This is a genomic window from Enterobacter cloacae complex sp. P14RS (assembly GCF_014895895.1).
In the GTDB taxonomy this organism is placed as follows: Bacteria; Pseudomonadota; Gammaproteobacteria; order Enterobacterales; family Enterobacteriaceae; genus Enterobacter; species Enterobacter bugandensis.
This window is the reverse complement of record NZ_JADBQM010000028.1, coordinates 1-55541: the sequence shown is the minus strand read 5'-3', so window position 1 is coordinate 55541 and position 55541 is coordinate 1. Positions and strand designations below refer to the sequence as shown.

Here is a 55541-nt window from a genome sequence, read left to right as displayed (position 1 = left end):
GCCGGTGTATGATTACGCCGCTTTTCTGAATGACAACCTGGCAAAGATTCTTGGTGTCGGGCTGGCGTGGCTGGCCTTCGCGGTGTTGCGTCCCGGCTCTGACGCACGCAAAAGCCGTCGACATATCCGTGAATTGCGCAGAGGGTTTGTCGACCAGCTCAGCCGCAAGCCGCATCTGCAAGAAAGCGAGTATGAATCGCTGGTTTATCACCACGTCAGCCAGTTAAATAACAGCCAGGACGCGCTGTCCCGACGCTGGCTGCTGCGCTGGGGGGTGGTGCTGTTGAACTGCTCGCACGTGGTCTGGCAGCTTCGCGCATGGGAAACGCGCTCCGATCCGCTGTCGCAGGTACGTGATGTGTGTATCTCTCTGCTACGCGATGTGATGAGCGAGCGCGGCGTTCAGCAGCGGCCTCTGGAGGCCACACTGGCTGAACTGCAGCGGATCTGCGACACCCTTGCCCGGCATCATCTTCCCGCAGCCCGCGATTTGGCCTCGATAATCTGGCGCCTGCACTGCTCGCTGTCGCAGCTGGAACAGGCGCCCCCGCCGGGAACGATTGGGGATCAGATTACGCCGCAGGCATAGCGCGCCCCGCCGCCGCCAAGCGGTTTAGGTTGATCGGACATGTTATCGCCGCCCACATGGATCATCAGCGCTTTGCCTTTGACCTCATCCAGCTTTTTCAGCCGCGGGGCCACGACCGGATCCGTGGCTTTACCGTCATTGTTTACCACCAGCACCGGCAAGTCGCCCAGGTGTCCCATACCTTCAGGCCCTTCATGTTTACCTGAATTCTGCGGGTCGAGGTGGCCCCCTGCTGCTTCCGCTGCCGACGGTTTACCCTCTTTCATGGCTGGCTGACAGCTCCCTTTGGCATGAACATGGAAACCGTGTTCGCCCGGCGGGAGTGCTTTAAGATCGGGTGCGAATTCCAGCCCTTTATCGGTCTCGGTGATTTTCACCGTCCCGATGGACTGACCCACACCCTGTGAGGTGACGAGATTCATTTCTACTTCGTCGCTGGCTGCCTGCGCCCCTGCGCAAACAACCAGCGTGACCAATGCCAGAGTAAAACGCTTCATATGACCTCCGCTGGTTATTTTTTGCCCCTTAAGTGTATACCAGGGGCACAGATTTCACCGGAAAGTCACCTTCTTGCGGTTTAAGGCACGTCGTAACCCAGCGCGGCCTTGCGGATGCGGAACCACTGCTGGCGGGTCATCTGCAGCTCTTCGGCGGCCAGCGCGGAACGGACGCGTTCAATTTTCCCGGAGCCAATAATCGGCAGCGGTTTTGACGGCAGACGCAGGATCCAGGCGTAAACCACCTGCTCTATGCTCTGGGCGTTCAGCTCGCGGGCGATGGTTTCCAGCTCATTGCGCAGCGGCTGGAACGCATCATCATTAAACAGGCGTCCACCGCCGAGGCACGACCAGGCCATCGGGCGAATGCGCAGTTGCTGCAGCTGGTCGAGCGTACCATCCAGCAGCAGCGGCTGATGCACCGGGGAGATCTCAACCTGGTTAGTGGCGAGCGTAAACGGCAGACGAGACTGAAGCAGCGCAAACTGGGCCGGGGTAAAGTTGGAGACGCCGAAGTGACGCACCTTCCCGCTCTGATGCAGACTCAGGAAGGCTTCCGCCACCTCGTCGGCATCCATGAGCGGGTCCGGACGGTGAATCAGCAGCAGGTCGATACGATCGGTTGCCAGATTGACCAGCGACTGCTCGGCGCTCTTGATGATATGGGCGCTGTCGGTGATGTAGTGGCCGAGGGCATGCTCCGGTTTGGCCGTGGTGGCAATACCGCATTTGGTAACGATCTCCATGCGCTCCCGGAGTGCCGGAACCAGCTTGAGCGCCTCGCCGAAGGCGGCTTCACACTGATAGCCACCGTAAATATCCGCATGATCGACGGTTGTTACCCCTAAATCGATATGCTCTTCAATAAAGCTTGCCAGCTGGAGGGGGGACATATTCCAGTCCATCAGGCGCCAGTAGCCCATCACAAAACGGGAGAATTCTGGCCCCTGGGGGGCAAGGGTAATACGCTGAACCATAACATTTTCCTCAAGGACATGATGTCATGAGTATACGCAATTACCGCATTAAAACAGTGAAGGTTGCTGGGGTTCTTCGGTCTCAGAGGCTTTGTTTGCGCGGATTTTGCGCAGAAGTCGCTGTCTGCAGAGGCGCAGCACATCCTGCTTTTGCGTGTCGCTGAAGTTTTGCCAGTTAAAACGCTCGTCACGGGTACGCATGCACCCGCGGCAATAACCGCGTTCATCTGACTGACAAATCCCCCGGCACGGGCTCTGGATGGGGAAAAACTCCAGTTGCTCTGCCACACTCACCTCCGGTTAACCTCTCTCACCTACAGTGAAGACGCTAAAAGCGCCGCGTGCAAGGGCTTTACCACAGTTTTGTGGCATTAAGGTTTCACTAATCTTCCCTCTTTATACTCGCCACATCATGACAATGACAGGTTTTACGATCGATGTGGTTAAGTAAAAAGTTACAATGTAACGACATAAAATTTACTCTGGGCTGTGCACTCTTTTTTACTCTGCTTAACGGGCTGTTTATCCAGCGCAGCTGGGCCATTATTGCCCCTGCGCATCTGCACGATATTCTCTTCGCCGCATCCGTGCCGGTGGTGCTGTTTTGTGGCTGGGTCATTGTATTTAGCCTGCTCAATATCCCGTATATCCGTAAGCCGCTGATGATCGTCTTAACTGTCGGGTGCGCTGCGGCAACTTACTTTATGTTTACCTACGGCGCGGTCATCGATCAGAACATGATTGTGAACGTGTTCGAAACTAACTCCCAGGAAGCCACCGCGCTGGTGACCCCGCAGATGATTCTGTGGATTGTCATAGCCGGTCTTGTTCCATCCCTGGTGCTGGCGCTGACCCGTATTCGTACCGGCAAATGGTGGTACGCCCTGCTGACGCGTGTTGCCGCGATGCTCGGTTCCCTGCTGGTGATTATTCTTATCGCTGCAGTGTTTTATAAAGATTACGCGTCGCTGTTCCGCAATAACAAAAGCATCGTAAAAATGGTCACTCCGGCGAACTACGTCAGCGCCGTGGTGAAATACAGCAAGATGCGCTGGTTTGCCGGCGATCAAACGCTGGTGCGGATTGGCGAAGATGCGCACAAAGGCGCGCTGATTACGGGTCAGCAGAAGAAAACCGTTCTGGTGCTGGTCATCGGCGAAGCGTCGCGCGCGGCGAACTACTCCCTCAATGGCTACGGGCGTGAAACCAACCCGGAGCTGAAAAAGCAGGATGTGATTAACTTCCCGCAGGCCTCCTCGTGCGGCACTGAAACCGCTGTATCCGTTCCGTGCATGTTCTCCGGTATGACGCGCAGCAAATACGATGCCGACCTGGCGCACCATCAGGAAGGACTGCTCGACGTGCTCAACCATGCGGGTATCAACCTCCTGTGGCGCGACAACGACGGTGGCTGTAAAGGTGCCTGCGATCGTATTCCCCATACCGACATGACGCAGTGGAAGCTGGATCAGTTCTGCAAAGACCAGTCCTGTATTGATGACGTGAATTTCTACCGCCTGGACAACGTGCTGGACGGTCTGAAGCAGGACACGGTGCTGGTTATCCACCTGATGGGCAGCCACGGCCCGGCGTACTATCGCCGTTACCCGGATAATTTCCGTAAATTTACCCCCACCTGCGACACCAACGAAATTCAGGATTGCGACCATCAGGCGCTGATGAACACCTATGACAATACCATCCTTTATACCGACAGCATGGTCAGCAAAACCATTGATGCGCTGAAAGCCCGTCAGGCGAACATGAACACCGCGCTGATTTACCTCTCGGATCACGGGGAATCGCTCGGTGAAAGCGGTATTTATCTGCACGGCACGCCGTACATGCTGGCGCCGGAGCAGCAGACGCACATTCCGTTTATGTTCTGGCTGTCCCCGGACTATGCGAAAAACTTTGGCATCAACGCGCAGTGTTTACGCGACCACGCAGCAAAAAATGCGGTTTCGCAGGACAATTTATTCTCGACGGTGCTGGGCATGATGGACGTTAAATCAAGCGTTTACCAGCAACAGTTGGACATTCTGAATGCGTGTCGCCGGTAACAGCGCTTGCATTAGACCGAACGGTCTATTAGAGTGAATCCATGAGCAGAAATACTGAACACGACACGCGCGAACATCTCCTGGCGACCGGCGAGCGGCTGTGCATGCACCGCGGCTTCACCGGTATGGGGTTGAGCGAGCTATTAAAAACCGCTGAGGTACCGAAAGGGTCGTTCTATCACTACTTTCGGTCCAAAGAGGCCTTTGGCGTGGCGATGCTGGAGCGGCACTATGCTGCTTACCACCAGCGCCTCGCGACCCACTTCGCCACGGGAGAAGGTAACTATCGGGATCGTGTTCTGAACTACTACCAGGAAACGCTGAACCAGTTCTGTCAGCAGGGCATTATCAGCGGATGCCTGACGGTTAAACTCTCTGCCGAAGTGTGCGATCTCTCAGAAGATATGCGCACGGCAATGGATAAAGGCGCCAGCGGCGTTATCGCCCTGCTGGCGCAGGCGCTGGCGAAGGGGCGCGAAGAAAATACGCTCGCCTTCCCCGGCGATCCCTTAACGCAGGCTCAGGTGCTCTACTCCCTCTGGTTAGGCGCCAACCTGCAGGCTAAAATTTCTCGCAGTGCCGTGCCGCTCGAAAGCGCGCTGGCACATGTGATAAGTACGATTACTGCGCCTGGCGCTTAGCAGGCGTTTTTATTTACGTTATTACTAGTCGACTGGTCTACTCAGGAGTCGTTATGTCAGCTGAAAAATTATTTACCCCCTTAAAAGTGGGTGCCGTCACCGCGCCAAACCGCGTGTTTATGGCTCCGCTTACCCGTCTGCGCAGCATTGAGCCGGGTGATATCCCAACCCCACTGATGGGTGAATACTATCGTCAGCGTGCCAGCTCTGGCCTGATCATCACTGAAGCCACGCAGATTTCTGCTCAGGCCAAGGGATATGCGGGTGCGCCGGGGCTGCACAGCCCGGAGCAGATCGCCGCATGGCAGAAAATCACCGCGGGCGTTCACGCTGAAGACGGTCGCATTGCGGTCCAGCTGTGGCATACCGGTCGTATCTCCCACAGCAGCATTCAGCCTGGCGGTCAGGCGCCGGTTTCAGCGTCTGCCCTGAACGCGAACACCCGCACCTCCCTGCGCGATGAAAACGGCAACGCGATCCGTGTCGACACCTCTACGCCACGCGCGCTGGAGCTGGATGAGATCCCGGGTATCGTGAACGATTTCCGTCAGGCCGTGGCCAACGCCCGTGAAGCCGGTTTTGACCTGGTTGAGCTGCACTCCGCGCACGGTTACCTGCTGCACCAGTTCCTGTCACCGTCGTCTAACCATCGCACCGACCAGTACGGCGGCAGCGTCGAAAACCGCGCCCGCCTGGTGCTGGAAGTGGTTGACGCCGTTTGTCAGGAGTGGAGCCCGGATCGTATCGGTATCCGCGTCTCCCCAATCGGTACGTTCCAGAACGTCGACAACGGTCCGAATGAAGAAGCGGACGCGCTGTATCTGATTGAAGAGCTGGCGAAACGCGGCATTGCCTATCTGCACATGTCCGAGCCGGACTGGGCCGGCGGTAAGCCTTATACGGAAGCCTTCCGTCAGAAAGTGCGCGAGCGCTTCCACGGGGTGATCATCGGTGCGGGTGCTTATACCCCTGAGAAAGCCGAAGATCTGATTAATAAAGGGCTGATCGACGCCGTGGCGTTTGGCCGCGACTATATTGCCAACCCGGATCTGGTTGCTCGACTGCAGCAGAAAGCGGCCCTGAACCCGCAGCGTCCTGAGAGCTTCTACGGCGGCGGCGCGGAAGGCTACACCGACTACCCTTCACTGTAATCTCGCCATTGTTCATTGATAGCGGCGACACTTCGCCGCTATACTAAAACATCGTTTCTGTTCATAAAAATAGTCTATTCCATTGGTTAATGAGGAAATTATGCGCCTACTTCACACCATGCTGCGCGTTGGCGATCTGCAACGTTCTATCGATTTCTACACTAACGTCCTGGGCATGAAGCTGCTGCGCACCAGCGAAAACCCGGAATACAAATACTCGCTGGCGTTCGTGGGTTACGGCCCGGAAACGGATGAAGCGGTCATTGAACTGACCTACAACTGGGGCGTGGACAGCTATGAGCTGGGCACCGCCTACGGCCATATCGCGCTGGAAGTGGACAACGCGGCCGAGGCGTGTGAACGCATTCGCAGCAACGGCGGTAACGTCACGCGCGAAGCCGGCCCGGTAAAAGGCGGCACCACCGTTATTGCCTTTGTAGAAGATCCGGACGGTTACAAGATCGAGCTGATTGAAGCCAAAGACGCGGGTCGCGGTCTGGGCAACTGATCCCTCAGGGCGCAACATGCGCCCGTAGTTTTACTGCATCAGCCTGCAAAATTTGCCATAATGCGCACTGCTTTTTCCCCTTGTAAGAGACCCTGATGTCCGATAACGCTCAATTTAGCGGTCTGTGCGACCGTTTTCGTGGTTTTTATCCCGTTGTCATTGATGTAGAAACAGCCGGATTTAACGCTAAAACCGATGCGCTGCTCGAAATTGCCGCCATCACGCTGAAGATGGATGAACAGGGCTGGCTTACACCGGACACCACGCTGCATTTCCACATTGAACCTTTCGAAGGGGCAAACTTACAGCCGGAGGCGCTGGCGTTTAACGGTATCGATCCGCATAACCCGCTGCGTGGTGCAGTCAGTGAATATGATGCGCTGCACGCCATATTTAAAATGGTGCGTAAAGGCATGAAAGAGAGCAACTGCAGCCGCGCCATCATGGTAGCCCATAACGCCACCTTCGATCACAGCTTTACCATGGCCGCAGCCGAACGCGCATCGCTCAAACGCAACCCTTTCCACCCGTTCGTGACCTTCGACACCGCCGCGCTAAGCGGCCTGGCGCTGGGACAAACGGTTTTATCCAAAGCCTGCATTACGGCGGGTATACCGTTTGACGGTACCCAGGCGCACTCCGCCTTATACGATACGGAGCGCACCGCAGAGCTGTTCTGTGAGATCGTCAACCGCTGGAAGCGTCTGGGCGGCTGGCCGCTGCCGATGGGCGACAGTGAAGAATAAAAAAAAGCGACCTCTTCAGGTCGCTTTTTTATTAACGCAGAAAATTATTCAGCGTCCGGCTCTTCCGTTTTGTACTTCGCCGCCGTCTCTTTGATCAGCTGCTGCAGTTCGCCGCGCTGATACATCTCAATCAGGATATCGCAGCCGCCCACCAGCTCGCCGTCTACCCACAGCTGCGGGAAGGTCGGCCAGTTAGCGTATTTTGGCAGCTCAGCGCGGATGTCCGGGTTCTGCAGGATATCAACGTAAGCAAAACGCTCACCACAGGCTGACAGCGCCTGAACCGCTTGCGCGGAGAAGCCGCAGCTTGGCAGCTTCGGAGAACCTTTCATATACAGCAGAATCGGGTTTTCAGCGATCTGGCGCTGGATTTTTTCAATAGTGGTGCTCATGTCTTGCTTCCTTTAACTTCTGTTACGGCAATAGTCTGACATTGTAGCGGGTCAGGCTGGCATCGGAAAATAACATTTTCGTCACGTTTATATATTTTACCCCGACTCCACAAAAGTTGCATTGCAAATGGTGTTTACCCCTTCGCCCGTCAGGGTTTTGCTTAGGGAGTGAACAATTGTGCGTCAGAACGATGAATTTTTTTGCACTTGCTAACGAAACACGTTTTTAGATTGAAAAATGCTATTAACTTCTCGGGTTTTTATGGATTAGAATCGACGGGCTTTGTAAATCACACGCGGGTATTATTGATGACCTGCATATATCAGGGGACTGCCCAGTGGCGCGGATAACTAAAATCTCGATCACGCTCTGTGCTTTACTGTTTACATCACTCACGTTAACGCCAGCGGCAAACGCCTCTCAGCAGGCGCGGCAATCTGCTGTACAAAAAAGCCATCTGGTTAAAGCCACAGAACGTAAGAAAAAAACCAGCAGCAAGAACGACAAGAAAAAAACTACCGCTCAGACTAAACAAACCGCTTCCAGCAAGACGAAAACAAAATCTTCCCGCACTACCCGCACCGCCAAAAATAAAGCTTCGCAGACCGCCGCTAACCTCGTTACAGAAAAGTGCATTACCCGTAAAGGCCATAAAGCAAAATGCACGAAGGTAACAAAGCTGGCGGATGTGCATAAAGTGCGTGTGCAAAAAGCGCAAAAAACCGCGATGAATAAACTGATGGGGCAGATTGGCAAACCTTATCGCTGGGGCGGCAGTTCGCCGCGTACCGGTTTCGACTGCAGCGGCCTCGTCTATTACGCCTATAAAGATCTGGTTAAATTCCGTATTCCACGTACCGCCAATGAGATGTATCACCTGCGCGATGCGTCACCGGTTAACCGGGGTGAGCTGGAAAACGGCGACCTGGTCTTCTTCCGCACGCAGGGTCGCGGTACGGCTGACCACGTGGGCGTCTACGTTGGCAACGGGAAATTCATCCAGTCTCCGCGCAGCGGTCAGGACATTCAGATCACCTCGCTCAGCGAAGATTACTGGGTACGTCATTACGTCGGCGCGCGTCGCGTCATGACGCCAAAAACCATTCGTTAGTCCCTGCCCTGCCGCATCTGCGGCAGGGTAAGTTCCTCTTTTGCATACCCTTTCAATTTGCTATCCTGTCCTTGTTGTCTGTAGGGTTATTGGCAACACAAAATACAATAAGGAGAGAAGCAATGTCGTTCGAATTACCTGCACTACCGTATGCAAAAGACGCCCTGGCACCGCACATTTCTGCGGAAACCCTGGAATACCACTACGGCAAGCATCATCAGACGTACGTCACTAACCTGAACAACCTCATCAAGGGCACCGATTTTGAAGGCAAAACGCTGGAAGAGATCGTTCGCAGCTCAGAGGGTGGCGTTTTTAACAACGCGGCTCAGGTGTGGAACCACACTTTCTACTGGCACTGCCTGGCGCCGAATGCCGGTGGCGAACCTGCCGGTGAACTGGCAGCCGCCATCAACACCGCCTTTGGCAGCTTTGCAGAGTTTAAAGCGAAGTTTACCGATGCCGCCATCAAGAACTTCGGTTCTGGCTGGACGTGGCTGGTAAAAGAGGCGGATGGCAAACTGGCTATCGTGTCCACGTCTAACGCGGGCACCCCGCTGACCACCAGCGCTACGCCGCTGATGACCGTGGACGTGTGGGAACATGCATACTACATTGATTACCGCAATGCGCGCCCAAACTACCTGGAGCACTTCTGGGCTCTGGTTAACTGGGACTTTGTCGCGAAGAACTTCGCCGCGTAAGAGACACGCAGAAGGGGTAACCCTTCTGCGTTTTTGCTTATTCAGCCGTGCAAACCGCTTCAGGCTGTTTACGGCCGGACATCATCACCAGCAGCAGGCCGAGCGCGGCAATAATCGCCCCCATCACCGGCACAAAACTGTACCCCAGACCGCCTGAAATCACGGCGCCTCCGGCGGCGGCACCCAGCGCATTGCCGAGATTGAATGCCCCGATATTCACGGAAGACGAGAGACCCGGCGCCTCATGGGCGACACGCATCACGCGCATCTGCAGCGGCGGCACCACGGCAAAGGTGGCAGCGCCCCAGACAACCATCGCAATCGCCGCGCCGAATTCATTCTGCGCCAGCCACGGGATCGCGACCATAATGACAATCAGCAGGGTTAAAAAGCCCTTCAGCGTGCCGCTCACGGAACGGTCGGCAAATTTCCCGCCGAGATAGTTGCCAATCGAGAAGCCGACGCCAATCAGCACCAGCATCGCGGTAACAAAGAGTGGCGTTGCGTGGGTAATGTCGTGTAAGACCGGCGAAATATAGGTGTAGAGGGTAAACATCGCTCCTGCCCCCAGCACGGTGGTCAGCAGCGCGGAGAGTACCTGCGGGCGCATCAGCACCGACAGCTCTCTGCGTACATCAGGGCGTTCACCCGCACTGCCTTTTGGCAGGGAGAAGAACAACGCCACCATCGCGACCACGCCCAATCCGGCCGTCGCCAGGAAGGACATCCGCCAGCCAATGACCTCGCCCAGCCAGGTTGCCGCAGGAACACCGCCGATGTTAGCGATGGTCAGCCCCATAAACATGGTGGCCACGGCGCTGGCCTGCTTGTGTTTTGGCACCACGCTTGCGGCCACGACCGAGCCCAGACCAAAGAAGGCACCGTGGTTGAGGCTGGTCAGAATGCGCGACAGCATCAGAGTGGTGTAATCCGGCGAAATGGCCGAAAGCACGTTGCCCAGGGTGAAAATCGCCATCAGGAAAATCAGCGCATTGCGGCGCGCACGGTGCGAAAGCAGAAGCGTCATCAGCGGCGCTCCCACCATCACGCCGATGGCGTAGGCGCTGATTAACATCCCGGCGGCCGGGATCGAGACGTCCACGCCCCGGGCGATAACGGGCAGTAACCCCATCGGGGAGAATTCAGTGGTGCCAATCCCAAAAGCGCCAATCGCCAGGGCCAGCAGGGGAAAATTGATTTTCATGCGTCAACTCCGGATGCCGTGTCATGTGGTGACACAGAACAAAGAAGCGGAAAGCATGACATCAATCACAAAAAATGAGAAGTTAACAAAATGGCAAAAGATTTTTGCCAGAGAAGTAACAATCGGAGCGTTCGGGAGGGAGAAGGCTCTCCCCCCGCGTAAATCAATGCAGCGCAGCCGTCAGGCCAGCCGCCACAATCAGCGCCAGCACAATAACGGTGGTGAACAGCGAAAACTTCAGATCGGAACTCATCAATTTTTCTCCTTTTAATCCCCCCACGAAAAGTGAGCTTGCTCATTTTTGCACAGTTTACGTCAAAAATCTTCCTGGATTTAAGCTGATAAACACTTTACCTCTTCCCCTTTTCATCAAGATAGGCCAAAATTCCACGCTAAATTTATTAGCGTACCGGCCATTGACCCCCTCCTGACGTCCCGTGTCGTTTTCCCGGCGTGCCGCAATTCAAAATTGCGTGATAAGGGTGAGAGAAGGCAAACGTTTACCTTCAAGTTTTTCAGGAGTTTAGGATATGGTCTGGAGTGACATTTAATGGCAACAATTAAAGACGTAGCAAAACGCGCAAACGTTTCCACTACAACCGTATCACATGTAATTAACAAAACCCGTTTTGTGGCGGAAGAGACGCGCAACGCCGTCTGGGCAGCGATCAAAGAGCTGCACTACTCGCCAAGCGCGGTTGCGCGCAGCCTCAAGGTTAATCACACCAAGTCTATTGGTCTGCTGGCGACCAGCAGCGAAGCGGCCTATTTTGCCGAGATCATTGAAGCGGTAGAAAAAAACTGCTTCCAGAAAGGCTATACCCTGATTCTCGGCAACGCCTGGAACAGCATTGAAAAACAGCGCGCCTACCTGTCGATGATGGCGCAAAAGCGCGTGGACGGCCTGCTGGTGATGTGTTCAGAGTACCCGGAATCCGTGCTGTCGATGCTGGAAGAGTATCGCCATATCCCTATGGTGGTGATGGACTGGGGCGAAGCGCGCGCCGACTTCACCGACTCCGTTATCGATAACGCCTTCGAAGGCGGTTACATGGCGGGCCGTTATCTGATCGAACGCGGCCACCGCGAGATTGGCGTGATCCCGGGCCCGCTGGAACGCAACACCGGTGCGGGCCGCCTGGCCGGTTTTATGAAAGCGATGGAAGAAGCGCTAATCACCGTGCCGGAAAACTGGATCGTGCAGGGCGACTTTGAGCCGGAATCAGGCTACCGCGCGATGCAGCAGATCGTCTCCCAGCCTCACCGTCCAACCGCCGTCTTCTGCGGGGGCGATATCATGGCGATGGGCGCCCTCTGTGCGGCCGACGAGCTGGGTCTGCGCGTACCGCAGGACATCTCCGTGATCGGGTATGACAACGTGCGCAACGCGCGCTTCTTCACGCCAGCGTTGACCACCATTCACCAGCCGAAAGATTCACTGGGTGAAACCGCCTTCAATATGCTGCTGGACAGGATCGTCAACAAGCGTGAAGAGTCGCAGTCCATTGAAGTTCACCCTCGCCTCATCGAACGCCGTTCCGTTGCGGATGGCCCGTTCCGCGACTACCGTCGTTAATTTCATTGCGGAGCCAGTCAGTCTGGCTCCCGCAGCCACTCCCGGTTAAGCGTTTCGCTGTCCCCCAGATAGTCCAGCAGCCAGGCCATCGCCGGCGAGACATCATTTTGTTGCCAGGTGAGGCAGCAGGCCGCATCCGGGAACGGATTCTCCAGCGTTAGCTCAACCCACTCACCAGTATCGATTCGCGGACGTGCAAAATGGGCGGGCACCATGCCTACGCAGAGCCCGGCGCTGAGGCACGTCGCCGACGATCCCCAGTCAGGGGCGACAACCCGCCGCTGGTTGTCCAGCAGCCAGGTAATTCGCTTCGGCAGCGAGCGGGAGGTATCTTCCAGCACCAGCGACGGCCAGCTGCGCAGCGTATCGTCGCTCAGCGGCCCTTCCGTCGCCGCCAGCGGATGATCGCTTGCCACCACGCATTTCCAGCTCAGCATCCCCATATCGCGAAAGGCGTAACGTCCCCCGACCGGGATTGCCTGGGTCGCGCCAATCGCCATCTCTACCCTGCCGTCCGCCAGCGCATCCCAGACGCCGTTGAACACCTCCTGCGAGACCCGCAGTTCTACGTCTGAGAAATGCCGATAAAAATCGACAATCATCTGCCGGGTGCGCTCGGGCTTAACGATGTTATCCACCGCAATGGAAAGGTGCCCCCGCCAGCCGTTCGCGATCTGCTGGCACTGCTCGCGGGTGATCTGCATTTTTTTGATAACAGAACGCCCTTCCTTCAAAAACCACGCCCCTGCGGGCGTTAATTCAACATCACGATGCCGTCGTTCAAACAGCGGTACCGCCAGCCACTCCTCGAGCTGTCGCACCGTATAGCTGATGGCCGAAGGGACGCGGTGCAACTCCTGCGCCGCTCCGCTAAAGCTGCCGTTACGCGCGACAGCATCGACCACTTCAAGAGAATAATCTGACCACATTTTCTGCCTGCAAAAAATTTGAATGCACCCGCCAAATATTAGCGTTTCACAAGCGGCTTTGCACTCCCTACACTCAGCGCCAACGTATACCTGCCTCCTCAGGAGAATAAAACAGTGCAACCCAGGAAAGGTTTTTTAGTCTGGCTCGGCGGCTTAAGCGTGCTGGGCTTTTTGGCCACCGATATGTACCTGCCGGCGTTTGCCGCCATGCAGGAAGATTTGCGAACCCCTGCTGCCGCCATCAGCGCCAGCCTGAGCCTGTTCCTGGCCGGTTTTGCCTTCGCGCAGCTGCTCTGGGGACCGCTTTCGGATCGCTTTGGGCGTAAACCGGTGCTGTTGCTGGGGCTGGCCATTTTTGCCGTGGGCTGCCTGGGGATGCTATGGGTGCGCGATGCCACCTGGCTGCTGGTGCTGCGGTTTGTTCAGGCGGTCGGCGTCTGTGCCGCGGCCGTGACCTGGCAGGCGCTGGTCACCGATTACTATCCGGCGAACCGCACTAACCGTATTTTCGCCACCATCATGCCGCTGGTAGGGCTCTCACCGGCCCTCGCCCCGCTGCTGGGCAGCTGGATCCTCGCGCACTTTGACTGGCAGGCCATCTTTGCCACGCTGTTTGCCATCACGATGGTGCTGATGCTGCCGGCGTTCGCCCTCAAGCCCGCGCATAAAAAAGAGGCGCACGCAGACGCGAAGCCGATTACCTTCACCTCCCTGCTGAGCGCGAAAGCGTATCGCGGCAACGTTCTGATCTATGCCGCCTGCTCGGCGAGCTTCTTCGCGTGGCTGACCGGTTCGCCTTTTATTCTGCACGATATGGGCTATAGCCCGGCGGCCATTGGCCTGAGCTACGTTCCGCAGACCATCGCGTTTCTGGTGGGCGGGTACGGCTGTCGCGCGGCGCTGCAAAAATGGGAAGGCCAGCAGATGCTGCCGTGGCTGCTGGTGCTCTATGCGCTGAGCGTCATCGGCACCTGGGCCGTTGGCTTTATTCCGGGCGCGGGTCTGGCCGAAATATTGATTCCATTCTGCGTGATGGCCATCGCGAACGGGGCGATCTACCCTATCGTTGTGGCGCAGGCGCTGCGTCCGTTCCCGCAGGCGACAGGCCGCGCGGCTGCGCTGCAGAACACCCTGCAGCTGGGGCTGTGCTTCCTGGCAAGCCTGGTGGTCTCCGCGCTGATTGCCACGCCGCTGCGGACGACAACCAGCGTGATGCTGGCTACCGTTGCGCTGGCCGTCATAGGCTATCGCATGCAGGCTTCCGCGCAGGATGAGAGCACGCAGGTAGAAACCTCGCATGCCTAATCGCGCCAGAAACTATGTTAATTTTCAGTGATTAGGTTGCTAAGAATTTTCTATTGAATCACCAAATTTTGAGGCCTATACTAAATTTGGTTCGATTAAATACGATAAATATTATGTGTTAACGGGAGCCGGAGTGCTCCCGTTTTACCATGGAAGGCATTTCGGCAAGGGTTATCTCCCTTCCTCTGTTCTACGTCGGATACTAGCCTCGCGGTATTTACCGTGAGATTTCTCACAAACCAAAAAAGCGTCTACGCTGTTTTAAGGTTCTGATCACAGTAGGGTGATGGAGAAGCTATGAGTTCATCGTGTATAGAAGAAGTCAGCGTTCCGGACGATAACTGGTCCCGGATCGTCAGTGAACTGTTAGGTCGGGCAGGCATCACTATCAACGGATCATCCCCATCGGATCCTCAGGTTAAACATCCCGATTTTTTTAAACGCGTGTTGCGTGAGGGGTCGCTAGGCCTGGGGGAAAGCTATATGGACGGCTGGTGGGAATGCGAACGGCTGGATACTTTTTTCGCCAGCGTGCTGCGTGCTGGTCTGGAAAAACAGCTCCCCCGTAATCTTAAAGACACCCTGCGTGTCGCCTCTGCCCGTCTCTTTAACCTGCAAAGTAAAAAGCGTGCCTGGATCGTCGGCAAAGAGCATTACGATCTCGGCAACGATCTGTTCAGCCGCATGCTGGACCCCTTCATGCAATACTCCTGCGCCTACTGGAAAGAGGCGTCGACGCTTGAAGAGGCTCAGCAGGCCAAGCTGCGCCTGATTAGCGAGAAATTGCAGTTGCAGCCCGGTATGCGCGTGCTGGATATCGGCTGCGGCTGGGGCGGGCTGGCGTATTTTATGGCGAAGCACTACGGCGTCAGCGTGGTCGGCGTCACCATTTCCGCTGAACAGCAAAAAATGGCGCAGGAGCGGTGCCTGGGGCTTGATGTGGATATCCGCCTGCAGGATTACCGGGACCTGAACGAACAGTTTGACCGGGTCGTTTCCGTGGGCATGTTCGAGCACGTCGGACCGAAAAATTACGACACCTATTTCGAGGTGGTGGACCGTAATCTGAAACCGGACGGTATTTTCCTGCTGCACACCATCGGCTCTAAGCGGACCGACAATAACGTTGACCCGTGGATCAACAAATACATCTTTCCGAATGGCTGTTTACCGTCCGTACGCCAGATTGCCAACGCCAGCGAATCCCATTTCGTGATGGAAGACTGGCATAACTTCGGCGCGGATTACGACACCACGTTAATGGCGTGGCATGCACGTTTTCAGGAAGCCTGGCCTGAAATTGCGGACAACTATTCTGAACGATTCAAGCGGATGTTTAGCTATTATCTGAATGCCTGCGCGGGGGCGTTTCGCGCGCGAGATATTCAGCTCTGGCAGGTTGTTTTCAGCCGTGGGATTGAACACGGCTTGCGGGTCGCACGCTAGAAAAATAACCCCGGCCAGCCGGGGTTATTTTTTATTCTTCTTCTACAACTTTAATTATTGCGGCTTCTTTTGCGGCCAGCACGCGCTCAACGGTATCAACAACCGCCTGGGTTTGCGGATCGATTTCGATATTCACGCGATGCCCCAGTTTTTTCGAACCCAGCGTGGTGCGCTGCAGCGTCTCGGGAATTAAATGCACGCAAAAACGCGTCGGAGTAACTTCTCCCACCGTCAGACTAATCCCATCAATGCCAATAAACCCTTTATAGAGGATGTATTTCATTAATGACGGGTCCTGCACTTTAAACCAGATTTGACGGTTATTTTCTGATGTGACGATTTTCGCCACTTCGGCGGTGGTCATGATGTGCCCGGACATCAGATGGCCGCCAATCTCGTCGCTGAACTTCGCCGCGCGCTCGACGTTGACGGTATCCCCCACCACCAGTTCACCCAGGTTGGTGATACGCAGCGTCTCTTTCATTAAATCAAAGCTAATCTGGTTGCCATTAATTTCGGTGACGGTCAGGCAGCAGCCGTTATGGGCAATCGAGGCGCCGGTTTCGATGCCGTCGAGCATATATTCCGGCAGCTCTACAACATGAGTACGAAAATTAGGTTTTTCATCAATGGACACCACTTTGGCGGTGCCCTGCACAATACCAGTAAACATGCTTACAACTCCTGTTTTTTCCGGACGGTGGTGACACCGTTTAATCCCACCACAATAACAGTTGGAAAAACAGGTTGCCAGCGGAGCGCATTTTCTGGCGATTTTTTCACTAGATAAATAGCTAAAGCCCGCTACAATAGCTGGCACCCCCCTGCATTTTCTTCTTGCTGCCCGTATCGGCGGCTTTTTTAGTCTCTCATATAACTACAAAATAAAGGTGTTCACGTGCAGAAGTACATGAATGAAGCGCGCCAGCTATTGGCACTGGCTATACCAGTGATCGTCGCGCAGGTGGCCCAGACCGCAATGGGATTTGTGGATACGGTAATGGCGGGTGGCTACAGCGCCACCGATATGGCGGCCGTTGCCATCGGCACGTCAATCTGGCTGCCGGCCATCCTGTTCGGCCACGGTCTGCTGCTCGCCCTCACCCCGGTTATCGCTCAGCTTAATGGCTCGGGTCGTCGCGAGCGTATTGCCCATCAGGTCCGCCAGGGTTTCTGGCTGGCAGGGTTTGTCTCCGTGCTGATTATGGTCGTGCTCTGGAACGCGGGTCATATCATCCGCGCCATGCATAACATTGACCCGGCGCTGGCAGACAAAGCCGTGGGCTATCTGCGCGCCCTGCTCTGGGGTGCGCCCGGCTACCTCTTTTTCCAGGTCGCCCGTAACCAGTGTGAAGGGCTGGCGAAAACCAAGCCAGGCATGGTGATGGGCTTTATCGGCCTGCTGGTGAATATTCCGGTGAACTACATCTTTATTTACGGCCATTTCGGCATGCCGGAGTTGGGCGGCGTCGGCTGCGGCGTCGCGACGGCTGCGGTTTACTGGGTAATGTTCTTCAGTATGATCGCTTATGTGAAACGCGCCCGTTCAATGCGCGATATTCGTAACGAGAACAGATTCAGCACGCCGGACTGGAGCATCATGACGCGCCTGGTGCAGCTAGGCTTGCCGATTGCGCTGGCCCTGTTCTTTGAGGTGACGCTCTTTGCCGTGGTTGCCCTGCTGGTCTCCCCGCTGGGGATTGTTAACGTGGCCGGACACCAGATCGCGCTCAACTTCAGCTCCCTGATGTTCGTCCTGCCGATGTCGCTGGCAGCGGCGGTGACGATTCGCGTTGGCTTCCGCCTGGGACAGGGCTCCACCCTGGATGCGCAAACGGCCGCGCGCACCGGGCTGGGCGTCGGTGTTTGCATGGCCATCTGTACGGCGCTGTTTACGGTGGCGCTGCGCGAGCAGATCGCCCTGCTCTATAACGACAACCCGGACGTGGTGGCGCTGGCTTCGCACCTGATGCTGTTGGCTGCGGTGTATCAGATTTCTGACTCCATCCAGGTGATTGGCAGCGGCGTATTGCGCGGATATAAAGACACGCGTTCGATCTTCTTTATTACCTTTATCGCCTATTGGGTGCTGGGTCTGCCTACTGGCTACGTGTTGGCGCTGACCGATCTGGTCGTTGATCGCATGGGGCCAGCCGGATTCTGGATGGGCTTTATCATCGGACTGACGTCGGCGGCGATCATGATGATGATGCGCATGCGCTTCCTGCAGCGCCAGCCGTCAACGGTAATTTTGCAGCGCGCTGCGCGTTAACTACGCAGTAGCCGCCAGCTGGCGGCTACTTTCTCTTCACTTTGCGCGGTAATGAAGCAATCGCGTGAAATCAGAGAGAAAAATGCGTTTTCCCTCTTGCCTCCTTGATGCTGTGCCGCTAATATTCGTCCCCGTTGTCACCGACAACACGTTGCGTTCATAGCTCAGTTGGTTAGAGCACCACCTTGACATGGTGGGGGTCGTTGGTTCGAGTCCAATTGAACGCACCATTCTGCGTCCGTAGCTCAGTTGGTTAGAGCACCACCTTGACATGGTGGGGGTCGGTGGTTCGAGTCCACTCGGACGCACCATTTCAGTCCTGAAATGGTGCAAATTCTCTCCTTTTACCCTGAATTTTCTTAATCGCTTATTTTCATCATTATTCTCCTGCTACGCTTTTCTTATGGAATAAATACAGGAAGCGCGTCAATGAAGAATATCGCGATTATCGGCTCCGGCCCCACAGGGATTTACACCTTTTATCATCTGCTTAATAACAGCACCCCGCTCTCCGTATCCGTCTTCGAACAGGCCGATGAAGCCGGCGTGGGCATGCCCTATAACGACGACGATAATTCCCGGCTGATGCTGGCGAACATTGCGAGCATAGAAATCCCGCCCATTTTTATGACCTACCTCGACTGGCTCAAGGAACAGAGCGACGCCCATCTGGCGCGCTTTAAGGTTGATAAAGCCAGCCTGCATGACCGGCAGTTCCTGCCCAGACTCCTGTTGGGAGAGTATTTTCGCGACAGCTTGCGTTCAATCGTGAAAGAGGCAAAAAAGCTGGGGTTCCAGGTTACGGTCCATGAATCCGCGAAGGTAACGGACATCATCCCCTCGACAACCGGCGTAACGCTTTCCGTCAACGACACCACTTTGCCCGATCGGTTCGACCTGGCGGTTATCGCCACCGGCCACGTCTGGCCAGATGAGGAGGAAGCTACGCGCACGTTCTTCCCCAGCCCGTGGTCGGGGTTGATGGACGCCAGCATTCCCCCTTGCCGCGTGGGCATTATGGGAACGTCGTTGAGCGGTCTGGACGCGGCTATGGCGGTGGTAATGCAGCACGGTGAGTTTCGTGACGGTAAATTCCTCCTCGACAAGGGCAGCGAAGGGTTAAACATTACGCTGATGTCCCGCACGGGCATTCTGCCGGAAGCCGATTTTTACTGTCCAATCCCTTACGAACCGCTGTCGGTATTGACCGAATTCATGGTTGAACACGAGATAGCCAAAGGATCGAACGGCCTGCTTGACCGCATATTTTCCCTGATGGTGAAAGAGCTCGAGCTCGCCGACCCGGCGTGGTGCGAGAAAATTTCTCTGCGTAACCAGGATGCCGACAGTCTTCGTGAGGCATGGTTTGAGGACCGTAAACGGCACGGGCCCTTTACCTGGGCGGAGGAGAACCTCAGCGAGGTTGAACGCAACAAACGCGAACGGCGCACCGTGGCCTGGCGCTATACCGTCCTTCGACTGCATGAGGTGGTTCAGGAGATTGTGCCCCACCTCAACGAAGAGGACAGAGAGCGCTTTAAGCAGGGCCTCGCCCGCGTGTTTATCGACAACTATGCCGCCATCCCGCCGCAGTCTATCCGAAGGCTGCTTGCGCTTCGCGAGGCCGGCATCATTAGCGTGGCGGCGCTCGGCGATGATTACACGCTCGATGCTGGCAGCGATCGGACGGTAATTACCACCAAAGAGAGCGTTTATCGTTTCGACGTGTTTATTGACGCGCGCGGACAAAAGCCGCTCAAAACAAAGGATTTGCCTTTCCCGACGCTGCGTAAACAGCTGGCAGAGACGGGCGACGAGATACCCGACGTTGGCGAGGATTACACGCTTAAAGCGCCTGAAACGGTTCGCGGGCGCATTGCTTTCGGTGCGATACCGTGGCTGATGCACGATAGTCCCTTCGTTCAGGGGCTGGCGGAGTGTGCGGAGATTGCAGAGGCGATGGCGAAGGCGGCTGAAAAACCTGCCTCGGGGAGACGGCGTCGGTTACCGTACGTGGAGAACTGACAGGGCTTCCATGCCCTGCTATCGGTGATTACTCGAAGAAGACCTCCGGGTTTTCCGACAGCGATACGAACGTTTTGGTGTTCTTATCCAGGGCAAGGATTTTGCCGCTTTCAATGTCATACACCCAACCGTGCAGACGAAGCGAGTTATTACGCAGGCCCACCGCGACGGACGGATGGGTCTTGATGTTGCTCAGCTGCGCAAACACGTTCTCCTGCACCATCGCATTCACTTTATCGATAGGCTTGTCCCAGCTTTTCTTCTCTACCACGGCTTTCGCCGCGTCGGAATAGCGCAGCCAGTGCGATACGGCTGGCATTGGCTCCAGATTGGCGTTATCGGCAATCGCTTTCATCGCGCCGCAGTTGGAGTGGCCGCAGATCACGATATCCGTCACGCCCAGCGCCACCACCGCGTACTCGATAGTTGCAGATACGCCGCCCGGCTCCGGCCCGAAAGGCGGGACAATGTTGCCAGCATTACGAATGACAAAAAGCTGTCCCGGCTCTTGCTGGGTGACCAGTTCAGGAACCAGACGGCTGTCGGAGCAGGAGATGAACAGCGCTTTGGGATTCTGGCTGGACGCTAAACTGCGAAAGAGCTCTTTACGTTGCGGGAAAATCTCTTTTTGAAAGCTGAGAAAACCTTCAATGATATGTTGCATAGCAATTTCTCTTTAATCTGTTTTCGTTTAGGTATGATCGCGATCACACTCGTAAAGTTTACCCACCGTACTTTACCTGAGACAAGCAATATATTTCTGGCCCGACCGCTGCACGATGTTGTCGGCGTTCGCCGGGATGTTTTGCCCTTCGAACGCGCCGTAAAGACGAGCGAACGATTTTCCCGCCAGGCGCCGGGTAATGTTCTCAACCGTACGGGCAGGCAGCGGGAGCATATTCGGGTAGCTCCACATAAACGACACCGCATCTTTCCCCGGGGTGACCTGCAAAATATCCCCCGCCAGCAAAACGCCCTCGCCCTCCTGCCAGTGCAGTACCGTTCCGCCCGCAAAATGGCCGCCGAGACGTAGCAACGTGACGGACGGCCAAATCTCCAGCGCCTCCCCCTCCCAGAAATGAATCGCCGGGCTGTTGCGCATCACCCATTCGCGGTCGCTGGCGTGCAGGTAGACTGGCGCACCGAAAGCCGCGGCCCACTCCTGCATCGTGGTGTAATAGTGCGGATGCGAAATCGCAATGGCGTGAAGGCCACCGAGCGCGGTGATGAGCGTTTGGGTTGCGGGATCAAGGTTGGCAATGCAGTCCCAAAGAATATTGCCGTGCGGGGTGCGCAGAAGGAGCGCCCTCTGGTTAATCGCAAAAGCGGGAACCGTTTTGATACTGAACAGCGCGGGCTCCAGCTGCTGCCATTTATTCACGTGCGTGGCCGTCACCGTCGCGTAATCAATCCACGCCTGACCGCTGACCGGGACATACTGGCGTTCATCCTCGCAAATCGGACATCTCTCCGGCTTTCCATCATAGGAGGTACCGCAGGTTTTACAGAGTGTAATCATGAGCGCTCCTCGGTGATAAAGCACTGAGTATGGCAGGGATTATCCTTATGTGCTGCGAGGTACATTGCCGACGTTTTTTACCCTATACTGTGCCAGTATCAAAAACCGAACAGAGCAGGTGCAACATGGAAATTGATCTCGATAACTTAGTTTTTAACGGTCTGGATGAAGCGGAAGAGCGTAACGCGGAACGTCTGGACGACGCGGATAAAAAAGCGCAGGCGATTGTTGCCGACGACGACTGCGGTGATGCCTGCAAGATTTGATAAAAAAAGCACCGGTAAACCGGTGCTTTTTTATCTTACTTTTTCAGCCCGTCAATGGCCGCCGCACGGTGCGCTTCCACGGTTCTCGGGGAAAGATTTAGGCGTGCAGCCACCTCTTTATTACTGCACCCTTCCAGCAGTACGGTCAGGGTAACCAGAATGCCCTTCTCATTTTTCAGGCTGTCGACATTACCAGTTAACGTTGCTGAGAACAAAAAAACGCGGGCGTAATCAGATCTCAGGCGTTTTGCTAAAGCTGGTCAGCATCAGGATCAGGCTTTGCGGGGAAGACGCCGTCTCAAACTGGTAGTGATTTCCCTGACGATCGCCGCCGATGTACCACGAAATCTCGGTTTTCCCTTCTGCCAGCGCCTTGCGCACCGCTTTATCCACATCCACCATCCGGTATTCGCGGGAGTGGTTAAGGTAAAGCACCGCATCCGAGCGGTAGTTACAGGCTGGCCGCGACTGCCAGCTCACGCTGGCCGGATCCCAGTCGTTGCTTGCCGGATAGAAGAAAATTTGATCCGCGCCGTTGGTTTCCACTTTCCCGCCATAAATCCGCACGCGGTATTTAAACTGCGAAGGATCCTGTCCGGCAGGCAGCGGGGGAATGTGAAACTTCACCAGCGACAGCGTTTCGCTGTTTTTGGTGCGCCCGCCGTTCTGCCAGTTATCCTGCACCAGCAGGACCTGGGGCTCTGGCTGGGTAAGCGCGGGCTCCAGGCTGCTGAGCCAGACGTTGGCCTTCGCTTTTGAATAACCATACGGAACGGTGGTGCCGCAGTCCAGACCGCGGTTCATGCACAGGTCGGTCATAAAGCGCGCGGCGTCTTCCGTCCAGCCGTTCATAAAATCAGCATGCGCCGTATACAGGCTCCCCCACCGCTCTTCACGCTCGTTGCCGTGCATGATGGGGTCGAGAGAAAGCTGCGCTTTGCTGGTATCGAGCGAGCTAATCGTCGGGAGCACGTACGCAATGTTCATGTTCACAGTGGGAATTTTCACCGGGAAGTCGGACGGGCACTGCCCTTTGGTGTCGTAGGTGGCGTTGGCCAGACCGTGAGCGGGCTTAAGATTTACCCCGTCCCAGCAGTTCGGAAACTGAATGCCGATATTAAACTGCACGGCATCGTTCGCCTTGCGTAAGCCGCAGACCTCACCCGTTTTGGTGGTGTAGCCCTTGCCGTTAGCGCACAGGAAGGTGATATGTGGATTCGGCGCGGTGCCGTGATGATCGCCCGCCAGCAGCGACAGCCCCGCCGGGAACGGGTGCAGCGGCCAGGTGTCGACGTTCGATGCCTGATAATAGGTTTTTTGATAGGCGGGTTTGACCACCGTTCCGTCAGGCAATTTCAGAGAGGGTGCCCAGTAGGCCGAGCTGTCTGCTTTGTTATCGCAGGTGGTCTTTTCATCTTTACGCAGCGATTCACGGCTGGAGAAGGCATCCGTTTGCACGTTGCCAAAAAAATCGTGCAGCATGGCCTCGTTGGGCATGCCGTGCATCATAATGGCATCGTCGCCGAGCGTGTGGGAGTAACCGCAGACGACGTGCGCCTGTGGCGCAGCGTGCGCCGCCTGCATGGCAATCAGTAGTGCGGTGGCAGAAAGTGCCGGGGTTAATACTGTCCGTTTCATTATCATCTCCTTCTGAGAAAGGAGATATTGGTATCAAAACGGCCAGGGTTTACCGAGGATTTGCCCGCGTATTTTTCCGTTCATCCCTGCTTTACACGGATCACGCACAGCTCATTCCAGTACGTTTCGCGCGTGCGGCGAAGTTCAGCGTGACGTTTTATCATGGAACCACTCCGGGTCGATGTTAGCGACGTCCACGCCATACAGGCTGGCAACAGGCAGTATTGACTCCAGAACACGCTGCGCGCTGTTCTCCGCATTCGCTGGCCGGGTCGCAAAAAACCGCCGTAGCGTGCCGATCCATTTTTTCATTGCCTTTACCCCTCTCGCTTCACCAGCCCTGAGTTAAGCACGCGTTTCCTGGCCGCGGAAATATCAATTCCGGCAGTCAATGTGCAGGACGTGCAAATAGCTCCTTACATTTACCTGCCGGTAACACACTGTTCAATAATGCTTTTTTGTATAGAGCAAAGAACATTTTCTTATTTGGCGATAGCTTTTGCTTATGGGAGCGTAACGGTGCAAAACAAAAACAACGGGACGAACGATGACTATGGCAGCAAAGATGAAAAGGTTTAAAAAAGGGACGGCAGTTCTGGGATTACTGGCCGCCGGGAGCCTGTTTTCAGCGCAGGCGCTGGCCGATCGGCTGGAGGATATTAAGGCCGCGGGGGTGGTGAAAGTCGCCACGTTTGACGCCAACCCACCGTTTGGCTCAATTGATGCAAAAACGCACGAGATCGTGGGTTACGACGTGGACTTTGCCAAAGCACTGGCAAAATCACTCGGCGTGAAGCTTGAACTGGTTGCCACCAATCCGGCCAACCGAATTCCGCTGCTTCAGTCCGGTAAAGCAGACCTGATCGTAGCGGATATCACCATCACCCCGGAACGCGCGCAGGTGATTGATTTCTCCACCCCCTATTTCGTGACCGGACAACAGTTCCTGGTTCCCGCCAAATCGCCCGATAAGCTGGATGAATACAGCCGGGCGCGCATTGGCGCGGTCAAAGGCACCACGGGTGAACAGGCGCTCCACCAGCGTTTCCCGCAGTCCCGCGTGCTGGCTTATGACGACATTCCTCTGGCGCTGACGGCGCTGCGCAACGGCAACGTGCAGGCCATTACCCAGGACAGCACAATTCTTGCAGGCCTGCTGGCACAGGCTCCGGATAAAGCGAACTTCAAAATCCTGCCCGATCTGCTCAGTAAAGAAGAAATTGGCGTCGGGGTGAAGAAAGGTGAAACGGCGCTGCTGAAAGCCGTCAACGATGAGCTGGTTAATCTCGAGAAGAACGGTCAGGCGGCAAAAATCTATGACGTCTGGTTTGGCCCAAATACGCCCGCTCCACAGCCTCGCGCCTTTAAAATAGAAGCCAGGTAATTATGCTCTCAGGTTTATTTTCCCACTCCGCGGCCGGTGCCGCGGATTTTTCACATCTGGAACAGGCCAGCGTTGAGTTTCGTCACGTGGACAAACGCTACGGCGACCATCAGGTTTTACGCGACATTAACCTCACCATCACGCCCGGTGAAGTGGTTGCTATTCTCGGCCCTTCCGGTTCGGGTAAATCAACGCTGATCCGTCTTATCAATCAGCTTGAAACCCTGAGCGGCGGGGAAATCCTGGTCGACAGCAAGCCGACCGGGCAGCTTTCCGGCAGCAGGCTGCGTCAGCTGCGCAGCCGCGTTGGATTTGTGTTTCAGCAGTTCAATCTGTATGCCCACCTCACCGCCAGCCAGAACATCACCCTCGCACTGGAGCATGTGCACGGCTGGAAGCCGCAGCCAGCTCAGGAGCGCGCGCTGGCACTGCTGGAGAAGGTCGGAATGCAGGAAAAGGCTCACCACCTCCCCGCTGAGCTTTCCGGCGGCCAGCAGCAGCGCGTGGCGATTGCCCGCGCCCTGGCCTCGTCGCCGCAGATCATCCTCTTCGACGAGCCGACGTCGGCGCTCGATCCGGAGATGATTGGCGAAGTGTTATTCGTCATGAAAGCCCTTGCCCATAGCGGGATCACCATGATTGTCGTGACTCATGAGATGCAGTTCGCCCGGGAAATTGCCGACCGGATTGTCTTTATCGACGGCGGGCAGATTCTTGAAACCGCGCCGCCGGGGCAATTTTTCAGTCAACCGTCGCATCCCCGGGCGCAGCGTTTCCTGCAAAAAGTGCTGAACCCGCTGCACCAGGAGCACCTCTGATGCCCGCCCTCGACTGGCAGGGCGTGCTGGCCGGACAGCCTCTGCAGTGGATACTCTCCGGATTTCTCACCACCCTGTGGGTGACGCTGGCGGGGGGCCTGATCGCCAGCCTGCTTGCACCGTTCTTTTTGCTCCTGCGTCTTTCCGGTGGACGCATCGGGAATGCGGTCGTCAGCGGCTGGGTATCGCTGTTTCGCAATACGCCGCTGTTGGTCCAGCTGCTGTTCTGGTATTTCGCCGCCTGGAACGGGTTACCGCAGGGCTTTCGAGACGCGGTGAATGCGGATCACAGCTGGTCAATTCTGCCCGGCGACGTCTGGTGGTTTACCCCTGAGTTTTTATGTTCTGCCTGGGGGCTGGGCGTTTTTACTTCGGCGTTTTTAATTGAGGAAGCGGCATCGGGACTGCGTTCTGTTCCTGCCGGACAGCAGGAAGCGGCGCTGGCGCAAGGGTTCTCCTCGTGGCGTTTATTTCGCTACATCCTTCTGCCGCAGGGGCTCGCCAACGCCTGGCAGCCCGTTGTCGGCCAGTACCTCAATTTGATGAAGCTCTCCTCGCTCGCCAGCGGGATTGGCTTCGCTGAGCTAATCTACCAGGTCCGGCAGATTGAAAGTTACAACGCACACGCCATGGAGGCGTTTATCGTCGGTACGGTGCTCTATTTGCTTACCGGCATTGTCATGGGGATGGTGCTGGTGCGCGTCGGTCCGCATTCAGGGAGGAAAAAAGATGGTTACAGGATTTAACGTTATTGTCGAAAACCTGGATTATCTGCTGTGGGGACGAACGGCAGCGGGTGAACCCGGCGGCGTACTGCTTTCGCTGCTGATGGCCGCAGGGGCCGCCCTGCTTGCGCTTCCCGGCGGCGTGACGCTGGCGTGCCTCGCCTGGCGCTATCCTGGGCTGGTGCGCAGGGGGCTTTTTCTGTGGGCGGAGTTGATTCGCGGTATTCCCCTGATTTTTGTGATTTTCTGGATGTGGTATCTGTTGCCGCTGATCACCGGAGGGGATCTGCCGGGGGCGCTGACCGTGACGCTGGCGCTGGCCTGGTTTACGGCGGCATCGGTGATGCATTCGGTTTTTGCCGGGCTCAGGGCGCTCCCAGCGGGTCAAAACGAGGCCGCGCTGTCTCAGGGGTTCAGCACGCAGCAAACCCTGTGGCGCGTGCTGCTGCCGCAGACGCTGAGAAATATTTTGCCGTCGCTGGTGGGAATTTTTATCAGCCTGCTGAAGGATACGTCGCTGGCATTCATCGTCAACGTCCCGGAGCTGACCACGGTGGCGGGACAGGTCAATAACCGGGTGCAAATCTACCCGGCGGCCATCTTTATCTTTACGGGTGCGGTCTATTACTTGCTCTGCTGCTCGCTTGAACAGGTCGCGAAACGCTGGCGCGTTAGCCGGCCAGCGCCTTAACCACCGTTTCCATCGCTTCGGTTGTCAGTGCGCTGCGCTTGATGCGCTGGTTCGCCAGCGCCGTGCGCAGCACGCCCGCAATGACAATATGCTTCGGCTCCTGCCCTAAATCACGCATCTCCAGCACCACCTTTCCGACCACCCGGCACATCTCCTGGTACAGCGCTTCATCTTTGGTCACGTTACCCATCGTCATCACTCCATTGCCTGTTAAACGTTGAGCTTAAATGATTCTCCCGCCGGATACAAAAAAGAAGCCCGGCGAGGATCTCGCCGGGCTTCATCTGGAAAATCAAATAATTAGTTGTTTACTGGAATGACCGCGCCTTTGTATTTGGTGCGGATCCAGTCCTGAATCTCTTTGGAGTGCAGCACGTTCACCAGCGCGACGATGTCTTTCTTCTTCTCGTCACCGCGATGCACGGTAATGATGTTGGCGTACGGGTTGTTTTCACCGCTCTCTACCGCAATCGGGTCGTGAACCGGATCCAGACCGGCGTCTATCGCATAGTTGGCGTTAATCACCACCGCGTCGCCTTCGTCGTTGTTATACATCTGCGGCAGCAGGGACGCTTCCACGTTCGGCGTGAACTTCAGTTTTTTCGGGTTCTCAACGATATCGCTGATGCGCGCCGTCACTTTGTCGATGCCCGGCTTCAGCTTGATCACGCCCTCTTTTTCGAAGATGGAGAGAATACGGCCTTCCTCGGAAACCGCATCACGCATGATGATCTTGCCGCCTTCCGGCAGATCCTTCAGGGATTTGTATTTTTTTGAGTAGATGCCGATTGGCTCAATGTGGATCGCGCCCGCACTGACAAAATCGTAGTCTTTATCGCCCGCATGATCTTTCAGCACGCTGTTCAGGTAAGGAATGTGCTGGAAATAGTTCGCGTCGATGTCATGACCCGCCAGCGCAGTGTTCGGCAGAATGTAGTCCTGGAACGGTTTAATCTCCAGGTCGATACCCTGCTTCGCCAGAATCGGCTTGGCCTGCTCCAGAATTTCGGCGTGCGGCGTGTTGGATGCCCCCACGGTCAGGGTGTCGGCCCAGGAGGCGAAGCTCAGGGCGCTCAGGGTTGCGGCGGCGATCAGTGTCAGTGTCTTTTTCATGATGTGGTTCCTGTGTGTATTTATTAGCGTTTATCTAACAGTGAAGTAATGACATCGCCGCAGAACTGGATAATGAAAACGATGATTAAAATGGTCACCGTTGCCACCAGCGTGACGTCACCATGGTTGCGCTGGAATCCTTCCAGATAAGCCAGATTTCCTAAACCGCCGGCGCCAATCACCCCCGCCATGGCGCTGTAGCTCACCAGCGCAATCAGCGTCACCGTAATACCTGATACCAGTGCAGGTGATGATTCCGGCAGTAAAACCCGAAACACGAGCGTGCTCAGTCGTGCGCCCATCGAGCGCGTTGCTTCAATGACCCCTTTGTCCACTTCGCGCAGGGCGATCTCCACCAGACGCGCGTAGAACGGCGCGGCGCCGACAATCAGGGCCGGAAGCGCCGCGTTAGCGCCAAGGATGGTGCCGACGACGGTCTTGGTGAACGGGATCAGCAGAACGATGAGAATGATGAACGGAATAGAGCGGAACACGTTCACCACAATCGAAATGACGCTGTAGACCGTGCGGTTGTGGAACAAGCCACCGCGCGCAGTTAAAAACAGCGCCAGCCCCAGCACGATGCCCAGAACAAAGGTCGCCACGCCGGACAGCGCGGTCATGTACAGCGTCTCCAGCGTTGCAGCCCAGAGCTGATCCCACTTGAGATGCGGAAAGAGATTCTCAGACATGTTTAATTACCTCGCCTTCAATATCGCTGTGCTGCAGGTCGGCGAGGATATTGTTCAGTTGTTCATCGGATGCCGCCACGTGGACCCAGAGCTGCCCGAAAACACCGTGGGCGGTCTGCGTCATTTTTCCGTGCAGAATGTTAAACGGCAGGCCGTAGCGCAGGGTGAGTTCCCCGACAATCGGCTTGTGCGTGCTGTGTCCGGTAAAGGTCAGCCTGATCACCGTGCCTTCCAGATCGTTTGCGAGTTCAGTATTGAAGGTCTCTTCCTCGGCGTACTGGCTGACCTGGCGGACAAACTGCTGCGTAATCGGCTGCTGCGGATGGGTAAAGACGCTCAGCACGTCGCCCTCTTCCACCACTTTGCCGTTCTCCATCACCGCCACGCGGTCGCAGATTTTGCGCACCACGTGCATCTCGTGCGTGATCAGCACGATGGTGAGTTTGAAGCGGCGGTTAATGTCCAGCAGCAGATCGAGGATCTGATCGGTGGTCTGCGGGTCGAGCGCGGACGTAGCCTCATCGCAGAGCAGCACGTCGGGGTTGTTGGCCAGCGCGCGCGCAATCCCCACGCGCTGCTTTTGCCCGCCGCTCAGCTGCGACGGATACGCATTTTCGCGTCCCTTCAGGCCAACCAGCTCCACCAGTTCGGCGACGCGCGCCTTAATCTTCGCTTTTGGCACACCGGCAATTTGCATAGAGAAAGCAATGTTCTCACTCACCGTGCGCGACCACAGCAGGTTGAAGTGCTGAAACACCATGCTGATTTTGAGACGCGCCTGGCGCAGCGCTTCACCTTTTGCGGCGGAGATATCCTGCCCGTTAATGGTGACGCTCCCGGCGCTGGGTTTCTCCAGACCATTCAGCAGACGAATCAGCGTGCTTTTCCCGGCGCCGCTGTAACCGATAATGCCGTATATTTGTCCCTGCTCTATCGTCAAATTGACGTTATCAACGGCTGTGAGTGCCACCTTTCCGTTGTCAAAAACCTTCGAAATATTGCTCAGTACAATCATTCTTATTCGTTATCCGTGCCGCCCTCGGCGGTTTAGCAGTATGGATGTCCAAACGATAGTAAACAGGCGTTATCAGCTTTTAAATGAACAAAAAAGAATGTGTTATAACTTTCGGAAATAAACAGCGGATTTACCGGGTGGGAAGCATTTAGACCAATTTCAGCAATGATTATCTGCCGGATGCATATCTGCTGGCGGACGCGCGTAAAAAACGGTCATTTTTGCAGCATTTTATCCCGATATAGCCATCCCCACATCCAGACAACTTTACGTCTTGCTGTCCTGACATCCAAAAACGGTATTTATATTCCTTTCTGTTCTAAACGGCAGTGAATGGTTCTTTATTGAGAAAATTTCATCGCCCTATCATCCCGTCATGACATCCCGAAAGGAAAACATCATGACGATTTACCACTCCGTCACCGAACTGATTGGTCGCACCCCGCTGATCCAGCTGCACAAGCTTGATACCGGTCCTTGCTCGCTGTTTCTGAAGCTGGAAAACCAAAATCCGGGCGGTTCGATTAAGGATCGCGTTGCGCTGTCGATGATTAACGAAGCGGAACGTACCGGCCAGCTGCAGCCGGGCGGCACGATTATTGAGGCCACGGCGGGCAATACCGGTCTCGGCCTGGCCCTGATCGCCGCCCAGAAAGGCTACTCGCTGATCCTGGTGGTACCGGACAAAATGAGCCGCGAGAAGATTTTCCACCTGCGCGCGCTGGGTGCCCAGGTGGTGCTGACCCGCTCCGACGTCAACAAGGGCCATCCCGCCTATTACCAGGATTACGCCCAGCGTCTGGCTAACGAGTTGCCGGGCGCGTTTTACATCGACCAGTTCAATAACGTGGCCAACCCGCTGGCGCACCGCACCACCACGGCGCCGGAACTCTATGAACAGCTTGACGGCAAGATTGACGCCATCGTCGTCGGCGTCGGCTCAGGCGGCACGCTGGGCGGCCTGCAGGCGTGGTTCTCCGAGCACTCGCCGCAGACGGAATTTGTTCTGGCTGACCCGGCCGGATCCGTTCTCGCTGACCAGGTGGAAACCGGACGCTACCACGACGCGGGCTCCTGGCTGGTAGAGGGCATTGGCGAAGACTTTATTCCTCCGCTGGCCCACATTGAAGGGGTGAATCGCGCCTGGCGCATCACCGACCGCGAAGCGTTCACCACCGCGCGCGAGCTGCTGAAAACGGAAGGCATTCTGGCGGGATCCTCCAGCGGCACGCTGCTGGCGGCCGCGCTGAAGTATTGCCAGGCACAAACCACGCCGAAGCGGGTGGTGACCTTTGCCTGCGACAGCGGCAATAAATATCTCTCGAAGATGTTCAACGACGACTGGATGCGACAGCAGGGGCTCATCACGCGCCCTCAGGCGGGCGATCTCTCCGACTACATTGCCCTGCGCCATGATGAAGGCGCTACCGTCACCGCCGCGCCGGACGATACGCTTTCCACCGTGCTGGCACGCATGCGCCTATATGACATCTCTCAGTTGCCGGTCCTGGAGAATGGCAAGGTGGTGGGCATTATCGACGAGTGGGATCTGCTGCGGCATATCGGCGGCGACGGCGACCGCTTTACCCTGCCGGTCACGGCGGCCATGACCCGTCAGGTGGAATTTCTTGATAAACGTGCCCCGGAGAGCGCCCTGCACGCCATCTTCGACCGCGGTCTGGTGGCCGTCATTAACGACAATGACCATTTTCTCGGCCTGATTACGCGCAGCGACGTCCTGACCGCGTGGCGCAATCGTCTACAGCAATAAAGGATTAAACGATGAAAAACCTGGCAACCCTGAGCGTCCACAGCGGCGCATTCAACGACCCGCACGGCGCCGTCATGCCGCCGATTTACGCCACGTCGACGTTTGCGCAACCGTCACCCGGCGAGCATACCGGCTATGAGTATTCCCGCAGCGGCAACCCAACGCGCCATGCGCTGGAAACCGCCATCGCCGAACTGGAAAGCGGCACGCGCGGCTACGCCTTTGCATCCGGACTGGCGGCCATCTCCACCGTGCTCGAGCTGCTGGATAAAGACAGCCATATCGTCGCCATTGATGACGTGTACGGCGGGACGTACCGCCTGATTGAAAACGTGCGCAAGCGCAGCACCGGCCTGCGGGTCAGCTGGGTTAAGCCGGACGACCTGGCCGGGCTTGAGGCCGCCATTCGCCCGGAGACCCGAATGGTGTGGGTCGAAACGCCGACCAACCCGCTGCTGAAGCTGGCGGATCTGGCGGCCATTGCGGCGATCGCCCGTCGTCATAACGTCATCAGCGTGGCGGATAACACTTTCGCATCTCCGGTGATCCACCGCCCGCTGGAGTCCGGTTTCGATATCGTGGTGCACTCCGCCACCAAATACCTTAACGGGCACTCTGACGTGGTGGCCGGGCTGGCAGTGGTGGGAGATAATCCGGCGCTGGCGGACAAGCTGGGCTATCTGCAAAATGCGGTCGGTGGCGTCCTGGATCCGTTCAGCAGCTTCCTGACCCTACGCGGTATCCGCACGCTTGCGCTGAGGGTAGAAAAGCACAGCAGCAACGCGCTGGAGATTGCGCAATGGCTGGCGCAGCATCCTCTGGTCGAAAAAGTGTTCTATCCCGGCCTGGAATCGCATCCGCAGTACCAGCTAGCCCGCACCCAGATGGCGCTGCCCGGTGGCATGATTTCCGTCGTGGTAAAAGGTGACGCGCAGCGTGCCAGCGAGGTGATTCGCAACCTGAAGCTGTTCACCCTCGCGGAAAGCCTGGGCGGCGTGGAGAGCCTGGTGAGCCAGCCTTACAGCATGACGCACGCCTCGATTCCGCTGGAACAACGGCTGGCAAACGGCATTGTGCCGCAGCTGATCCGCCTGTCGGTGGGGATTGAAGATCCGAAAGACCTGATTGCCGACCTCAGCCAGGCGCTGCAAAAATAAGCAAACGGCGGCAGGTCGCTCACCTGCCGCCAAAAGTTGTCATCATGGCTTAACGCCTTGATAACAATATTATGTGAAACGGCATTGATTAATTCTGAAACACCGTTTCCATTTTCCTTTTATCTTAAAATTAGCGTATAATGCGCGCCAAATCCCTGGTGAATGGTTTCAGCGCTTGGAATACAAAAAACAACGTACAACTTCTCCTCTCCTTCGTTGGGCTGTCACTCAGGCACACTTTCTTCTGCACGCTCATTTGATGTCTCCTATCCTTAGTGCGTGTCATATACTCTTTTGCAACACAGGTTTGACTCCGCGGCGGTGCGCCCCCGGAGCGAGATTTCCATATCCTTCCCAACTTAAAGACTAAGACTGTCATGAAAAAGACGAAAATTGTTTGTACTATCGGCCCGAAAACCGAATCCGAAGAGATGCTGAGCAAAATGCTGGACGCCGGCATGAACGTGATGCGTCTGAACTTTTCCCACGGTGACTACGCAGAACACGGTCAGCGCATCCAGAACTTGCGCAACGTGATGAGCAAGACCGGTAAAAAAGCGGCGATCCTGCTCGACACCAAAGGTCCGGAAATCCGTACCATCAAACTGGAAGGCGGTAACGACGTCTCTCTGAAAGCGGGCCAGACCTTCACCTTCACTACCGACAAATCCGTTATTGGTAACAGCGAAATCGTTGCGGTCACCTATGAAGGCTTCACCAGCGATCTGTCCGTGGGTAACACCGTGCTGGTCGACGATGGTCTGATCGGTATGGAAGTCACCGCTATCGAAGGTAACAAGGTTATCTGTAAAGTGCTGAACAACGGCGACCTGGGCGAAAACAAAGGCGTTAACCTGCCGGGCGTTTCTATCGCGCTGCCAGCACTGGCGGAGAAAGACAAACAGGACCTGATCTTCGGCTGCGAACAAGGCGTTGATTTCGTTGCGGCGTCCTTCATCCGTAAGCGTTCCGACGTGGTTGAAATTCGTGAGCACCTGAAAGCCCACGGCGGCGAGAAGATCCAGATCATCTCCAAAATCGAAAACCAGGAAGGCCTGAACAACTTCGACGAAATCCTCGAAGCGTCTGACGGCATCATGGTTGCTCGTGGCGACCTGGGCGTTGAAATCCCGGTTGAAGAAGTGATCTTCGCGCAGAAGATGATGATCGAGAAATGTGTTCGCGCGCGTAAAGTGGTTATCACCGCCACGCAGATGCTGGACTCCATGATCAAAAACCCACGCCCTACCCGCGCTGAAGCAGGCGACGTGGCGAACGCCATCCTCGACGGTACCGATGCAGTAATGCTGTCCGGTGAATCCGCGAAAGGGAAATACCCTCTGGAAGCGGTCGGCATCATGGCGACCATCTGCGAACGTACTGACCGCGTGATGACCAGCCGTCTGGACTTCAACAACGACAGCCGCAAGCTGCGCATCACTGAAGCAGTATGCCGCGGTGCGGTAGAAACCGCTGAGAAACTGGAAGCGCCACTGATTGTTGTTGCGACCCAGGGCGGTAAATCTGCGCGCGCAGTGCGTAAATACTTCCCGGATGCCACCATCCTGGCCCTGACCACCAACGAAACCACCGCACGTCAGCTGGTGCTGAGCAAAGGCGTGGTTGCGCACCTGGTCAAAGAGATCGCCTCGACTGACGATTTCTACATTCAGGGTAAAGCAATGGCTCTGGAAAGCGGTCTGGCGCAGAAGGGCGACGTGGTTGTAATGGTTTCTGGTGCTCTGGTACCAAGCGGAACAACCAATACTGCCTCCGTTCACGTGCTGTAATAATTCACGAACGAATTAAATTTGATAAAAAGCGCCCAATGGGCGCTTTTTTTATTCCCGGCATTAGCCAAATTCATTCAAAAAGCAAATCGGGTTTTTCTATTTAAATGGGATTTATCTAAGATGAATCCGATGAAAAATGCCTTTTTTTACATAGCTTTTTACTCAAAACGCACTGATTCGATGCTTCTTTGAGCGAACGATCAAAAATAGGCGTATTCCCATCAAAAAAATATTCTCAACCCAAAAAAGTTTGTGTAATACTTGTAACGCTACATGGAGATTAACTCAATCTAGAGGGTATTAATAATGAATCGTACTAAACTGGTACTGGGCGCGGTAATCCTGGGTTCTACTCTGCTGGCTGGTTGCTCCAGCAACGCTAAAATCGATCAGCTGTCTTCTGACGTTCAGACTCTGAACGCTAAAGTTGACCAGCTGAGCAACGACGTGAACGCAATGCGTTCCGACGTTCAGGCTGCTAAAGACGACGCAGCTCGCGCTAACCAGCGTCTGGACAACCAGGCTACTAAATACCGTAAGTAATAGTACCTGTTAATAAAATGGCGCACATTGTGCGCCATTTTTTTTGCCTGCGTCAAACTTCTACTGCGTTACCTTTTCCCCTTCCTCTTCTGCTACCGCAGCAGACACCCGGCTGTTCTGCACTGACAACACGCTATTGCTGGCCGACGGGCCGCTACCCGCGGATACGACAACCGGGATCCCGGCACGGCGCGCCAGGGCTTTATCAATTAACGCCTTATCGCTTCCGGCCTGAGAAACAAAGGTGGCAAAGTCTGCCGAGTGGGTAATGGGCGAAATCTGCGGGTTCTCGCCCTCCACCTGCGCCAGCGGACGGTGGACCTCAATATAACGTTTACCGTCCGGCTCAACCGAGAATTTCACCGGCTCGTTGATGATCTGTACCCGCGTGCCGACCCGCACCTGTTCAAACAGGGCTTTAATATCCGGGGCGTTCATTCGCATACAGCCGGAACTGACGCGCAGACCTACGCTGTCCGGCGCGCTGGTGCCGTGAATAAGATATTCCCCATTACCAATTCCCAGACGCAGCGCATAGCGCCCCAGCGGGTTATTTGGCCCCGCGGGGACGACGGGTGGCAATTTAATTCCCTGGGCCAGGGAACGCGCTCTGATGCCCGCCGTTGGCGTCCAGGTTGGATTAGGGATTTTTTGGCTGACGCGGGTGGTGCTCACCGGCGTTTCCAGCCCCAGCTGTCCGATGCCGAGCGGGAAGACCTGGACAATATTTTCTCCCGGCGGGAAGTAGTAGAGCCGAAGCTCGGCCAGGTTAACCACAATGCCTTCGCGCGGGGTATCCGGCAGCAACATCTGCGACGGGATGGTGATAACGGTACCCGGCGCCGGGTTTACTGGCGCAATGGTATTGTTCGTTTCAAGGATCACCTGCGCCGCCGTATTAAACCGACGGGCGATAGTCTGAAGCTTATTATCCCCTTCCTGTATCGTGTAGGTTTGATTTTGCCCAATCAGGCGGCTGCCTGCAGGCGGCAACGGATAGTCCATCGCGCGGGCCGAATTAAACGTACCGAGCGAACTGAGGAGTAATAGAGTTATTAGAGACGCGCGCTTCATGCTGAGATTCCTTATTCACTGGCAGGATGCCAGAAAGCTGAAAAACCAGCGAGGCGGGAACCACCTCGCGAAACAGAATGAATGCTGTTCTGTAAGTCTAGCTAAGGATTGCAGCTTTGGCGCGAATGGCGCGAATCATCGCTTCCAGCCCCTGGGAGCGGGACGGGGTGAGGTGTTGGGTCAGGGCCATTTTTTCAAACCACGGGCGGACATCGAACGCGACGATATCCTGCGCCGACATCCGGTGGTAAAGAATAAAGACGACCGCAATCAGCCCTTTTACAATGGCCGCATCGCTGTCGCCGTGCAGGGCGATAGTGCCGTCGTCAGACTGCTCCATCACAATCCACACCTGGCTCTGGCAGCCCTGAATAATGTTTTCCGGGTTATGCGCCTCTTCACCGAGCGGCGGCAGACGCTGCCCCAGCTCGATGATATAAAGGTACTTCTCTTCCCAGTTTGCACAGCGCCCAAAGTTGCGCAGCAATTTGTCTCTGTCCGGCAGTTCCGCCATCTTTTGCCTCTTCTTAGCCCAGCAGCTGGTGAATGCGCTTAAGCCCCGCCACCAGCCTGTCGACCTCTTCCATTGTGTTATACATCACCAGCGATGCGCGGCACATTGCCGGCACCTGGTAAAAAGCCATCAGCGGCATGGCGCAGTGGTGGCCGGTACGGACGGCCACGCCGTAATTATCGAGGAAGCTGCCCACGTCATAGGCGTGGTGTTTCCCCAGGTTAAAGGCAATCACGCCCTGCCGGTCAGCCGGGCCATACAGGGTAAGATCCGGCACGCTGGCAAGCTCCTGCAGCGCGTAGTGCATCAGCAGCTGTTCGTACTCCTGGATGGCGTCGAGGCCGATTGCGGAGACGTAAGACACCGCCGCCCCCAGGCCGATAATCCCGCCAGTGTTGGGGGTGCCCGCCTCGAAACGCCAGGGCGCGCGGGCGTAGGTCGTCCCTTCCGTCAGGCTGACGGTGGCGATCATCGATCCGCCCCCTTCCCACGGCGGCATCGCCTGCAGGATGTCCTCTTTCACATACAGCACGCCAATCCCGGTCGGGCCATAGAGCTTATGCCCGGAGAATACGTAGAAATCACAGTCCAGCGCCTGCACGTCCACCGCGTGGTGCATCACCGCCTGCGCACCGTCAATCAGCACCTTCGCGCCGGCCTGATGGGCTTTTGCGATAATCTCTGTCACCGGGTTTTCGGTGCCCAGCACGTTAGAGACCTGGGTGACCGCCACCAGCCGCGTTTTATCGTCCAGCAGGGCGTCAAGCTGCTCCAGCTGCAGCGTGCCGTCGTCGTTCAACGGAACGACCCGCAGCTGCGCGCCGACACGCTCGCAGAGCATCTGCCACGGCACAATATTGGCGTGGTGCTCCATCTGGGTGATGATGATGTTATCCCCCGCGCGCACCTGGGCGTTGCCCCAGCTGTTGGCGACGAGGTTAATCCCCTCGGTTGTGCCGCGCACAAATACCAGCTCTTCCGGCAGGCGTGCATTGAGGAAGGCTGCAATTTGCGTGCGCACGTTTTCCATGCGCTGGGTCGCCTCGGCGCTCAGGGTATGAATACCGCGATGCACGGCGGCGTAGCCGTGGCGGTAGAACTCGGCTTCCGCATCCACCACCTGATTCGGCTTCTGCGCGCTGGCCGCGCTGTCGAGATAGGCCAGCGGCAGGCCGTTCACTTCACGGGTCAGAACCGGGAAATCGGCCCGCACTTTCTCTACGGGAAAACTCATGCTTCGCCTCCGGGCAGACGCTGACCAATGCGGGCCAGCACCTGCTGCTTCAATACGCCATCGTGCAGCGCTTCCGTAAGCTCCGCCGCAAAGGCGTAGATGATCATTTTCTGCGCCGCCTGCTGGTCGATGCCGCGAGAGCGCAGGTAGAACATCTGCTCGTCGTCGATCCGACCGACCGTCGCGCCGTGACTGCATTTTACATCGTCGGCGTAGATCTCCAGCTGCGGCTTGGTATCCACCTCAGCAAGGCGCCCTAATAGCAGATTGTTGTTGGTCATCTGCCCGTCGGTTTTGATGGCGTGCTGGGCCACGTTAATCAGGCCGTTAAACACCGCCCGCCCTTTATCGCTGACGATGGTTTTGTGCAGCTGGCGGCTGTTGCAGTAGCCTTTGTTGTGCTCAAGCCAGGTGCGCGTGTCGCACACTTCTTCCTTTACCGGCATCGCCAGGCTGTTGATGCGCAGCGTAGTGTTTTCACCGTTAAGCTGCGTGCTGGTGTTGTGGCGCAGCACCGCGCCGCCGAGCAGGAAGCTGTGGCTGTACGCCGCGGCATCCTGGCCCAGCAGAAGATCGTTATGGGCAAAATGATGGCTCTGCGGATTCTCAAACGCCAGCTTAATATGGTGAAGCTGCGCATTGGCGGCAACGTTCATCGTCAGCCGCGACCCGGTAAAGTGGCGGGTCTCGTTGAGGCTGACGTAATGTTCGATTACCGTGGCCTCCGCCCCCTCCGCCAGCTCAAGGTGATGGCGATAGTGCGCGGTGTTGATCTCATCGCCCTCCACGCCCTGTGTGATGTGCATCAGCAGCAGCGGTTTTGCCGGACGCTGGTTACGCTTGACCTGAATATGCGTCACGCTGCGGGCCAGGCTCTCGGTCAGGTGGAGGAAGACTTCCGGCTGAACCGGGGTGCTCAGGCTCTGGCGGTCGTCGTTAATGACGATATCGAACCCGCTATCCCGGGCGTCATCACTCAGTTCTGGACGCCAGACGCCGTCGACAAAGACCAGACGCACCGCATCCACCGTCAGCGCCAGAGCGTCGCGCCGGGCCGGGTCAATCTCCGCCAGACGCGTCACAAACTCGCCGTTCAGCAGGCCGTCGAGTGGGGTGTATTTCCAGTTCTCATGCTTCCGCGTCGGCAGGCCGAGGCGCAGCATCTGCTGCAGGTGCTGCTGCGCCTGCTCGGAGCGAGTTTTACCCTGCTCCTCAAACAGCCGGTGCCACTGCTGGAGCGCATTACTGCTGTTCGGTAAGCCAGCCATAGCCCTGCTCCTCCAGTTGTTTAACCAGCGTAAAATCACCGGATTTCACAATACGTCCCTGGTAAAGCACGTGGACGTAGTCCGGCTTGATGTAGTCCAGAATGCGCTGGTAGTGGGTGACGATAATGAACGAACGCTTGCCGTCGCGCAGGGAATTCACCCCGTCGGCGACAATCTTCAGGGCGTCGATATCCAAACCGGAGTCGGTCTCATCCAGAATGCACAGCTCGGGCTCCAGCACCGCCATCTGCAGGATATCGTTACGCTTTTTCTCGCCGCCGGAAAAGCCGACGTTGACCGAGCGGGTCAGCAGGTCTTCCGGCATTTTCAGCAGTTTGATCTTCTCTTCCATTAGATCCTGGAAGTCGAAGCGATCCAGCGCCTCCTGGCCGCGATACTTGCGCACCGCATTCAGCGCCGTCTGGAGGAAAAACTGGTTGCTGACGCCCGGAATTTCCACCGGGTACTGGAAGGCCATAAAGATGCCCTCACCCGCACGGTCTTCCGGCGACATCTCCAGAAGATCTTTGCCGTTAAATTCGACCGAGCCGCCTGTGACTTCGTAATCTTCGCGTCCCGCCAGCGTCGCTGAAAGCGTACTTTTCCCGGAGCCGTTCGGCCCCATGATGGCGTGAACTTCACCCGGCTTGACGTCAAAATTGAGACCGCGCAGGATCGCTTTCTCTTCCACGCTAACCTGTAAATCTTTAATGCTTAACATGTGCTTTCCTTAACCGACGCTGTGTTCAAGACTAATGGCGAGGAGTTTTTGTGCTTCAACGGCGAATTCCAGCGGCAGTTCAGAGAACACGTCCTTACAGAAGCCGTTCACAATCATCGAAATGGCATCTTCTTCGCTGACGCCGCGCTGCAGGCAGTAGAAGAGCTGATCTTCCCCAATGCGCGACGTGGTCGCCTCGTGCTCCAGCTGAGCCGTGTTGTTGCGACACTCCACGTACGGGAAGGTATGCGCCCCGCAGTCGGCACCGATCAGCATTGAATCACACTGGGTGAAGTTACGCGCGTTGGTGGCCGTCGGCATGATTTTCACCAGCCCGCGATAGCTGTTCTGGCTATGCCCGGCGGAGATCCCCTTCGAAATAATCGTCGATTTGGTGTTTTTCCCAATGTGGATCATCTTGGTGCCGGTATCGGCCTGCTGATGCCCGCTGGTCAGCGCCACCGAGTAAAACTCACCGATGGAGTTATCCCCGCGCAGAATACAGCTCGGGTATTTCCAGGTAATAGCGGAGCCGGTTTCCGACTGCGTCCAGGACATTTTGCTGTTTTCACCTTCGCACAGCGCACGCTTGGTGACGAAGTTCAGGATACCGCCGGTATTGCCGTCGCCGGGGAACCAGTTCTGCACCGTGGAGTATTTCACCTCGGCGTCTTTGTGAATGATGACCTCAACCACCGCCGCGTGCAGCTGGTAGCTGTCGCGCACCGGGGCGGAGCACCCTTCGATATAGCTGACGTAGCTGCCTTCGTCCGCTACCAGAATGGTACGTTCAAACTGTCCGGTTTTTTCGGCGTTGATGCGGAAATAGGTGGAGAGCTCCATCGGGCAGCGCACGCCTTTCGGCACGTAGATAAAGGTGCCGTCGGAGGCTACCGCGGCATTCAGCGCGGCGAAGAAGTTATCGTTGCTCGGTACCACGGTGCCGATGTACTTTTTCACCAGATCGGGATGGTCATGAATGGCTTCGCCAAAGGAGCAGAAAATGATCCCCTGTTCGGCCAGCTTTTCACGGTAGGTGGTCGCCACCGAGACGGAGTCGAAAATGGCGTCTACCGCCACCTCTCTCCCCTCGCGCACGGGTACGCCCAGCTGGTTAAACGCCTCTTCAACCTCTTTGCTCAGGAAGCTGTTCTCGGCACCGGTCTGCTGGACCGCGCCGGGCTGCGAGGCGCAGGTATCGTCACAGCTGCCGCAGGAGGGCGCGGAGTAGTAGCTGTAATCCTGATAGTTCAGCTTGTCGTAGTGGGCTTTCAGCCAGTGCGGCTCTTCCATCTCCAGCCAGGCGCGGAATGCGCTCAGGCGAAATTCGAGCATCCACTCGGGCTCGTTACGTTTGGCCGAAATGGCGCGCACCACATCTTCATTAATGCCTTTCGCCAGCTCGTCGGTCTGCAGCTGCGTGAAAAAACCCTCTTTATAGTTGAGGTGTCCGCCGCTCCAGGTGTTTACATCACTCGTTGCTTCAGTATTACGAGACATAGTACCGCCTATACCCCAAAGCTTTCGCCGCAGCCGCATTCGTTCTGGGCTTTCGGGTTATGAAATTTGAATAACTGGTTTAAACCTTCCCGCACGTAATCCACTTCGGTTCCATCGATAAACGGCATAGCCTGCAGCGCGACGTACAGCTTTGCGCCGTCGGTTTCAAACACCAGGTCATCTTTTTCCGGTGCGGTGACGGTATCCAGCACGTAGCCAAAGCCCGCGCAGCCGGTCTGCTTAACGCCTAAGCGCACGCCGAGAATGTCGGGATTTTTTGCCACCAGCTCGTGGATATGCGCCGCCGCCGCAGGCGTGAGCGTTAATCCACGCCAGGCAAAATCGGCAGGATTGAAGGTTTCTGAATGCAGTTCCATAGGTCCACCTCATCTGATTAGCCATCAGGGCATAACACCATGTTAGTGATAACGATTATCACTTCAACCCTCTGTCAGCAGGGGCATTCGGCTAAACCGCCCTTTTTGTCTACTTTTATTAAGCATAGACCCTGTGGCAGGATGCAGGCAGGATGGATTTAATTGTTCAATACTTTGAAAATTAATGGATTATCTGTTGGAGAAAACAGCGAAGAGAGGAAAAGTAAAATATGTATCGGAAATGCCTATTTTTGAGATAGCTTTTGTTCTGGAAGTGTCTAAAACAATAAAAGGCCCTCAAGGCCTCTGATTATTATTGGTGAAATGAAACGCTAAAACCCTGCTCACGCCAGTGATCCAGCTGTTCCTGCTGACGCGGTGTTAGCGTCTTTCCCGTCCAGACGAAGATTTTTTGCCCCGGGAAAAGTTCAGGACGCGGAGAATCAATCGGGTCCGCCAGCACGTCAATGTGCCAGCCTTGCTGCGCCAGCCGCGCGGCTTCAAGCCAAAGATGGGTACGGTCATCGCATTCCCAGCCGATAAGCAACGCATCTTTACCCGCTTTCTTGCGCGACTCCGCCAGGCTTAGAACCGCGAATTCAATCAGGACGCCGTCAAGCATGCTCGCCATGTGGCGTACAGTATTTTGATCCTGATTCATTCGCTGGCGGACGGGGGAAATGATGTTATCAATCAGCGCATCCATGGGATGATCCCGGCGGAACTCACCGATTTTGGCGCGCAGCTTTGCCGGGCTGGCATAACGCAGAACGGTCATCATCTCTTCCTGGAACGAGACCCAGTTACCCTGAGTCAGGACTTCTTTATTTTCCAGCAAGGCTTTTACTTTTCCGACCGAAACGCCGCTTTTCATCAGGCGTTTGATCTCTTCAATACGCAGGATATCTTCATCGTCAAACTGACGATGACCCCCTTCGCTGCGCTGCGGCTTCAACAATCCATAACGTCGCTGCCAGGCACGCAGCGTAACGGGGTTGATACCGCATCGTTCGGCCACTTCGCCGATACTGTAATAGGCCATTAACTCCCTCACGCTCAGAACTTCCATACCTAACTACACCAACCTTATCAGATTGTACAAACCATTTGTATAACTAAGACCGCATTTTGCTCAGGTGAAAGGGGTCGTTCTCCCTTCACCTGTTAATACATTGTTGTCTAAAGTTTGCTTCTCGTACAGCTAACTCTGCCGAATTTTGTACAGCTTTATCAAAAATCGAATTTCTTCTCCGGCCATGCAATCGCCGGAATTCCGCCATGCCGGGGGCTTGCAAACAGATGGCCCTGGAACTGGGAAATGCCCGCAGATTCCAGCCACATCCACTCTTCTGCCTTCTCCACGCCGACCGCGCAGAACTGAATTTCAAGCGAGGAACAGCATTTGATAATCGCCTGAATGATGGCCTGTCGAGGGCCACTTTTATGCACGTTCGCGACTAGATCGCGATTAATCTTAATTCTGTCGGGCTGGAATTGGGCCAGTAGCTGTAGTCCCGCAAAGCCGGCACCAAAGTGATCGATCGTCACGCTGATGCCTGCACTTTTTAGCTGTCTGACCGAATCCGTGAATTCATCAAAACGGGAAATGGCTTCGCTCTCGGTGAATTCCACCACAATTTGCTCAGGGACAAAACCGTTTGCTTCAATTGCGGTGAGCAAGAAATCAACGGCATTAGGAATGTTAACCAGCGTCATAGGCAGCAGGTTGAGGGATAACGTCTGGTTCTGCAACCCGAGTGCACTGGCCATTGAGAGTGCCACCTGCTTGCTGTGCAAATCAGAGGTATACACGTCGTCACGCGGCAGATTGGCGAAGTAGATCCCCGGAGCGCCGCCGTCAGGCGTGCGGAGAAGCGCCTCCCAGGAGACGACCTGCTGCATAAACGGATCGACTATCGGCTGGAAAGCAAAGCTGCAATCCGCTCCTTTCGCGATTACCTCGGGTTGCGCTGACAAGCGTGTTTCTTCGCGAACGAACTCCCAGGAATCCGCAGGCGGCAGTTCAAAATAGTTCGCTTTTTCCGTGGCCTCGACAAAGGTACGGAAAAACTGCAGCGGACGGTCATTGTAAGTCAGCTGATAGCGTGTTGTTCCCTTGTTCAGCACCTGTTGCAGCACCTCATTCCTGTCGAACTGGCGCAAATCAAAAAGCTCCATCCCCACCTTGCCAAAACGCCGGACGGGGCCGTGATCGCGCATCAGCTCGACTACGTTATGGTGTCGCGGGTCGTTGCAGATCTCCTCATAAATAGCAGAAACATGCTCCACTGGCCCCTCAAGCAACTGAAAAAAATGTGTGCCGTTAAACAGCAAGATCCCCGTGACGTTGGCTTGCCGGTTTTTATTATTTGCAGCAGCGACCATAGATTCCAGTGCTTTCACTGGAACGTCCTCGCAGATATGACTGCGGTAAATGATGGTTGTAAGCATGCGATTCCTGGGGGTTAAGGGTTTTGACCACAAAAACATGTGGAGAGACTTCTCTTATAGCACATTAATTGCCTCACAAATAATTTACATCTCAATCATTTACGCCCGTTAATGGCACTCTCACAAGTGTTGTACAACTTAACAGCGGTCGTGCGTTTTGTACAATATATTCTGTAGCATTACCGTTTCATGAACAACAAACAAGCAATTGAAAAATAGAGCATTTATAAAATATATCCTGATTTTATTAAAAAATTGTACATTTTCAATGTACAGATTTAGAAAAAGTGTATACCTTAAATGTAACGTTACTGATTACAAAATTTTACAGGAGCGAAACATGCAGCAGAAAGGTTACGTCGCAGATTCCGCAGCAGCGATCGCACAGTACTTCGAAAAAGCCACGCTTCCCACCCAACAGGAAACGCTGGGTCAGGTCGTTGTTGAGATCCTTAGCGACGGGCGAAATCTCAATCGCAAATCGCTCTGTACCAAACTGTTAAGTCGCCTTGAAAGGGCCGAGGGCCCCGAAGAGGAACAGCATTACCATATGCTGCTTGGTTTGCTCTTCGAACGATAACGTGATGAACCGCAGTGACGCAGACAAACTGACCGATCAGCTGATTGGCGAAGCCGTTCTTTCTCTTTTGAGAGAGCGTGGCCCCGTTACAACTGAAGCTCTGGTTCAGCGTCTGCGGCAGATGAAAACACATGAAAAGAATCCCCGGCGGCGGGAGACACTGGCGAAGGCGATTGCCGATATCGGATCAAAAAGCCTCGGATTAAAACGTCGCAGAACCGCGCAAGGACGAATGAGCAGAGAGGGACCTCTCAATGATAACAGAGGCAATGTAGTGTCGTTGTTTGGAAAGGGAAAGCCGTCCGATCCCAAAAAAATACATTGACTGCATTTTAACAGCTACGGTGAGAACAAATGAGACAAAATATTCAGCTTCAACCCGAATACCACTCTGCTTTTTTAGACAGTGCGCTGGCGGAATATTTCCGTCACGCAGGCGATCGTTTTGCTGAAGAGTCCGCTATTTTTTCTACTGCAGTACGCTGTGTTCTGGCCTCTGAAGGTCATATTTCCAATAAAGCCATCATCCTCTGGCTCATTCAAACGCTGGAAGCCACTCACGACGTGGTTCAGGCGGATGTGATTCGCAAGACGCTGGAAATCGTTGTGGGCTACACCATGGATGACGTTTAAACGCCCTGTCATTCAGCGATCGTGTCATCGTCAGAATTGTCGAACAGGCTGACGATGACACCCCCCTCTCTTCATAACCCCCTGTAAAGAAGCATTATAAAGATGGCATGGTTTCTGCTTACTCCCTGTTACGGGACTGGGCTTACCAGTCATTTTGCTTCATTTCTTAACAGGTCTGTTATTGATGAAAAAGATCGCCAGCGTCTGCCCGTACTGCGGAGCAGGCTGTAAATTGAACCTTGTCGTTGAAAATAACCGTATCATCCGTGCCGAAGCGGCAGAGGGGGCCACAAACCAGGGCACCTTATGTCTGAAAGGATTTTACGGCTGGGACTTCCTCAACGATACCCGTCTTCTCACCCCTCGTCTCACCCAGCCCATGATCCGCTACCGCAAAGGCGAAGCATTCACCCCGGTGACCTGGGAAGAGGCTATCCGCTATACCGCCCGGAAGCTCAGCAGCATAAAAGCCCAGTTCGGCCCGCGTTCGATTATGACCACCGGGTCCTCCCGCGGCACCGGGAATGAAACCAACTACGTGATGCAAAAATTTGCCCGCGCGGTGCTGCACACCAACAACGTCGACTGCTGCGCGCGCGTTTGTCACGGTCCTTCCGTCGCCGGACTTCAGGAGACCCTCGGCAACGGTGCAATGAGCAACTCTATCAACGATATTGAACACTCCAAATGCCTGCTTGTATTTGGCTATAACTGCGCAGACTCCCACCCTATCGTCGCCCGGCGCGTGCTAAAGGCCCGTGAAAACGGCGCGAAAATCATCGTCTGCGACCCGCGCCGCATCGAAACGGCGCGCATTGCCGATCAGCATCTGCAATTGAAGAACGGTAGCAACATGGCGCTGGTGAACGCCTTTGGCTATGTGCTTCTGGAAGAGGAGCTGTACGACAAGAACTACGTCGCGCGGTTTACCGAAGGACTTGAGGCCTATCGGCAGACGGTGAAAGAGTATGCCCCAGAGCGCGTAGAACACCTCACCGGCATCCCCGCCCGCGACGTTCGTCAGGCAATGCGCACCTTCGCGGCGGCCCCTTCCGCCACCGTAATGTGGGGTATGGGCGTGACCCAGTTTGGCCAGGCCGTCGATGTCGTCAAAGGGCTGTCCAGCCTGGCGCTGCTGACCGGCAACCTCGGCCGCCCTGCCGTCGGTGTCGGTCCCGTGCGGGGACAAAACAATGTTCAGGGCGCCTGCGATATGGGCGTTCTGCCGAATATGTTCCCCGGCTATCAGGATGTGACCGATCCGGCTGTCCGGCAGAAGTTCGCCGATGCCTGGCGGATCGACGTGAATAACATGGACGATCGCGTCGGAACGCGCATTACCGAAGTGCCTCACCTTGCGCTGGAAGGCAAGGTCAAAGCCTATTACATCATGGGGGAAGATCCGCTGCAGACGGAAGCCGATCTCGGCCTGGTGCGTAGCGGTTTCGAGGCGCTTGACTTCGTGGTGGTTCAGGACATCTTTATGACCAAAACGGCGGAAGTGGCGGACGTTCTGCTCCCTGCCACCTCATGGGGCGAACACGGCGGCGTTTTTACCTGCGCCGACCGGGGTTTCCAGCGTTTTGGCCAGGCTATTGAGGCCAAAGGCAACGTGAAGCGCGACTGGGAGATCATCAGCCTGCTCGCCACCGAGATGGGCTATCCGATGCATTACGACGATAACCAGCAGATCTGGGATGAAATGCGCGAGCTGTGCCCTCTCTTCTACGGCGTGACGTATGAAAAAATGGGCGAGATGGGCCACGTGCAGTGGCCGTGCCCGACGCTCGATCACCCCGGCACGCCGTACCTCTACAAAGATAATCAGTTCGATACCCCGAGCGGTAAAGGGCAGCTCTTTGCCGCACCGTGGCGCGCGCCGGCCGAGACGCCCGATGATGATTATCCGCTGGTACTCTGCACGGTACGCGAAGTTGGGCACTACTCCTGCCGCTCGATGACGGGTAACTGCGCCGCGCTGCAAAGCCTCGCCGATGAGCCGGGACGAGTGCAGGTGAATCCTGCCGATGCGGACAGACTAGGTATTAGCGACGGTCAACTGGTCTGGGTACGTTCGCGCCGGGGTAAAGTGATCACCCGCGCCAGCATTAGCGAGCGCATCAACGCCGGGGCGGTTTATATGACCTATCAATGGTGGATCGGGGCCTGCAACGAGCTGACGCAGGATAATCTCGACCCCATCTCGAAAACCCCGGAAACGAAGTACTGCGCGGTGCAGCTGGAGGCGATTGAGGATCAGCGCTGGGCGGAGGACTATGCGGCGTCGGCGTATCAGTCCATGAAGTCGCGGCTGATGAGCGCGGCGAACGTCTGAGGAACAGCGTAAATAGCATCAGGTTTACCCGGCACCAGGATGATCATCTTTTTGGCCGGGTAATTCCCTAATGAAACAGATCTAATGCATCACGAAACAAATTGGGGTTACAGCGCTTTTCAAGCAAGCGGTTCAGGAGCTCCAGCAACTCATGCTCACTGCTCAGGTTAAACTTATGCATAACCGCATACTTATGGGCATAGATCGTCTTTGGCGTGAGCATCATCTCCCTGGCTATGTTTTTGACGGATTCCCCCTTGAAAAGACCGGCCATAATATTGAGCTCACGCTGTGATAACGTTTTATGCTTACAGCTTAAACAGGCTTTTGAAAGGACAGGAATAACAGGCGCACTGTATGCACTCCAGGCCTGGCGCAATACCCTCTTCAACAGATAGAGTGACGCTGAGCGCGACACAAAAAAGGTCTGCTGAATGCAGAGCGGTAAAAACGATGACGATGGCTCTTCCGCTTCGGTAATACCAATTATGACGCATTTACGCGCGCATTTTAATTCCGGGAAACAGGTATAATGTTCGCCCTTGCTGAACGCATAAACGATTATTCCCGCCCGAGCAATATTCTCCACATCATAGCCATTGAGAAAATTGACTTTTTTTGTACATTCATTGTTAAAAAAATCTTCAACAAATGACCTGAGGCTATGGTGATATAAAAAATCATCTTCTTTAATTAAAACATTTATCATTTATCAGACCGAGACATAATCGACACTCAACTTTTTTTCAGGCCAAAGAAATCCCTGCATTAAATTGCATCCAGTATTCTGAGCCAAAGAAAACAGTTCGTTATTTTCGATGCCTTCAATAAGCACCTGATCTACCATCATAGCGCAGTAGGCTATCATTGATTGTAAGGCCCGGGGAGTCGATCTGTTTTCCCACAAGCTCTTTTTATCTACTTTAACACCATCAAATATGCAAATACGTTCACCCAGCGGCGCTAAATGCTCACTTCTAACATCATCCAACCATATCTTTGCACCTGTTTTCTTTATTCTCTGGTGCATTATATCAAAACTCTCTCGCTCTTCATTTGTTAGCAAAATAAAATTGCACGGATCTTGTACCTCAATAACGATACCAGAACGCAGGCTGGGCAATATTTCACTGACCAATTCTGATTGGCATAATAATTTTGCGGGGACGTTAATAAAATAGTCACCCTCCTCTTCACACAGAGGAATTATACGCAACTGCCAGCGCAGCAAACGAGAGCTTGCATTTAAAGACATCTTTTCAAAAAACGTTTCGCAATCAATTCCCTGACGTAAGGTACTTAGCATCTCCCAAGCCTTTATCTTCTTTTCCTGTGAAGAATAGATAGGCTGGAACCGAACACCGCATATAGCATGCTCAAGCAAGGAATTAATCAACATGGATGTCTCAAACTTATTATTTTAAAAAAGATATTTCAGCCGTTACTGATAAGTAAAATCTACATTCATTACTGCCTGGAATGTTCCGGCAGTGGAATTTCCTTGTGGCGTAAACATTCTCGCTGACAGCGGGAATGTCGAACTGCGCGTGCTGCTGTCGACATTCACCTGCATTGTGCTGTTCACGCTATATGCTGTCGCATGATCCCTGCTGGCAATACGTAATGCCACATTGTTGCTGGTCCCGCTGTTTTTCCATGCCGTGGGATCTTGCGTATCGGCATTACCGGTAAATTTGGCCGTTACGCTGCTGGTGCCTGCTGGGCAACTTTGCACCAGCAGATCAAAATCAGACCAGACGCCCCCATCACCGGCATTAATGAGATTCTGCTTTGTATCTTCCCCCAGATTGACCACTTTCGAAACGGTGCCCGTGTCAACAACACACGGGCTGGCAATAACCTGGCCGGTTACGCTGATTGTTGTATCAGCGCAAGTAATTAAAGGTGACGAGCTCAGGACCACCCCAATTATATACGGTTTGACATTCATATATTTACCTTTACTGGTAAGTCATTGTGACTGTTATTGCCGAACTGATCGAACCAGGCGTTGTGTTCCCATATAGAGAATATGCGTTAGCTTTTAATGCTATCGATGCCGTACTGTCGCTCTGGACTGTTTTAACGACGGCAGATCCAGGACCCAACATATTTCCTGTCACACCATCATACAAAGCAACATATACATTACCTGCTGTACCTGAATTCATATAGAGATTAGGTGAGTCGTGGGAAGCAGAACCACCAATAGATGCTTTTACAGTACTGGTACCTGTCGGGCAGTTTGTAACCGTTAGTGTAAATGGTACCGCAGTAGATGACGATCCGGCAGCCGCGAGTGCAGTTGCCTGTATATTTCCTAAATCAACATTAAGGCTGCTTGCCCCGCCGTTAACAATGCAGGGTGACGCCACGACATTACCCGTCACGTTAATATTTACAGTATCCGCAGAACACGAAAAAATGGGGGCAGTCATCAACAAAGCCACAATACTTAACTTACTATTCATATCATACTCCTTATTGATAAGTAATATTCAACGTTGCTGTTGCGTTTGCTGTCCCGGGATTAACAGTCGGCTTCGTCTGATAATAACGAGCAACAAGAGGAAATGATTCAATACCCCCCGGTGATTGCTTTAGCAAAATATTATTATTAAGGTTAAGTGGCACGCCGCCATATAAAATCTGTACGCCAACTCCCTGTGCAACTCCATTGCTCCCCTGACCTGACAAAGCTAAAACACTTGTATTGGTCACGTCCGGATTTTGTTGACCGCTTAAGGAAATATTAATATTCGCACCCGAATCGCAGGTTAACCCAAGATTTTGACTTACTTGCGCATTGGCTGGTGTAGTGCCCACTGTTGAACCAAAACCTGCAACAGGAATATTACCTATAGGAAAACTCAGCGCCGCTGTATTAAGGCTACAGGCCAGAGTAGTGATGCTTCCACCGGTTATGTTCCATGTTGCAATAAGAAATTGGTTTGAAATTGACACATTGGCAACTTGTCCACTGCGAAGGGTTCCTGATGCCGCAGAACCGGTTGTTCTTACCAGTTCAACTTTATACATATAAGACGCGTTATAGTTGCCAAGAGCAAACCCAATTGGAAAGTAGTGGTGAAAACCACCACCCGTGTCATTTTCAGAAACACGCACACCGTACCCACTTACACCTATATCATAGACGCTGTTCCCCTGTGACGTACCGTTCATCGCCTCCTGATAGACGTTAGTGGTATCAGGGCATGAAATATTTACATTATAAATACCCGACTGGGAAGCAACCACCGTTCCCGGCGCAACATCGCGCTGCGCAGTTATCGTATTAAAATTTAAATTGAAATTTTGCACAGCGATATTATTCGCACATCCGGCAAAGCTTTCTGAAGATATTAATGTCAATATCAACAGCAAAAAATATTTAAGCAGATTCATTTTATTTCCTATCGACAAACAGTACTGACAACCGCAATGTTATTTTTAACATCGGAAGGTTTTAAAACGTATGAGGCTTTACACTGCTTATCACTACCCTCACCCCATTGCGCGATAAGGTCGACATTCTCGCCTAGGCCTGTGAGATAAACCTGTCCATTATCGCCCACAATAAAGCCGCTGTTTTTAATACCACCTACGCTGACAATCGCCCCAAAGGGAATGGGCTGTCCGTTACCGCGCAATAACGTAAACAATGCACGTTGACCAACGTTGGCAGTGTATTCAGCGCGAACAATAGCTCCGCGCGTAGGCACAACGGTTCGGGTCGTGAGATCCAGTTCTACATCATCGGACATACTTTCTGGGTCGATTACGATATCGTTTTTACGGTAGACGTTGACGTTATTTACCGTGGTATATCCCCGATAGTCCGTTTTCGCGCCCGTTTGGTTTCGCACCGTCAGACCTTTCGCTCCCGGCACTTTTACCAGAACGTTCGTTTCGCCCAGCGGTTGCGATAACGTCACGCCGTCAGCATGCGCAATGACCCCGCCCTGGATACCGTAGTTCAGGCGCTCACTGTTCTGGTCGTAGCTGTACCCCGCCGTCACCTCAGCATAGGTCCCCTTGTAATCACCGTTCACGTTGCCGCTGTATCCGACATTATTGCTGCCATATCCCTGCTGAACGTTCCAGTTCAGGGCATTGTTTTCCAGCGCGGTGCCGTTGATGCCAACCGTATGGGTCGTTCCGCTATTTTTACTGTTATTAACGCTGTAGTTTGCCCACGTCTGCGGCAGGAATTTATCCAGCGGCACGCTGATGTTAAACGCCACCATCCGGTCTTTGTCATAGCTCGTCGGGTTACCGTAGGTACCAGGCGTCCCGTTACGCGTTGAGGTATACGTCAAACCGTAGCTGATGCCGTTCCAGAAATTGTTATACCCCAGACTCCAGGACTCCATCGCTCGCCCGGAATTCCAGTAATCTTCACGAACGGCGCTCACCATGATCGAGCCTAATGAACCGCCCAGAGACTGGTTCATGGTTAGCTCCATACGGTTACGACGTCTGTTTTGCATCACACCGTTATCGCCATAAGAATCAAGCACTTCCTGCATACCGTAAAAGCCTTTGGTCGAATAGCGGTAGCCTGCAATAGCAAAGTTAGTGCCGGTTTCGACAAAGTTCTTACTGTAGCGGGCGCGCCAGGACTGGCCGCTATCGGTCGGCAGATTTTGTGGGGTGGACCATGCCTGAATGACGTCGACAGAAACTGCGCCGAGATCTCCCATGTTCTTGCCCATACCGGCAGCGACCGACTGGTAGTGGCTGGACGTTTGACCACCGCCGTATGCCGTTAAGCCATACGGTAAGCCATAGATGCCCGTAATTTGCGCAAACGGCGTCTTATCTACACTACTGTTGTAGGAACGATATTGCCCACCCGTGACGGCGTATTTGAATCGCCCTTCTCGCTGCAGTACAGGCAATGACGCAAAGGGAACGGTGAATTGTTGAATGCTACCGTCAGCCTCTTTTATCGTGACCTGCAGATCGCCTGCTCCCCCTGTCGGATACATATCCGTAATCTCGAAGGCACCAGGCGCAACGTAGGTCTGGTAAATCTCATACCCATTCTGACGGACAATGACCTGCGCATTGGTACGCGCGATACCGCGGACAACAGGTGCATACCCTTTGAGGGAGTCGGGTTGCATATCATCATCGGAGGCCAGCTGCGCACCGCGGAACGGCATGCTGTCGAAGACATCAGCGGGCGCAGTGCTATCGCCAAGGGTCATCTGCGCTTTTAGCGGAACGATCGCGCGCTGGGCGTAGGTATAAACGCTATCCCATTTGTCCTTGCCATCTTCATCCCGTGACCAGGTCGTGTAATTGCGCAGACGCCATGGTCCGATATTGATTCCCGGACGCAAATTAGCGTACTGCGTGTTGCTGGTATCACTGCTCCCGTTGCGCGAGCGGTTGTTGGCGCCACTCAGGCTGTAGTTGAGCAGCGCAGCCGTAATACCGTCATCCCACTGTTCTGGTGGAACGTATCCACGCGCCTGACGAGAAATGGCCGCCTGCGGGATGCTGATGAGCAGACGCTGTGCGCCAAACTGGAATTCAGTGGATCCGGATGGTATCGCGTGCAGGTTCGCACAACGCTCGTTGTCCACCGCCAGCGCCGGGAATAGCTCGGTTTTTACGCCCCACTCTTTAAGCTGCTCCACGGTCAGACAAGGTTCTAATTTCCCCTCATCATTGGGAGCACCAGAGGTTTTGAATTCGATATCACGCGTATCAACAAGTTCGTTATCCAGCATCACATCGACGTGATAAGTTCCCGGCGCCTGCGAGCCCGCTTCAAACGCAGCGAGATCGGCTTTACCTCCATTTTGCGGATTATCGAGTTCAACCAGGTCCGGGTTGAAGTAATCACGCGCCATGGCATTCTGCATTGAACCCGCGAGGGCAAATGCAATCAGTAAAGCCAATCGCGCAGGTTTAAAATTATTATATTCCCTTACTATCATCATTCACGTCACCTTGGAAACGACATTCCAAAACCAATTATTTTCACAAGCTTGCGCTTTGCACGTCACTCACTGCCCCATAATCATTAATGACTTTATAATTAATAGAGGTTGAGTTAGCGCCAGCAGGCAGCGTGAAATTCATTGATTCCCCAGGAAGTACATACGAAACATTTTCAATTTTTTTACCGCCCAGACTGATTTCATTGAAGTTAATGACATAGCTGGTTGGGTTGGTAACCTGAAGTTGATTACCATTACGACGCCAGGTTAACTGATGACTCAACTCCTGCGGCTGCTGAGACTTTAAGCCTGCCGGACGGTATATCAGCTTAATGCGCGTTTTAATCGCAATTTGCAGCGTATTATCTTTTTTGGGCGCTGACGGTATCGCTTTAATATTCAGCCAGTAGAGACTTTCTTTATCCTGTGGCAAATTGCCGGTCACCACGACACGCTCAATGTTTTGCTGTCCACCATCGAGACGATACAACGGAGGGGTAATAATAAAAGGAGCTTTCTCAGCGCCACCATTTAATGTCTCAACCCATGACTGAATAAGATACGGCGTCTTATCCGGGTTGTTAACATCAATGGAAGCTTCTTTTTTATTGCCATCATAGACGACACGCGTTCCGCCAATAATAACACCCGCATTGGCGGCGGACACGCTTGCTGAAATCACTGCGCAGGCAATTAAAGTTTTGCTAAGAAAATTCATTTTACACCTCGATAAAAAAGGGCCGTATACCGGCCCTCATATATTTTTCCGGTCAGGAAGATTACTGGTAGCTAACGGAGAAGTTCGCTACACCGTTTGCTGGACCTACGCCAACAGTTGCAGACGTTGCTTCGTACTGAGCAAAGAAGTCCAGCGTGTTTGGTACAGTTTCAGCCAGGCTGTATACGTGGCTGTTAACACCCGCCAGCGGCAGATCCTGGCTATCAGCCGTCATCAGGTTAATAGCAACGCCCGTTGCGCCACCGGTTACAGCCAGCAGGTTGGAGTTTGCTGGGTCCGCAGAGCCGTCAAACTTGATGGTTGCGCCTGTTACGGTTGCCGGGCAGTCGGTCAGCACGATTGAGAATTTAGTCGCAGCAGTTTTATCGCCAGCAGCGGTAAATTCAGATTTGCTGTAACGGCCCAGATCAACGGTCTGGTTTACAGAACCCGCGTCAACGGTGCACGCTGCATCGATGATTTCACCGGTGAAATTAACGGTACCAGCAGAAGCGAATGCGTTAGACATGGTCAGAGCAGCAGTCGCAGCGAAAGCAGCAGCAATAATATTCTTTTTCATGATTTGATTTCCTTAATAACTTTATAAATTACCGAAATTTAGGCAGCAACATCCAGATGGATTTAGGCCATTTATTTTTTGCGCCAGATATCTCATTTCCAACGTGCAGTAAGCAGAACGCAAAGATATTTATCCGATAACTTTGTTTTCACCCTCTCACTTGCTGAAGCGAAATTTACAGAAGTTTAATTTTTTCGACAATTGGTTTTTAGCCCAACAGTAGACTTTAATCTTAACCATTCTTTAACACGTAAAATTTGTTTAAGTGGTCTATTTCAAATTATTAAATATTTGTTAATGGTCGAGTCCATTATGAAATCAACCTATTATTTATTTATAC

60 protein-coding genes and 2 tRNA genes (1 of these 62 running past the window's edge) are annotated in these 55541 nt (G+C 54.6%); 28 read left to right on the top strand and 34 right to left on the bottom strand.

Features of this window, described 5'->3' with window-relative positions:
- A protein-coding gene (locus IM295_RS21720; RefSeq protein WP_193067309.1) for an FUSC family protein crosses the window boundary here: on the top strand, positions 1-589 show its end. The gene continues 1445 nt to the left of window position 1, outside the view; the window shows 589 of its 2034 coding nt (coding positions 1446-2034); its start codon lies beyond the left edge, outside the window; it ends in the stop codon at positions 587-589.
- Here IM295_RS21720 and sodC read toward each other — a convergent pair.
- The 3 genes from sodC to IM295_RS21705 all read right to left on the bottom strand — a co-directional run bounded on the left by sodC (position 568) and on the right by IM295_RS21705 (position 2351).
- A complete protein-coding gene (sodC, locus tag IM295_RS21715) occupies positions 568-1086 on the bottom strand; it encodes a superoxide dismutase [Cu-Zn] SodC (protein WP_028012900.1) in 519 nt (172 codons plus the stop codon). The genes IM295_RS21720 and sodC overlap by 22 nt on opposite strands.
- A gap of 80 nt (positions 1087-1166) precedes the next feature.
- Positions 1167-2063, bottom strand: a complete 897-nt coding sequence (locus tag IM295_RS21710; protein WP_028012899.1) for an aldo/keto reductase family oxidoreductase — start codon at positions 2061-2063, stop codon at positions 1167-1169.
- Positions 2064-2111: 48 nt separating this feature from the next.
- Positions 2112-2351, bottom strand: coding sequence for a DUF1289 domain-containing protein (locus IM295_RS21705; protein WP_028012898.1), 240 nt, complete (start codon positions 2349-2351; stop codon positions 2112-2114).
- Positions 2352-2500: 149 nt separating this feature from the next.
- Between IM295_RS21705 and eptA the strand changes: the two genes are divergently transcribed.
- From eptA to rnt, 5 genes are all read left to right on the top strand, one after another.
- Positions 2501-4126 (top strand): phosphoethanolamine transferase EptA, encoded by a 1626-nt coding sequence (eptA, locus tag IM295_RS21700; RefSeq protein ID WP_193067308.1) that lies wholly within the window; start codon positions 2501-2503, stop codon positions 4124-4126.
- Positions 4127-4167: 41 nt separating this feature from the next.
- Entirely contained in the window at positions 4168-4767 is a 600-nt protein-coding gene (locus IM295_RS21695) for a TetR/AcrR family transcriptional regulator (RefSeq protein ID WP_047368408.1), read from the top strand.
- Between the two features lie 53 nt (positions 4768-4820).
- Entirely contained in the window at positions 4821-5918 is a 1098-nt protein-coding gene (locus tag IM295_RS21690) for an alkene reductase (RefSeq protein WP_028012895.1), read from the top strand.
- A gap of 100 nt (positions 5919-6018) precedes the next feature.
- Positions 6019-6426, top strand: a complete 408-nt coding sequence (gene gloA / locus IM295_RS21685) for a lactoylglutathione lyase (protein ID WP_013096923.1) — start codon at positions 6019-6021, stop codon at positions 6424-6426.
- A gap of 95 nt (positions 6427-6521) precedes the next feature.
- Positions 6522-7172, top strand: coding sequence for a ribonuclease T (rnt, locus tag IM295_RS21680; protein WP_028012894.1), 651 nt, complete (start codon positions 6522-6524; stop codon positions 7170-7172).
- Positions 7173-7216: 44 nt separating this feature from the next.
- Here the strand turns inward: rnt and grxD are convergent, their stop codons facing one another.
- Complete coding sequence (grxD, locus tag IM295_RS21675) at positions 7217-7564, bottom strand: monothiol glutaredoxin 4 (RefSeq protein WP_003832760.1); 348 nt, start codon at positions 7562-7564, stop codon at positions 7217-7219.
- A gap of 338 nt (positions 7565-7902) precedes the next feature.
- Here grxD and IM295_RS21670 point away from each other — a divergent pair, with 338 nt between their 5' ends.
- Together IM295_RS21670 and sodB are read left to right on the top strand one after the other, a co-directional pair.
- On the top strand, positions 7903-8676 hold the full coding sequence (locus IM295_RS21670) for a C40 family peptidase (RefSeq protein WP_028012893.1): 774 nt from the start codon (positions 7903-7905) through the stop codon (positions 8674-8676).
- 122 nt (positions 8677-8798) lie between these two features.
- On the top strand, positions 8799-9380 hold the full coding sequence (sodB, locus tag IM295_RS21665; protein WP_063438362.1) for a superoxide dismutase [Fe]: 582 nt from the start codon (positions 8799-8801) through the stop codon (positions 9378-9380).
- 37 nt (positions 9381-9417) lie between these two features.
- Here sodB and IM295_RS21660 read toward each other — a convergent pair whose 3' ends face one another.
- Both IM295_RS21660 and IM295_RS21655 read right to left on the bottom strand, forming a co-directional pair.
- Positions 9418-10584: an MFS transporter gene (locus IM295_RS21660; protein WP_028012891.1), complete on the bottom strand. Its 1167-nt coding sequence runs from the start codon at positions 10582-10584 to the stop codon at positions 9418-9420.
- A 163-nt stretch (positions 10585-10747) separates the two neighbouring features.
- On the bottom strand, positions 10748-10837 hold the full coding sequence (locus IM295_RS21655) for a YnhF family membrane protein (protein WP_020688313.1): 90 nt from the start codon (positions 10835-10837) through the stop codon (positions 10748-10750).
- 297 nt (positions 10838-11134) lie between these two features.
- Here IM295_RS21655 and purR point away from each other — a divergent pair, with 297 nt between their 5' ends.
- Positions 11135-12160, top strand: a complete 1026-nt coding sequence (gene purR, locus IM295_RS21650; protein ID WP_008500597.1) for an HTH-type transcriptional repressor PurR — start codon at positions 11135-11137, stop codon at positions 12158-12160.
- 17 nt (positions 12161-12177) lie between these two features.
- Here the strand turns inward: purR and punR are convergent, their stop codons facing one another.
- Complete coding sequence (punR, locus tag IM295_RS21645; RefSeq protein WP_028012890.1) at positions 12178-13089, bottom strand: DNA-binding transcriptional activator PunR; 912 nt, start codon at positions 13087-13089, stop codon at positions 12178-12180.
- Positions 13090-13203: 114 nt separating this feature from the next.
- Here punR and punC point away from each other — a divergent pair, with 114 nt between their 5' ends.
- Together punC and cfa are read left to right on the top strand one after the other, a co-directional pair.
- Entirely contained in the window at positions 13204-14394 is a 1191-nt protein-coding gene (punC, locus tag IM295_RS21640) for a purine nucleoside transporter PunC (RefSeq protein ID WP_193067307.1), read from the top strand.
- Positions 14395-14691: 297 nt separating this feature from the next.
- Complete coding sequence (gene cfa / locus IM295_RS21635) at positions 14692-15840, top strand: cyclopropane fatty acyl phospholipid synthase (protein WP_028012888.1); 1149 nt, start codon at positions 14692-14694, stop codon at positions 15838-15840.
- A 31-nt stretch (positions 15841-15871) separates the two neighbouring features.
- On the opposite strand, the gene IM295_RS21630 is transcribed toward cfa, so the two are convergent.
- Positions 15872-16513 (bottom strand): riboflavin synthase, encoded by a 642-nt coding sequence (locus IM295_RS21630; protein WP_063438361.1) that lies wholly within the window; start codon positions 16511-16513, stop codon positions 15872-15874.
- A gap of 225 nt (positions 16514-16738) precedes the next feature.
- On the opposite strand from IM295_RS21630, the gene mdtK reads away from it, so the two are divergent.
- From mdtK to IM295_RS21610, 4 genes are all read left to right on the top strand, one after another.
- Positions 16739-18112: an MdtK family multidrug efflux MATE transporter gene (mdtK, locus tag IM295_RS21625; protein ID WP_049138896.1), complete on the top strand. Its 1374-nt coding sequence runs from the start codon at positions 16739-16741 to the stop codon at positions 18110-18112.
- 153 nt (positions 18113-18265) lie between these two features.
- Positions 18266-18342: transfer RNA gene (locus IM295_RS21620), tRNA-Val, on the top strand.
- 4 nt (positions 18343-18346) lie between these two features.
- Positions 18347-18423: transfer RNA gene (locus IM295_RS21615), tRNA-Val, on the top strand.
- Between the two features lie 118 nt (positions 18424-18541).
- Positions 18542-20137 carry an FAD-NAD(P)-binding protein gene (locus IM295_RS21610; protein ID WP_193067306.1) on the top strand — a complete coding sequence of 532 codons (1596 nt, stop codon included), beginning with the start codon at positions 18542-18544 and terminating at the stop codon, positions 20135-20137.
- Positions 20138-20165: 28 nt separating this feature from the next.
- Here the strand turns inward: IM295_RS21610 and IM295_RS21605 are convergent, their stop codons facing one another.
- Positions 20166-20801 (bottom strand): carbonic anhydrase, encoded by a 636-nt coding sequence (locus IM295_RS21605; RefSeq protein ID WP_028012884.1) that lies wholly within the window; start codon positions 20799-20801, stop codon positions 20166-20168.
- A gap of 72 nt (positions 20802-20873) precedes the next feature.
- On the bottom strand, positions 20874-21656 hold the full coding sequence (locus IM295_RS21600) for an MBL fold metallo-hydrolase (protein ID WP_192986035.1): 783 nt from the start codon (positions 21654-21656) through the stop codon (positions 20874-20876).
- Positions 21657-21781: 125 nt separating this feature from the next.
- Here IM295_RS21600 and IM295_RS21595 point away from each other — a divergent pair, with 125 nt between their 5' ends.
- Positions 21782-21922, top strand: a complete 141-nt coding sequence (locus tag IM295_RS21595; protein WP_003857665.1) for a hypothetical protein — start codon at positions 21782-21784, stop codon at positions 21920-21922.
- A gap of 35 nt (positions 21923-21957) precedes the next feature.
- Here the strand turns inward: IM295_RS21595 and IM295_RS23165 are convergent, their stop codons facing one another.
- The 3 genes from IM295_RS23165 to IM295_RS21580 all read right to left on the bottom strand — a co-directional run bounded on the left by IM295_RS23165 (position 21958) and on the right by IM295_RS21580 (position 23872).
- A complete protein-coding gene (locus IM295_RS23165) occupies positions 21958-22137 on the bottom strand; it encodes a LuxR C-terminal-related transcriptional regulator (RefSeq protein WP_049000831.1) in 180 nt (59 codons plus the stop codon).
- A gap of 16 nt (positions 22138-22153) precedes the next feature.
- Positions 22154-23560 carry a DUF1996 domain-containing protein gene (locus IM295_RS21585; RefSeq protein WP_193067305.1) on the bottom strand — a complete coding sequence of 469 codons (1407 nt, stop codon included), beginning with the start codon at positions 23558-23560 and terminating at the stop codon, positions 22154-22156.
- Between the two features lie 144 nt (positions 23561-23704).
- Entirely contained in the window at positions 23705-23872 is a 168-nt protein-coding gene (locus tag IM295_RS21580) for a hypothetical protein (protein WP_032644868.1), read from the bottom strand.
- A 241-nt stretch (positions 23873-24113) separates the two neighbouring features.
- Between IM295_RS21580 and IM295_RS21575 the strand changes: the two genes are divergently transcribed.
- From IM295_RS21575 to IM295_RS21560, 4 genes are read left to right on the top strand one after another with little or no spacing between them, the layout of a single operon-like run.
- Positions 24114-24944 (top strand): ABC transporter substrate-binding protein, encoded by an 831-nt coding sequence (locus IM295_RS21575; protein ID WP_071993779.1) that lies wholly within the window; start codon positions 24114-24116, stop codon positions 24942-24944.
- Positions 24945-24946: 2 nt separating this feature from the next.
- Positions 24947-25762: an amino acid ABC transporter ATP-binding protein gene (locus IM295_RS21570; RefSeq protein ID WP_045261541.1), complete on the top strand. Its 816-nt coding sequence runs from the start codon at positions 24947-24949 to the stop codon at positions 25760-25762.
- The gene (locus IM295_RS21565) at positions 25762-26508 is read left to right on the top strand and encodes an amino acid ABC transporter permease (protein ID WP_193067304.1); all 747 of its coding nucleotides are present in this window, start codon (positions 25762-25764) and stop codon (positions 26506-26508) included. The genes IM295_RS21570 and IM295_RS21565 overlap by 1 nt, the downstream gene beginning before the upstream one ends.
- Complete coding sequence (locus IM295_RS21560; protein WP_028012877.1) at positions 26492-27178, top strand: amino acid ABC transporter permease; 687 nt, start codon at positions 26492-26494, stop codon at positions 27176-27178. The genes IM295_RS21565 and IM295_RS21560 overlap by 17 nt, the downstream gene beginning before the upstream one ends.
- Here the strand turns inward: IM295_RS21560 and fumD are convergent.
- The 4 genes from fumD to IM295_RS21540 all read right to left on the bottom strand — a co-directional run bounded on the left by fumD (position 27159) and on the right by IM295_RS21540 (position 29998).
- The gene (fumD, locus tag IM295_RS21555) at positions 27159-27368 is read right to left on the bottom strand and encodes a fumarate hydratase FumD (protein ID WP_028012876.1); all 210 of its coding nucleotides are present in this window, start codon (positions 27366-27368) and stop codon (positions 27159-27161) included. The genes IM295_RS21560 and fumD overlap by 20 nt on opposite strands.
- 110 nt (positions 27369-27478) lie before the next feature.
- Positions 27479-28291, bottom strand: coding sequence for a MetQ/NlpA family ABC transporter substrate-binding protein (locus IM295_RS21550; RefSeq protein ID WP_028012875.1), 813 nt, complete (start codon positions 28289-28291; stop codon positions 27479-27481).
- A 23-nt stretch (positions 28292-28314) separates the two neighbouring features.
- Positions 28315-28983, bottom strand: coding sequence for a methionine ABC transporter permease (locus IM295_RS21545; protein ID WP_028012874.1), 669 nt, complete (start codon positions 28981-28983; stop codon positions 28315-28317).
- The gene (locus IM295_RS21540; RefSeq protein WP_047365404.1) at positions 28976-29998 is read right to left on the bottom strand and encodes a methionine ABC transporter ATP-binding protein; all 1023 of its coding nucleotides are present in this window, start codon (positions 29996-29998) and stop codon (positions 28976-28978) included. The genes IM295_RS21545 and IM295_RS21540 overlap by 8 nt, the downstream gene beginning before the upstream one ends.
- A 400-nt stretch (positions 29999-30398) precedes the next feature.
- Between IM295_RS21540 and IM295_RS21535 the strand changes: the two genes are divergently transcribed.
- From IM295_RS21535 to lpp, 4 genes are all read left to right on the top strand, one after another.
- Positions 30399-31769, top strand: a complete 1371-nt coding sequence (locus IM295_RS21535; protein WP_193067303.1) for a cystathionine beta-synthase — start codon at positions 30399-30401, stop codon at positions 31767-31769.
- Positions 31770-31780: 11 nt separating this feature from the next.
- The gene (locus tag IM295_RS21530) at positions 31781-32926 is read left to right on the top strand and encodes a PLP-dependent aspartate aminotransferase family protein (RefSeq protein WP_193067302.1); all 1146 of its coding nucleotides are present in this window, start codon (positions 31781-31783) and stop codon (positions 32924-32926) included.
- Between the two features lie 377 nt (positions 32927-33303).
- Positions 33304-34716, top strand: coding sequence for a pyruvate kinase PykF (gene pykF / locus IM295_RS21525; protein WP_049000817.1), 1413 nt, complete (start codon positions 33304-33306; stop codon positions 34714-34716).
- A 309-nt stretch (positions 34717-35025) separates the two neighbouring features.
- The gene (gene lpp / locus IM295_RS21520; RefSeq protein ID WP_001082307.1) at positions 35026-35262 is read left to right on the top strand and encodes a murein lipoprotein Lpp; all 237 of its coding nucleotides are present in this window, start codon (positions 35026-35028) and stop codon (positions 35260-35262) included.
- 60 nt (positions 35263-35322) lie between these two features.
- Here the strand turns inward: lpp and IM295_RS21515 are convergent, their stop codons facing one another.
- From IM295_RS21515 to IM295_RS21475, 9 genes are all read right to left on the bottom strand, one after another.
- Positions 35323-36336: a L,D-transpeptidase family protein gene (locus IM295_RS21515; RefSeq protein WP_028012870.1), complete on the bottom strand. Its 1014-nt coding sequence runs from the start codon at positions 36334-36336 to the stop codon at positions 35323-35325.
- A gap of 97 nt (positions 36337-36433) precedes the next feature.
- Entirely contained in the window at positions 36434-36850 is a 417-nt protein-coding gene (gene sufE, locus IM295_RS21510; protein ID WP_028012869.1) for a cysteine desulfuration protein SufE, read from the bottom strand.
- 13 nt (positions 36851-36863) lie between these two features.
- Positions 36864-38084, bottom strand: coding sequence for a cysteine desulfurase SufS (sufS, locus tag IM295_RS21505; RefSeq protein ID WP_028012868.1), 1221 nt, complete (start codon positions 38082-38084; stop codon positions 36864-36866).
- A complete protein-coding gene (gene sufD / locus IM295_RS21500; protein WP_193067301.1) occupies positions 38081-39352 on the bottom strand; it encodes a Fe-S cluster assembly protein SufD in 1272 nt (423 codons plus the stop codon). The genes sufS and sufD overlap by 4 nt, the downstream gene beginning before the upstream one ends.
- Positions 39327-40073, bottom strand: coding sequence for a Fe-S cluster assembly ATPase SufC (gene sufC, locus IM295_RS21495; protein ID WP_041910384.1), 747 nt, complete (start codon positions 40071-40073; stop codon positions 39327-39329). The genes sufD and sufC overlap by 26 nt, the downstream gene beginning before the upstream one ends.
- A 9-nt stretch (positions 40074-40082) precedes the next feature.
- Positions 40083-41573 carry a Fe-S cluster assembly protein SufB gene (gene sufB, locus IM295_RS21490; RefSeq protein WP_193067300.1) on the bottom strand — a complete coding sequence of 497 codons (1491 nt, stop codon included), beginning with the start codon at positions 41571-41573 and terminating at the stop codon, positions 40083-40085.
- An 8-nt stretch (positions 41574-41581) separates the two neighbouring features.
- A complete protein-coding gene (gene sufA / locus IM295_RS21485; RefSeq protein WP_041910386.1) occupies positions 41582-41950 on the bottom strand; it encodes a Fe-S cluster assembly scaffold SufA in 369 nt (122 codons plus the stop codon).
- A gap of 313 nt (positions 41951-42263) precedes the next feature.
- Positions 42264-42992 (bottom strand): MerR family transcriptional regulator, encoded by a 729-nt coding sequence (locus tag IM295_RS21480; RefSeq protein ID WP_193067299.1) that lies wholly within the window; start codon positions 42990-42992, stop codon positions 42264-42266.
- A 188-nt stretch (positions 42993-43180) separates the two neighbouring features.
- Positions 43181-44401 carry a diguanylate phosphodiesterase gene (locus tag IM295_RS21475; protein WP_193067298.1) on the bottom strand — a complete coding sequence of 407 codons (1221 nt, stop codon included), beginning with the start codon at positions 44399-44401 and terminating at the stop codon, positions 43181-43183.
- A 340-nt stretch (positions 44402-44741) separates the two neighbouring features.
- Here IM295_RS21475 and ycgZ point away from each other — a divergent pair, with 340 nt between their 5' ends.
- The 4 genes from ycgZ (at position 44742) to fdhF (ending at position 47949) form a co-directional block, all read left to right on the top strand.
- A complete protein-coding gene (gene ycgZ / locus IM295_RS21470) occupies positions 44742-44981 on the top strand; it encodes a regulatory protein YcgZ (protein WP_028012861.1) in 240 nt (79 codons plus the stop codon).
- 4 nt (positions 44982-44985) lie between these two features.
- On the top strand, positions 44986-45306 hold the full coding sequence (locus IM295_RS21465) for a hypothetical protein (RefSeq protein ID WP_047365422.1): 321 nt from the start codon (positions 44986-44988) through the stop codon (positions 45304-45306).
- A gap of 29 nt (positions 45307-45335) precedes the next feature.
- On the top strand, positions 45336-45614 hold the full coding sequence (locus tag IM295_RS21460) for a biofilm/acid-resistance regulator YmgB/AriR (protein WP_028012859.1): 279 nt from the start codon (positions 45336-45338) through the stop codon (positions 45612-45614).
- Between the two features lie 184 nt (positions 45615-45798).
- Positions 45799-47949 carry a formate dehydrogenase subunit alpha gene (gene fdhF, locus IM295_RS21455; RefSeq protein WP_193067297.1) on the top strand — a complete coding sequence of 717 codons (2151 nt, stop codon included), beginning with the start codon at positions 45799-45801 and terminating at the stop codon, positions 47947-47949.
- Positions 47950-48016: 67 nt separating this feature from the next.
- On the opposite strand, the gene IM295_RS21450 is transcribed toward fdhF, so the two are convergent.
- The 8 genes from IM295_RS21450 to IM295_RS21415 form a co-directional block, all read right to left on the bottom strand.
- Positions 48017-48658 (bottom strand): LuxR C-terminal-related transcriptional regulator, encoded by a 642-nt coding sequence (locus IM295_RS21450; RefSeq protein WP_045261554.1) that lies wholly within the window; start codon positions 48656-48658, stop codon positions 48017-48019.
- 3 nt (positions 48659-48661) lie between these two features.
- Positions 48662-49348, bottom strand: a complete 687-nt coding sequence (locus IM295_RS21445; protein ID WP_193067296.1) for an EAL domain-containing protein — start codon at positions 49346-49348, stop codon at positions 48662-48664.
- 42 nt (positions 49349-49390) lie between these two features.
- Entirely contained in the window at positions 49391-49900 is a 510-nt protein-coding gene (locus tag IM295_RS21440; RefSeq protein WP_193067295.1) for a fimbrial protein, read from the bottom strand.
- Between the two features lie 10 nt (positions 49901-49910).
- Entirely contained in the window at positions 49911-50420 is a 510-nt protein-coding gene (locus IM295_RS21435) for a fimbrial protein (RefSeq protein WP_088728392.1), read from the bottom strand.
- Positions 50421-50430: 10 nt separating this feature from the next.
- The gene (locus IM295_RS21430; protein ID WP_193067294.1) at positions 50431-51354 is read right to left on the bottom strand and encodes a fimbrial protein; all 924 of its coding nucleotides are present in this window, start codon (positions 51352-51354) and stop codon (positions 50431-50433) included.
- An 8-nt stretch (positions 51355-51362) separates the two neighbouring features.
- Positions 51363-53903: a fimbria/pilus outer membrane usher protein gene (locus IM295_RS21425; protein WP_063417428.1), complete on the bottom strand. Its 2541-nt coding sequence runs from the start codon at positions 53901-53903 to the stop codon at positions 51363-51365.
- Between the two features lie 40 nt (positions 53904-53943).
- Positions 53944-54621: a molecular chaperone gene (locus tag IM295_RS21420; protein WP_032651564.1), complete on the bottom strand. Its 678-nt coding sequence runs from the start codon at positions 54619-54621 to the stop codon at positions 53944-53946.
- Between the two features lie 61 nt (positions 54622-54682).
- On the bottom strand, positions 54683-55201 hold the full coding sequence (locus tag IM295_RS21415; protein WP_028012852.1) for a fimbrial protein: 519 nt from the start codon (positions 55199-55201) through the stop codon (positions 54683-54685).
- Positions 55202-55541 lie beyond the last annotated feature (340 nt).

What these genes read in the sequence shown, in the direction of transcription:
- IM295_RS21600 (WP_192986035.1), bottom strand. Translation starts at nt 21,656, where the DNA reads ATGATTACACTCTGTAAAACCTGCGGTACCTCCTATGATGGAAAGCCG.
- sufB (WP_193067300.1), bottom strand. Translation starts at nt 41,573, where the DNA reads ATGTCTCGTAATACTGAAGCAACGAGTGATGTAAACACCTGGAGCGGC.
- IM295_RS21575 (WP_071993779.1), top strand. Translation starts at nt 24,114, where the DNA reads ATGGCAGCAAAGATGAAAAGGTTTAAAAAAGGGACGGCAGTTCTGGGA.
- IM295_RS21515 (WP_028012870.1), bottom strand. Translation starts at nt 36,336, where the DNA reads ATGAAGCGCGCGTCTCTAATAACTCTATTACTCCTCAGTTCGCTCGGT.
- IM295_RS21660 (WP_028012891.1), bottom strand. Translation starts at nt 10,584, where the DNA reads ATGAAAATCAATTTTCCCCTGCTGGCCCTGGCGATTGGCGCTTTTGGG.
- IM295_RS21570 (WP_045261541.1), top strand. Translation starts at nt 24,947, where the DNA reads ATGCTCTCAGGTTTATTTTCCCACTCCGCGGCCGGTGCCGCGGATTTT.
- IM295_RS21585 (WP_193067305.1), bottom strand. Translation starts at nt 23,560, where the DNA reads ATGAAACGGACAGTATTAACCCCGGCACTTTCTGCCACCGCACTACTG.
- IM295_RS21690 (WP_028012895.1), top strand. Translation starts at nt 4,821, where the DNA reads ATGTCAGCTGAAAAATTATTTACCCCCTTAAAAGTGGGTGCCGTCACC.
- IM295_RS21565 (WP_193067304.1), top strand. Translation starts at nt 25,762, where the DNA reads ATGCCCGCCCTCGACTGGCAGGGCGTGCTGGCCGGACAGCCTCTGCAG.
- IM295_RS21440 (WP_193067295.1), bottom strand. Translation starts at nt 49,900, where the DNA reads ATGAATGTCAAACCGTATATAATTGGGGTGGTCCTGAGCTCGTCACCT.
- sufD (WP_193067301.1), bottom strand. Translation starts at nt 39,352, where the DNA reads ATGGCTGGCTTACCGAACAGCAGTAATGCGCTCCAGCAGTGGCACCGG.
- IM295_RS21595 (WP_003857665.1), top strand. Translation starts at nt 21,782, where the DNA reads ATGGAAATTGATCTCGATAACTTAGTTTTTAACGGTCTGGATGAAGCG.
- IM295_RS21610 (WP_193067306.1), top strand. Translation starts at nt 18,542, where the DNA reads ATGAAGAATATCGCGATTATCGGCTCCGGCCCCACAGGGATTTACACC.
- IM295_RS21445 (WP_193067296.1), bottom strand. Translation starts at nt 49,348, where the DNA reads ATGTTGATTAATTCCTTGCTTGAGCATGCTATATGCGGTGTTCGGTTC.
- ycgZ (WP_028012861.1), top strand. Translation starts at nt 44,742, where the DNA reads ATGCAGCAGAAAGGTTACGTCGCAGATTCCGCAGCAGCGATCGCACAG.
- gloA (WP_013096923.1), top strand. Translation starts at nt 6,019, where the DNA reads ATGCGCCTACTTCACACCATGCTGCGCGTTGGCGATCTGCAACGTTCT.
- grxD (WP_003832760.1), bottom strand. Translation starts at nt 7,564, where the DNA reads ATGAGCACCACTATTGAAAAAATCCAGCGCCAGATCGCTGAAAACCCG.
- punR (WP_028012890.1), bottom strand. Translation starts at nt 13,089, where the DNA reads ATGTGGTCAGATTATTCTCTTGAAGTGGTCGATGCTGTCGCGCGTAAC.
- eptA (WP_193067308.1), top strand. Translation starts at nt 2,501, where the DNA reads ATGTGGTTAAGTAAAAAGTTACAATGTAACGACATAAAATTTACTCTG.
- IM295_RS21465 (WP_047365422.1), top strand. Translation starts at nt 44,986, where the DNA reads ATGAACCGCAGTGACGCAGACAAACTGACCGATCAGCTGATTGGCGAA.
- pykF (WP_049000817.1), top strand. Translation starts at nt 33,304, where the DNA reads ATGAAAAAGACGAAAATTGTTTGTACTATCGGCCCGAAAACCGAATCC.
- IM295_RS21695 (WP_047368408.1), top strand. Translation starts at nt 4,168, where the DNA reads ATGAGCAGAAATACTGAACACGACACGCGCGAACATCTCCTGGCGACC.
- sufC (WP_041910384.1), bottom strand. Translation starts at nt 40,073, where the DNA reads ATGTTAAGCATTAAAGATTTACAGGTTAGCGTGGAAGAGAAAGCGATC.
- sufS (WP_028012868.1), bottom strand. Translation starts at nt 38,084, where the DNA reads ATGAGTTTTCCCGTAGAGAAAGTGCGGGCCGATTTCCCGGTTCTGACC.
- IM295_RS21420 (WP_032651564.1), bottom strand. Translation starts at nt 54,621, where the DNA reads ATGAATTTTCTTAGCAAAACTTTAATTGCCTGCGCAGTGATTTCAGCA.
- IM295_RS21480 (WP_193067299.1), bottom strand. Translation starts at nt 42,992, where the DNA reads ATGGCCTATTACAGTATCGGCGAAGTGGCCGAACGATGCGGTATCAAC.
- sufE (WP_028012869.1), bottom strand. Translation starts at nt 36,850, where the DNA reads ATGGCGGAACTGCCGGACAGAGACAAATTGCTGCGCAACTTTGGGCGC.
- IM295_RS21540 (WP_047365404.1), bottom strand. Translation starts at nt 29,998, where the DNA reads ATGATTGTACTGAGCAATATTTCGAAGGTTTTTGACAACGGAAAGGTG.
- fdhF (WP_193067297.1), top strand. Translation starts at nt 45,799, where the DNA reads ATGAAAAAGATCGCCAGCGTCTGCCCGTACTGCGGAGCAGGCTGTAAA.
- IM295_RS21710 (WP_028012899.1), bottom strand. Translation starts at nt 2,063, where the DNA reads ATGGTTCAGCGTATTACCCTTGCCCCCCAGGGGCCAGAATTCTCCCGT.
- IM295_RS21550 (WP_028012875.1), bottom strand. Translation starts at nt 28,291, where the DNA reads ATGAAAAAGACACTGACACTGATCGCCGCCGCAACCCTGAGCGCCCTG.
- purR (WP_008500597.1), top strand. Translation starts at nt 11,135, where the DNA reads ATGGCAACAATTAAAGACGTAGCAAAACGCGCAAACGTTTCCACTACA.
- IM295_RS21430 (WP_193067294.1), bottom strand. Translation starts at nt 51,354, where the DNA reads ATGAATCTGCTTAAATATTTTTTGCTGTTGATATTGACATTAATATCT.
- sodB (WP_063438362.1), top strand. Translation starts at nt 8,799, where the DNA reads ATGTCGTTCGAATTACCTGCACTACCGTATGCAAAAGACGCCCTGGCA.
- sufA (WP_041910386.1), bottom strand. Translation starts at nt 41,950, where the DNA reads ATGGAACTGCATTCAGAAACCTTCAATCCTGCCGATTTTGCCTGGCGT.
- sodC (WP_028012900.1), bottom strand. Translation starts at nt 1,086, where the DNA reads ATGAAGCGTTTTACTCTGGCATTGGTCACGCTGGTTGTTTGCGCAGGG.
- cfa (WP_028012888.1), top strand. Translation starts at nt 14,692, where the DNA reads ATGAGTTCATCGTGTATAGAAGAAGTCAGCGTTCCGGACGATAACTGG.
- IM295_RS21580 (WP_032644868.1), bottom strand. Translation starts at nt 23,872, where the DNA reads ATGAAAAAATGGATCGGCACGCTACGGCGGTTTTTTGCGACCCGGCCA.
- rnt (WP_028012894.1), top strand. Translation starts at nt 6,522, where the DNA reads ATGTCCGATAACGCTCAATTTAGCGGTCTGTGCGACCGTTTTCGTGGT.
- lpp (WP_001082307.1), top strand. Translation starts at nt 35,026, where the DNA reads ATGAATCGTACTAAACTGGTACTGGGCGCGGTAATCCTGGGTTCTACT.
- IM295_RS21630 (WP_063438361.1), bottom strand. Translation starts at nt 16,513, where the DNA reads ATGTTTACTGGTATTGTGCAGGGCACCGCCAAAGTGGTGTCCATTGAT.
- IM295_RS21605 (WP_028012884.1), bottom strand. Translation starts at nt 20,801, where the DNA reads ATGCAACATATCATTGAAGGTTTTCTCAGCTTTCAAAAAGAGATTTTC.
- IM295_RS21545 (WP_028012874.1), bottom strand. Translation starts at nt 28,983, where the DNA reads ATGTCTGAGAATCTCTTTCCGCATCTCAAGTGGGATCAGCTCTGGGCT.
- IM295_RS21475 (WP_193067298.1), bottom strand. Translation starts at nt 44,401, where the DNA reads ATGCTTACAACCATCATTTACCGCAGTCATATCTGCGAGGACGTTCCA.
- IM295_RS21535 (WP_193067303.1), top strand. Translation starts at nt 30,399, where the DNA reads ATGACGATTTACCACTCCGTCACCGAACTGATTGGTCGCACCCCGCTG.
- IM295_RS21450 (WP_045261554.1), bottom strand. Translation starts at nt 48,658, where the DNA reads ATGATAAATGTTTTAATTAAAGAAGATGATTTTTTATATCACCATAGC.
- fumD (WP_028012876.1), bottom strand. Translation starts at nt 27,368, where the DNA reads ATGGGTAACGTGACCAAAGATGAAGCGCTGTACCAGGAGATGTGCCGG.
- IM295_RS21530 (WP_193067302.1), top strand. Translation starts at nt 31,781, where the DNA reads ATGAAAAACCTGGCAACCCTGAGCGTCCACAGCGGCGCATTCAACGAC.
- IM295_RS21655 (WP_020688313.1), bottom strand. Translation starts at nt 10,837, where the DNA reads ATGAGTTCCGATCTGAAGTTTTCGCTGTTCACCACCGTTATTGTGCTG.
- IM295_RS21460 (WP_028012859.1), top strand. Translation starts at nt 45,336, where the DNA reads ATGAGACAAAATATTCAGCTTCAACCCGAATACCACTCTGCTTTTTTA.
- IM295_RS21435 (WP_088728392.1), bottom strand. Translation starts at nt 50,420, where the DNA reads ATGAATAGTAAGTTAAGTATTGTGGCTTTGTTGATGACTGCCCCCATT.
- IM295_RS21425 (WP_063417428.1), bottom strand. Translation starts at nt 53,903, where the DNA reads ATGATGATAGTAAGGGAATATAATAATTTTAAACCTGCGCGATTGGCT.
- IM295_RS21560 (WP_028012877.1), top strand. Translation starts at nt 26,492, where the DNA reads ATGGTTACAGGATTTAACGTTATTGTCGAAAACCTGGATTATCTGCTG.
- IM295_RS21415 (WP_028012852.1), bottom strand. Translation starts at nt 55,201, where the DNA reads ATGAAAAAGAATATTATTGCTGCTGCTTTCGCTGCGACTGCTGCTCTG.